We start from the raw sequence: 56,189 nt of genomic DNA on the forward strand, positions 1-56,189 counted from the left end.
GACCAAGAAGCCTACGGAAGCGAGGTCACCGGCCGAGGCGTGTCGTGTGCGCATCGCTCACTCCTAGTCGCTGTGTCAACAGTCGGCGTGCCGGCGACCATTACCCGCTGCGACCCGCCACACGCACCAAGGGCGCGAGATCCCGGTGTGGTGAAACGAAAAGACGCAGCACCCCGGGAGCGACTCAGACTCCGTACCGAGTGACAGCTCAAGTAATGCCGAACCCGCACCAGTCCCGCGCCCCCGGTGATCCGGAACCCACCACCGCCTGCTCGTGCATACCGCTGCGGACGCGTGGCCGGAATGTAGGGGCGGTTCCCTCGAACCGATCTCGATCCTGCCAGCAGCGCATGTTCCATGTCTGGTCACGGGAGCTGAGATGGGCGCAGGCTTGTCCGATTCGTCGGAACGTCGCGTCGGCTGTTGCCGCTCGCGGCCGGTCTGGGCCTCGCGCCGAAAGCCGGTACGTCCCGAGCACCTGCTGCCCACGGCGACGACCAGCTACACGCTCAGCCTGGTGCTCGAGGCGTCGTCGACGGCGCTCGCGTAGGCCGCGTTCGCGTCGGGCACGCTCGACAGCCCGCTCGTGCGGGACGACCTCGCTCACGACGCCCCACTGCAGCGCGGTCTGCGCGTCGATCGACTCGCCCGTCCAGCGCAGCCACTTCCCCTCGCTGGCTCACCCGAGAGGCCGGCGATGGGACGACCGTCGACCCTTCGTGCCTACGACGGCGCGACCCACGCATGGATGCTGCTCGACCCAGCGGCAACGGCGCAGGTGGTTGCGGAGATCGCCCGGCTGCTCGCCTGAGCCCGCCGGGCAGTCCCCGGAGAACGGCCGCCGTGAGGCCGGCTGCCGCGACCAACGCGACCCATCGCGCGAACCCGCTGCCGGACAGCGCCACGACGAGCCGGGCGGCGGCAGTCGCGGGGAAGAGCGCCGGCCAGGCGGACGCGCCTCCGGTGGACCGCAGTCGCACGGCGGTGGCAGCCGCCGCGACGCTAGGGCCACGAGCGGGCCCAGGCTCCAGCGCGGTTCGGAGCGCAGGGGGCCGCGGAGAGCGTGCGGCGTCGTGCGTGCCGCGAGCCACGCGCGAACCACGGCGACGAACACGAGCGTCACGGCGAGAGCGAGAAGCGCGTCCGCCGGCGCCGCGGAGAGAACGCCGGCTGCCAGGCGCCACGTCTCGCCGAGGCCGGCGATCCCGAAGGCGGCGACGATTGCCGGGCCTGCGTCGTACCGGCTCGTCTCGGTCATCGTGGCTCCTCGCATTCGGATCGAGGGCAGGCCCGTGGGACGGGACCTGCCCTCGATGCACTGCGTCAGGCGTGCTGGAGCGGCCGAACGGCGGGCAACTCGTTGTCGGTGTCGGCCAGGATGTTGGTGTAGTTGGTGAGGATGTTGAGGGCGAGGTTGCCGACGAGCTCGATGATCTCCTCGTCGGTCACGCCCGCGGCGCGGGCCTGCTGCAGCTCGACCTCCGAGACCGCCCCGCGGTTGCGGGCGATGGCGTCGGAGAGTTCGAGGAGCGCCGCGATGTGCGGGTCGGCCGAGGACGCCTTGCGGGCCAGCTCGATCTCGGCCTCCTCCACCTTGGCGACCTTCGAGGCGAGGAACGTGTGGGCCGAGAGGCAGTAGCCGCACTGGTTGTACTCCGCGGTCGCGAGTGCGAGCCGTTCGCGGACCGGTGCAGGGAGGGTGCCCTCGCCAAGGGCACCGGACAGAGCCAGCCAAGCCTTGACCGCGGCCGGGCTGTTCGCCATGACCTTGGCCATGTTCGGGACCGAACCGAGGGCCTTACGTACGTCGGCGAGGGCCGCCGCCTGCTCGCGGGTGGCGGTGGCGGCGTCAACGGCGGGGATGGTCGACATGGGTGTGGCCTTTCGAATAGTGGTACTAATGTCTGCTTACTTCCGACGCATTAGATAGTGCCCGGAGGACCACCGTCTTGCCAAATGGTTGTAACGCAGCTAACCATTAGCACCAGGGACCCTGGGGGTGTACGGTTGCCCTCCCCAGGGGCGAATGCATGAGTTCGATCTATCCGTTAGAGACACGTAGACTGGAGCCATGACCACGGACGCGATGCCGCACACCGGCGAACCGCTCGCCGTCGAGCTGCTCAACACCGTGCGGCTCGTCGACGGCCGGGCGGTCGATGCGTTCGAGACGGACGCTGAGGTCGCCGACTGGCTGCGGGCGATGGAGCCCCGAGTCGGCGTCCTGCTGGGCACCCGCCTCGCTGAGGGGCCGTTGCTGGCTGCCGCGCCGCGGGTCCGGCGGCTTCGTGATGCGGCCCGCCAGCTGGCCGCCGAGTTGGTGTCCGACCCGCGACCGGCGGTCACCCCGGGGGTGGGCGACCACGCGGTCGCGGTGGCGACGGTCAACGCCGAGGCGGCCTCCTGGGTCCAGCTCGACTGGCCGGCCGCCGCGCGTCCCGGCCGGGTGCTCGCCACCCATGGTGATGCCGCCGACCTGGTGGTCAACGCGCTGGGGCGAGAGGTCATCTCGCTGCTGACGAGCGACCATCAGAGGCTGCGCCCGTGCCTGGCGCCGTCGTGCCCGCTCTTCTTCTGGAAGCAGGCGCGCCGCGAGTGGTGCTCACCGGCGTGCGGCAACCGCGCTCGGGTGGCGCGGCACTACCAGCGGCACCACGCTAACGTGCGCCGCTGACGGCCTCCGGTTTCAGACCGAGGCGACGGTCTTCAGAGAGGCGATCACGCCCGCGATGTCGCGCCGGGTGGAGGCAGCCGGCCAGACCGTGTTGGGCTCGTAAATTCGGTTCGGTGGCTGTGACGTGCGGCTTTGTGCGAGGTCGGCCCAATCGGGGCGGCGACGATCCAAGGTATGGCAGCCTCGCTGGTGTACCTGCTCCTGCGTCAGGTCCTGCAGATGCTGACCCAGCTCGCCCGGGACGGCGGCGCGAAGGACGTCGAACTCCTGGTGTTACGGCATCAGGTGGCGGGGCGCCGTTGCGTTGTGAGATCGGCGGACGTGTCCAACCCTTCTCGGGTCCGAGGTCAGATCGCCTGGGCGAGTTCGGTAAACGCCGCGGCGACCCGTGTAGCCGGCGGGGCGTCGATGGCGAGTTCGTAGTGGCCGTGTCGGAGGTTCTGCATGAATGCGTGCCCGGCGATGATCACCTGCGCTGTCTTGTCCGTTCGTAGTCCGCGCATCGGTCTCAAACGGTGTTTCAGCTGGCTGTGATCAGCCTCGATCGGATTGTTGGCGTACCGCTCGACGTGGTGCCACGCCTGCGGGATCAGCTCATCTAGGACGCCGGGGTAGACCGGCGCGGCGTCGGTGACCACCTCCGCGGGTGTCACCTTCAACGTCGACAGCGCCCGGCGGAAGAACCGCCGGGCCGCGTCGGCGTCGCGACGCGCCGAGACCAGCACGTCGATGACCTGCCCGTACTGGTCGACCGCCCGGTACACGTAGCGCCATACCCCGTTGACCTTGACGTAGGTCTCGTCGACGAACCAGCGATCACCTGGCGAGTGGCGGCAGAACCGGGCGGCGTCGGCCAGCAGCGGCGTGAACCGCTGCACCCACCGGTAGACGGTGACGTGATCGACCTCGACGCCACGTTCGACCAGCAACTCCTCAACGTCGCGATAGGACAGGTTGAAGCGCAGATACCAGCGGACCGCGACGACGATCACCTCCGCAGGGAAACGGAACCCGACGAAAGCCGACTTCGGAGGCAGCCACGGGCCGGGACGGGTCGATGACTTCACTGCTCAAGCCTGCCTCGATCTTGCCAACGCTCAATGCAACGGCGCCCGCTCCACCAACCCCAGCCATCCCGCCATCGTCACCGTCGAAACCTTCGAACTCGCCCAAGAGCAACTGGCGGCGGCCGGACGCGGCGACAAACCCCGCATGCCCCGCGCCACCCCCCGCACCTACCAACTCCGCGGACTACTGTTCTGCGGACTCTGCGACCGGCGGATGCAAGGCAACTGGAACCACAACCTGCCCCACTACCGGTGCCGCTTCCCCAACGAATACGCCCTCGCCAACCACGTCGCGCACCCCCGCACCGTCTACCTCCGCGAGAACGAGATCATCCCGTCCCTCGACCGCTGGCTCGCCAAGATCTTCACCCCGGACAACATCGAACACACCCTGAAGACACTCACCGACGCCCAACCCGATCAACAGGCGGAGGCCTCAGCCGACGCCAGGACCCTGGCCGAGGCCGACCGGAAACTCACCAACTACCGCGCCGCGCTCGACGCCGGCGCCGACCCCGCAATCGTCACCCAGTGGATCAGCCAAGTCCAAGCCGAGAAGACGCTCGCCGAAGCCCGCCTGCGCCAGCAGGACACCACGCGCAAGAGACTCAGCCGCGAAGAGATCCAGTACATCGTCTCCACCCTGACCAGCCTCACCCAGGTCATCCACGACGCCGACCCACGAGACAAGGCAGAGATCTACAGCCAGCTAGGCCTACGACTGACCTACCACCCCGGAAAAGCAGCGGTGCTGGTCGAAGCTCGACCAGCACCGGCATCATCGGTGTGCGTAAAGATTGTGTCCGAGGGGGGACTTGAACCCCCACGCCCTATACGGGCACTAGCACCTCAAGCTAGCGCGTCTGCCATTCCGCCACCCGGACCTGCACGTCCAGCCTACCCTGTCGGCTGGGGTGAGTCGCTCACCGGTCAGCCGCCCTGGTGGACCGCACGGGGCATTACTGTACACGGCCCGGGTGGATCATGCGAATTGCCGCCCAGCGACTGCGGATTGGCCATATAACCGCAGGTCAGCGAGGGTGCCGTCCTCCGTGCGGCCGGAGCATGCGCCGCACGGCGGGTAGCGTCCGGGTCAGCACGCCGCCGGTGAGTGCGCCACCCGTCAGCACGCCTCCGGTCAGCGCCCCGCCCGTGGTGAGTACACCGCCCCTCGGCGAGCCATCGCCGTCCGCCCCCGCCGGTCAGCGCGCCCCCCGCGCCCATCCACCGGCACGACCCTTCCGACCGCCACTCGGCGGCGATCCTGGAGAACAGCGCCTACGGCGACGCCGCCGGTGGCGGTGGGGGCGGCGTCGACTGACCGGCTCCGGCGCGCAGCCGGCGGACCAGCTTGCGCAGGCCGGCCTGCCAGCCGTCCGGGTCCTCGGCGCGACGCAGCGCGTACCCGGCGACCTCGGGGTGCGGCAGGATCAGGAAACGCTCCTCGGCGAGCCCGGCGATCACCGCGTCGGCGACCTGGTCGGGGGTGAGCACCGCGCCGGAGGCGGCGATGACCCGGGCGCCCAGGTGGCCGGCGGTGAGCCCGTCGGCGAGCATCGGCGTGTCCACGCCCTGCGGGCAGAGCGCGCTGACCCGGACGCCCCGGTCCCGGTAGGTGATCGCCAGCCACTCGGCCAGCCCTACCGCCGCGTGCTTGGTGGCGGTGTACGGGGCGTCCCCCACCGCGGTCAGCACGCCGGCCGCCGAGCAGGTGTTGAGCAGGTAGCCCTCGCCCCGGGCCAGCATCGCCGGCAGCACCGCCCGGGCGGCATACACGTGGGAGAGCACGTTGACCCGCCAGGACCGGTCCCAGTCGAGGTCGTCCGCCTCGACGCCGGCGCCGGTGGCCACGCCCGCGTTGGCGCAGAACAGGTCGATCCGGCCGTACCGCCGCTCGGTGTCGGCGACCAACTCGCGGACCTGACCCTCGTCGGTGACGTCCACGGCGACGCCCCGGACCACCGGGCCGATCCCGTCGGCCACCGCGGTGACCGCGGCGGCGTCCCGGTCGGCGAGCACGACGGCGGCGGCGCCCTCGGCGACGAAGCGGCGGGCCAGCGCCGAACCGATGCCGCCCGCTCCCCCGGTGATCACCGCCACCCGGTCGGTCAGGTTCATCTCAGCTCCCGTTCCCGATCAGTGCACTTCGGTAGGCGTGTGATCGGAAGTCCCGCCTTGCGGTGGGACGGTCCCGGTCTGACCCGCCGATGGCGGTGCCGGGTTGACGCTTCACAGCCACCGGCCCGCCGGGGCGGGTCTTATGGTCGGCTCCACGTCCAGCCACCGGGCCACTCCCGGCGGTGGTGGCCTCATGCGCGAGTGCGGCGAGGTTGCGGGCGGCGTTGAGGTCCCGGTCGAGAACCAGGCCGCAGGTGATGCAGGCATAGACACGCTCGGACAGGGCTAGCTTGGTTTTCACCGCGCCGCAGCCTGAGCAGGTCTTCGTGGACGGATACCAGCGGTCGGCCACCATCAGCCGGCCGCCGTACCATTCGGTTTTGTACGCCAGTTGCCGGCGCAGCTCGCCGAACCCGGCGTCGGCGATGCTGCGGGCCAGCCGGCGGTTGCGCAGCATTCCGGCCACGTGCAGGTCTTCGACCACAATCACGCCGTACTCGCGGGCGAGTCCGGTGGTGAGCTTGTGCAGGCCGTCGCGGCGAAGGTTCGCCACCCGGGCGTGTGCGGCAGTGACGTGCGCGCGGGCCCGTTCCCACCGTTTCGATGGGCGGCGGCCGGTGTGCCGGTCCGGGCCGAGGCGTCGGGACATCCGCCGGGCGAGGCGTCTGATGCGCCGGCCGGCGTGGTCGAGGTGACGCGGGTTGGGCACCAGTTCCCCGGTGGACAGCACCGCGAGGTGCTTGACGCCGACGTCGACCCCGACGGTCGCCGCCGGGCGGGTGGGGCCGCGGCCTGCGCGGTTGACCTCGACGCAGAACGACACGTGCCAGCGGCCACTGTCGCGGCGCACCGTCGCGGACAGGATTCGGGCGGTGTCAGCTTCAAGTCGGCGGGCCAGTTTCCGGGTCGACTCGTGGGTCTTCAACCGGCCTAGTCGCGGCAGCACGACGTGTGTGCGGTCCGGGTCGACGCGGATCGTGCCGGTGGTGAACCGCACGGTGGGGGTTGACCGCCGGCGGGACTTGAACCGGGGGAACCCCACCGGGCGTCCCTTGCGTTTCCCACCACGAGAGTCGGCCCAGTTCTTCAACGCGCGGGCCAGAGCGTCCAGGCCGGTGTTGTACGCCTCCTTCGAGCATTGCGCCCACCACGGCGCTACATCGGCCTTCGCCGCGTTCCATGCTCGCCGCAGAGCAGGCAGTGACCAGCCGGCCGCCGGGGTCAAGTGCTCGTCCGCAACGCCGTAGGAACGTTCGGCGGCCCGCTGGTCCACCACGGCCGTGACCCGGGCCAGCGCCCAGTTGTGCGCCACCCGGGCCGCCCCGGCGTGGGCCAGCACGACACGCTCCTGACGCGGGGTGAGATCGAGAGCGAACCGGTACGCCTGCGTCGTCTTCACCTCGGATCAGCCGCGGTGGTGACCGCATCGATGGCCCGGCGAGCCCGGTCCGCCGCTGCCCGGCGACCATACAGGCGAGCGCACAGCGAAGTGAGAATCTCGGTCACGTCCCGCACGATATCGTCATCGACCTCAGCCGGGTCCACGACCAGCAGCCGGCGACCCTGCGCGGCCAGGGCGGCTTCGACGTACTCAGAGCCGAACCGGGCGAACCGATCCCGATGCTCCACCACGATGGTCGACACCGACGGGTCACGTAGCAGGCCGAGGAACTTCTCACGGCGACCGTTGACCGCCGACCCGACCTCGGTCACCACCCGCGACACGGTGACACCTTCGCCGGTGGCCCACGTGGTCACCCGGGCCACCTGCCGGTCCAGGTCAGCGCATTGGTCCACCGAGGACACCCGGGCATAGACCACCGCTACGCCGATTGGAGCAGGTGCGGCGGGTTGGTCCACCAGGATCAACCCACCCACACGGCGCACGGGCACCGGAAGTTCACCCTCCCTAAACCACCGGTACGCCGTCACCGGGTGCACACCCTCACGCCGCGCCCACTCCTTCAAGTTCAACCGTTGCATGCAATCACCTACTGTCTTGTCAACAGTTCTCACCCCTCCGCCAGGCCGAGCCCGGCGATCAGCTCACCGAGCGCGGCGGCACCCCCGGCGGTCAGCTCCGGGGTGGGCAGCAGCGCCAGCACCGGGACGTCCACCCCGGCCTCGGCGTAGCGGCGCACCTGCGCCCGGCAGTGCTCGGGCGAGCCGTGCAGCACCAGCGCGTCGACCACCTCGTCCGGCACCGCCGCGCCGGCGCCCCGCCGGTCGCCGGCCGCCCACGCCGACCACATCGGTCCGAACGCGGTCTCCCGCCCCAGCCAGCGGTGGAACTCGGCGTACGCGGGCACGGTGAGGTAGCTGGTGATCAGCCGCCGGCCGAGGGTCCGGGCGTAGCCGGCGTCCTCGGTAGGGCAGACGAAGATCCGGGCCACCACGTCGAAGTCGGGGCCCCGCCCGCCGAGTTCGGCGAGGGCCTTCGGCACGTCGTCGGCGGCGAGCCAGTTGAGGATCACCCCGTCGGCCTCGGCCGCTGCGAGCCGGAGCATCCCGGGGCGCAGCGCGGCCAGCAGCACCGGCGGGGGCACGGCGGGCAGCCGTTCCAGGGTGAACCGGCGCACGGCGAAGGTGTCGAACGCCCCGTCGACGGTTTCCCCGCGCAGCGCGGCCTTCAGGAAGCGCAGCACGTCCCGGGTACGCCGGAACGGCTCGTCGAACGGCACCGCGTTCCAGTCGTTCACCAGCACCGGCGAGGAGGCACCGATGCCGAGCGCGAACCGCCCGGGGGCGGCCTCGGCCAGCGCGGCGGCGCTCATCGCCAGCAGCCCGGGCCCGCGGGTGAAGACCGGGGTGATCGCGGTGCCGAGCCGCAGCCCGGGCTGCCAGGCGGCGGCCAGGGCTAGCGGGGTGAACGCGTCGGCGCCGTTGACCTCGGACGACCAGACGTCGGTGAAGCCGGCCCGGTCGAGGGCCGCGTAGACCGCGGCGTGGTCGGCGAGCGGGATCCCGCCCAGCGGCACCGTCATGCCCCATCGATTCGTCATCCGGTCGATCGTGCCCGCTCCCCGGGGCCCCGACAAGACGTGGGCGCGCACGGATAACGCCCGTTGTCGACCGGACGACCGGCCGGAGGTGTTACGACTGCCAGGTGAGCTGGGCCGACGGCGGGCAAGGCCGACCATGACGGCCGGCCGGACCACGGGCGTCCTGCCGGAGGCCGACGGTCCGAAGCGGGCGACGTTCCTGGAGCTCTTCTTCGACCTGGTGTACGTCTTCGCGCTCGCCCGGGTCGCCACCCGCGCCTTCCAGGACCTGGCCGTCGAGCCGGGACACGCCGAGGGCTGGCGCGCAGTGACCGGGGGCGGCAAGACCCTGCTGCTGCTCCTGGCGCTTTGGGCGGTGTGGCAGGGCACCGCCTGGACCACCAGCCGGTACGACCCGTACCACATCTGGCTGCAGACCGTCGTGATCACCGCGCTGGTGTCGAGCATGGTGATGGGGGTGGCGACCCCCGGCGCATTCACCAAGACCGGCCTGGCGTTCGCGACGGCGTACGTCGTCGCGCAGGTGACCCGACCGTTGATCCTGATGGTGGCGCTCGGCCCGCACCAGTACCGGCGGCTCAAGCTGCGGATGCTGGTCGTGTTCAGCGTCAGCGGGGTGTTCTGGCTGGCCGGCGCGTTCCAGCCGACGAATCCGAGGGTGGTGCTCTGGAGCCTGGCTCTGCTGATCGAGTACATGGCGGCCCGGTTCGGCTGGCCGGTACCGGGGCTGGGCCGCTCGACGGTGAGCAACTGGCAGATCGCCGGGGAGCACCTGGCCGAGCGGTACCAGCAGTTCTTCCTGATCGCGCTCGGCGAGACGATCCTGGGCACCGGCTTCGCCTACAGCGCCGGGGCGTTCACGATGGCCCGTACCGCCGCCTTCGCCGCCGCGATCGTGACCTCGGTGCTGCTCTGGCGGATCTACGTGCAGCGGGCCGGGCAGATCCTCGGCGAGGCGGTGACCAAGGCGGCGCACCCCGCGACCATCGGCCGGTCCGCCGCCGACACCCACCTGGTGATGGTGGTCGGGATCGTCTCGACCGCGATCGGCTACCGGGATGCGGGCCAGTGCTCCGCCCTTCAGGGCGGGGGTGAAGGCCCGCGCGGGAGGGCCGCCAGGCCCGAGCGTGCCGTTGACCTGACGCCCCATCGACCGTGGTAACGTCGCGTTCGTGCGAGGCGAAGGGTCATGCCGGAAGCCTCGAAGCGTCACGACGGACACAGCGTGACTGTCGCCGCAGGGCTTGCGGAGACGTAAAGCGCCTGTGGAGTGTGGGTAAGACCGGAAGCGATTCCGGCACCGTGCGGTGAAGCAGGAACCCACCCGGGCGTTGCGCGTTCCGCGCGCAGCGCGGAGGGAATCCCCGCCATTCATGGCGGTGGAGGATGTCAAGAGCTGGTCATCGCACATCCGACCGGGCACAACGAGGTGCCGTGGCTGGCGATGATCATCGGCGGGCCGGTGCTCTTCCTGGCCGGTCGGGCCCGGTTCGAGTACGAGGTGTTCGGCCGGGGTGTCGCCGTCGCGCTGGATCGCGGCCCTGGTGCTGCTGGCGGCAACGCCGGTGCTGCTGCACCACGCCCCGCTGTTCTCCGCGGCGGCGGCCGCGATCGTGCTGGCGGCGGTGGCGGTGGCCGACGCCCGGCGGGCCCGGGGCCGGCCTCCCGAGGAGGCCGCGCCGCCGTTCTGAGCCGGGCCGGGAGTGGAATCCGCCCGGCGTGCGGGGCGGACCCGCCGGGCACTCGGCGCTAACCTCCACGGGTGACCTTCTCCATCGTCGCCCGCTCCGCCGACGGGCTCCTGCACGGCGTCGCGGTGGCCAGCAAGTTCCTCGCCGCCGGCGCGCTGGTGCCGGCCGCCGAGGCCGAGGTCGGCGCGATCGCCACCCAGGCCCACGTCAACCTCGGGTACGGCCCGCAGGGGCTGGCCCTGCTGCGCAGCGGCGCGGCCGCCGTCGACGTGCTGGCCGGTCTGGTCGCCGCCGATCCCGGCCGGGACGACCGCCAGCTCGGCGTTGTCGGCGTCACCGGCGCGGGCGCCACCTGGACCGGGCCGCGCTGCCACGACTGGGCGGGCGGCCAGGCCGGGGAAGGCTGGGCGGCCCAGGGCAACATCCTCGCCGGCCCGCACGTCATCGACGCCGTCCGCGACGCCTGGCTGGGCGGCGAGGCGCTGCCGTTCCCGCAGCGGCTGCTCGCCGCGCTGCGCGCCGGCGACCGGGCCGGGGGCGACCGGCGGGGTCGGCAGAGCGCCGGCATCCTGGTGGTCCAGCGCCGGGGAGGGTACGCGGGCACCGGCGACAACCTGGTCGACCTGCGGGTCGACGACCACCCGGATCCGGTCACCGAGCTGGGCCGGCTGCTCGACATGCACACGATGCTCTTCGGCAAGCCGGATCCGGCCACCCTGCTGGACCTCACCGGCCCGCTCGCCGACGAGGTCACCGGGCTGCTGGCCGCCGCCGGGCACCCGGTCGGCGAGGCCGGGCTGGACGACGCGCTCGCCTCCTGGGCGGGCGTGGAGAACCTCGAGGAGCGGCTGGTCCCGGGCCGGATCGACCCGATCGTCCTGGCCCACCTGCGCGGCAGCGTCGCCCACGTCCCGGCTCCCCGCTCCGCCACCTGACCGCACCCACCGCGCCGACCCACCTCCGCGCCCCGGGCCGCGCACCCGACCATGATCGTTTCCACGTCAGCGACTCGACACGCCGGTAAAGCAATCGTCGACGCGTAAGCGATCATCAGGTTCGCCGGTCCCGACCAGCCCGGAGGTCAGCCGCCAAAGGCGAGCCAGCGGAAGCTGGCGGCCTCGACCACGGCCCGCTCCCGCGCGGTGAGCGACGCCCGGCCGGTGGCCTTGCGGATCAGGGTGAGCGGGTCCCAGCCGAGCCCGGCCGGGACCGGGCGGCCGCCGGTGAGCAGCTCGGCGATCACCGCCGCCGCGGTCGGGGTGAGCCACGGTTCCCGGTCCAGCGCCACCGCCAGGTCCAAACCGTGCACGCCGACCTCGACCACCCGGGTGACCAGGAAGTCGGGCAGGGTCATCGCGTCGCCGTGCCGGGTGCGGACCACCCGGTCGGCCGGCTGCGTGCCGACGGCGGCGTCGGTGGCCCGCCAGGCGGCGGTGAAGGCCGCCGCGTCGGCCGGTTCCCGGGCCTCCCGCCGGGCGGCGTCGATCCGGGCGGCGTCGATCCGGGCGGCGTTCACCTCGGGGGTGAACTTCGCCGCGCCGAAGTAGCCGGCCGCGTCGACCTCGGCCCGGGGCGGGGCCGGCGCGGCGAGCATGTCGACCAGGCGCCCGGCGCCGGTGCGGACGTGTGCGACCAGGTCGCGTACCGCCCAGGGCGGGCAGGGGGTGGGGCGGTCCAGGTCGGCCCTGGCGAGCGTGCGCAGCAATCCGTCCAGCCGGGCGCACTCGTTCCGGAACGCCGTCCGTACCGTCTCCACGGCTCGTACCCTCTCACGCGGTTTCGGCGTCCCGGTCGCGGGTACGCGCCGGGCCGACGAGAGGGGGCGGGCGACAGATGGCCGGCATCATGCTGCGCAGCACCGCATTCAACGACCACGACCTGCTGCCGGAACGCTTCTCCCGGGACGGCGGGAACGCTTCACCGCCGTTGCAGTGGTCCGACGTGCCGGAATCGGCGGCCGAGCTGCTCCTTCTGGTGGAGGACCCGGACGCCGGGCGGAGTCCGTTCCTGCACTGGCTGGTCACCGGGATCTCCCCGTCGTCGGACGGGGTGGCCGAGGGCACGGTCCCCGAGGGCGGGCGGGAGTGGCCCAACGGCTTCGGCACCACCGGCTGGGGCGGCCCGCACCCACCGAAGGGCGCGGAGGCGCACCGGTACTTCTTCCGGCTCTACGCGCTGGAACGCCCGCTCGACCTGGCCGACGCGCCGCAGGCCGCCGACGTGCACGCCGCGCTGGCCGGTCGGGAGTTGGCCAGCGGCACCATGGTGGGGACGTTCCGGCGTTAGCCCTTGTGGCGGGGCACCAGGCGGTGCACGGAGAGCAGCACCAGCGCCGCCACCACGCCCATGGTGCCGGCGATGCCGGCGGCGCTGCCCGCGTACCCGATGAGGAGCGGGTGGCGGCCCAGCTCGTCGACCGGGATCTGCTGCTGGTCGAGCAGTGAGGTGAGGGCCAGCCCCGAGGCGAGGACCGCGAGCAGCCCGCCGACGCCGAGCACGGCGGCGGCCACCCGGTGCGCGTCGGCCGAGGAGACCAGCGCCTGTTCGTGCTGCAAGACCAGCAGCATCAGGCCGGCCAGCGCCGCCCAGACGCCGACGACCAGGAACGCGGCCACCGCGTCGCTGGGCCGGTGCCAGCCGGCGGAGAGGGTGGCCACCCCGGCGGTGGCGGCGTACGCGACGCCGAGGAACGCCCCGAGCACCCGTACCTTGGCCGGCAGCACCAGGATCAGCGCCAGCGCCACCGAGGCCGCGATGGTGGTGTGCCCGCTGGGCATGCTGTTGCCGACGGCGTCGCGTTCCGGGTCGATGCCGAGCGAGGGCCGGTCGATCACGTGCTTGAGCAGTTGGGTGCTGACGTTGGCGCCGGCGATCAGCAGGGTCGCCGCGATGGCCAGTGTCTTGCGGCCCCGGATCAACGCGATGAAGCCGATCACCACGGTGGTGGCCACCAACGACACCACCGACATGGCGTTGAGGATCCGGTTCACCGGCCCGTCGATCTGGTCCTGGCCGATCCGGTTGCCGGTCAGGGCGACCGTGTCCAGCCACTGGCCCGTCCCGGTGTGCACGGCGAAGCGCCACAGCATGACGAGCGCGGCCGCCTGGGCCAGAGCCAGTACGACCAACCAGACCGCGGTCCAACCCCTTGCCGTCGCTTGCACCCGCACACCGTAGCGGTAAGCCCGGCCGGTCGCTCGGTGGCCCACGGGTCCGTCCCGACTAGGTTGGGTGGCCGGACCACAGGAGGTGACGTGACCGGTAGACCGGAGCACGGACGCCCGGCCGACGGACGGCCGGAGTCGCTGGCGGACCTGTTGGGCGGGCGCGGCGGCGCGGTGGACGCCACCGTGCCGCCGGTGGCGTTCACCGTGGGCTGGCTGCTGACCGACCGGTCCATCGTCGGCGGAGTGGCCGCGGCCGTGCTGGCGGGTTCGGCGGTGGCCGGGTGGCGGGTGCGCCGCGGCGACCGGCCGCGGTCGGTGCTGATCGGACTGCTCGCCGTCTGCGTCGCCGCGGTGATCGCGCTGCGCACCGGGCGGGCCGCCGACTTCTTCCTCGTGCAGCTCTTCTCCAACGCGGCGAGCGCGCTGGTCTGGCTGGTGAGCATCGCGGTGCGCCGGCCGTTGCTCGGGGTGCTCGTCGGGGTGGCGTTGCGGCAGCGGGGCCGGTGGCGCCGGGACCCGGCGCTGCTGCGGGCGTACGGGCGGGGCAGTTGGGTGTGGGCGGCGACGTACGCGCTGCGGGTGGCGGTGTTCCTGCCACTCTGGCTCGGCGGTCAGGTGGTCGCGCTGGCCGTGGCGCGGGCCGCGCTCACCTGGCCGCTGGTGGCGGCTGCGTTGACGGTGAGCTGGGTGGTGATCCGGCGCTCGCTGCCGGCGGGCCACCCGGGACTGCGGCACCCGGTGGCACCGTCCTGAGCGGACGGACCGGGAAGAAACGGCGCGGACCGAAAGGCGTCGGCCGACCGGCAAAATAACGGAGAGGCCGCCACGGGGGGAGCGGCCTCTCCGAGAAATACGGTACTCCGTCGTACGCCGTCGTGTGATCCCACGACGGCCTCTTTTTTCGCGGCTTTTCCACGGCGGCGCGGAAGGTGGACGGTGGGTGGGCCGGCCGATCCGCTGCGTCGGCCGGACGACCGACCCACCCCGACCTGACCGTGGGAGCCGGGCCGCCCGCCGACCGGGCGATCCGCTCCCTCGGGTTCCGGTCGGCCTCCGGGTGGGTGGCGCCGCGCCACCCACCCGGAGGGGTCAGCTCACCCGTTCGGGAAGAGGTTGCCGTAGTCGGCGTACGCCATCGCGACGTCGGCCTGGGCCCAGAACCGGTGGTAGTTGAACGACGGCTCGGGGCCGCGCCGACGCAGCCGGCGACCGGCCGGACCGCGTGGGGACGGTCCGGCCCGGCGGACCCGTCGGCGTCGACTCGGCCGAGTCAGCGGGGCAGCGCCTGCTGCAACTCCGCGCGCAGCGCCGGGGTCAGCATCTCGCCGGCCTGCTTGGCCAGCCGGGCCATCTCGTAGCCCACCACGCCGATGTCGGCATCCGCGCCGGCCAGGGTGGCCAGGATCGAGCCGTCGCGGATCTGCATCACCAGGAAGTAGCCGCGGCCCATCTCGACGACCGTCTGCTTGACCACGTCACCGTCGAACATCTGGGCCGCGCCTGCGGTGATGCTCATCAGGCCCGAGGTCACCGCGGCCAGCTTGTCCGCGTGGTCGCGGGGCAGGTAGGCCGAGAGCGCCACCAGCAGTCCGTCGGAGGAGACCACCACCGCGTGGGCCACCCCGGGCACCCGCTCCGCGAACGCGTTGACCAGCCAGCTCAGGTCCCGCGCCTCCTGGCTCAACGTCATCACTGTCGTCCCCCTTCACTGCGCACACCGGCCGGCGGCAAGATTATCTCCGTGGTGTCCTCGGCCTCCGCGCGGCGCACGCCGCTGTAGAGCCGGGACAGCATCCCGCCCACCGCCTCCGGGTCCGGGTCGGCCCGGACGGCCGCGGCCCCGGGCCGGGCCGGCTCAGTGACGGAGGAGAGCTGCGCCATCGGGACCCGTACCGGAAGGCCCCGCTCGTTGGTGCCTCCGGTCACCGGCGTCGCCGGCGGCGCCGGTGTTACCTCCCCGGTCGACACCGGCGAGTCCGGCGCCGGTCCCTGGCGGGACCACCAGCCGCCCCCTTCCGGTGCCGGCGGCCCACCGGCCGGGGCCAGCACGTCCTCGGCGCGCACCGGCAACGGCCGGCCCAGGGCGGGCGCCGGCGTGGGGTCGGGGCGCCGGCCGGCCACCGGCAGCTCGGCCCGCTGCGCCGGCACGTCCGGGCGGGCCGGCCCGACGGCCCGGGTCGCCCCGGCGACGGCCGTGGTGAGCATCCGCGGCGCGGCCGGCTGGTCCAGCTCCAGCGCCGGAGCCGGCGCCAGCAGCGTGGCGGGGAGCAGGATCCGGGCGCTGAGGCCGTCGCCGTCGCCCTCGCCGGCCAGGCGTACCTGGACGCCGTGCCGGGCGGCGAGGTGGCTGACCACGAACAGACCCATCCGCTCGACCGCGGCGACGTCCGCCGCCGGCGGGGAGACGAGGACGACGTTGGCCCGCTCCAGGGCGGCCGGGCTCATCCCGAGCCCCTGGTCGACGATCTCCACCAGCGCCCCGCCGCCGTCGGCCCGGGCGGTCACCCGGACCACCGTGTCCGGCCGGGAGAAGGCGGTGGCGTTCTCCAACAGCTCGGCCAGCATGTGCACCAGCTCGCCGACGGCGTGCCCCACCACGTGCAGGTCGGCCACCGACTCGTGGCGGACCCGCTGGTACTGCTCGATCTCGGCGCTGGCGGCGAGCAGCACCGCGCCGAGCCCGACCGGGCGGTTCCACCGGCGGGTGGACTCGGTGCCGGCCAGCACCAGCAGGCTCTCGTCGTTGCGGCGCATCCGGGCGGCCAGGTGGTCGAGCTTGAACAGATTCTCCAGCTGGTCCGGGTCGGCCTCCTCCCGCTCCAGGTCGTCGAGGAGCTCCAGCTGCCGTTCCACCAGCACCTGGCTGCGGCGGGCGAGGTTGACGAACATCGCGTTGACGGTGCGGCGCGTCTCCGCCTGCTCGACCGCGACGCTGACCGCGCTGCGGTGCACCGCGACGAACGCCTCGGCCAGCTCGCCGATCTCGTCGAGCGACCGGACGACCGCGGGCGGCACGTCGATGGCGGGCACCCCGCCGTTGACCGTACGGAGCCGGTCCAGGGCGTGCGGCAGCTCGATCTGCGCGATCCGCAGGGCCTGGCCGCGCAGCAGCTGCATCGAGTTGGCGATGGATCGGCCGATCAGCAGGGCGAGCAGCACGGCGAGCCCGAGCACCACCAGGATGCCGCCGACCACCAGCAGGGTGGTCCGCAGCTGGTCGCCGCTGACCTCGTCGGCCTGCGCCACCGCGTCGTCGAGCACCTGCGCCTCCAGCTGGCGCAGCAGCTCCTGCCGCTGCTCGCTGGCCGCCCACCACTGTGGAGCGGGCAGCACCGCCGGCTGCGCGGCGCCGCTGGGCAGGCTCTTCTCCTCCAGTCGGGTGGCGGTGACGAAGGCGGCGTCCCGCGAGGTCCGGTCGTAGCGCTCGATCTGACCGGTGGTCGCCGCGACCCGGAAGGCGCCGAGCGCGGCGAGCTGCTGCGCCCTCAGGTCGGTGAGGGTGACCTGGTCGTCCAGGTCGTACCGGCCGGCGCGGGCGACCTGGTAGAGCTGGCCGCGGACCCGGGACGAGAGCTCCTTGACCCGGGCCAGCTGCACGTACCGCAGCACGGCGTCGGTCAGCTCCGGGTTCTCCTCCCCTGGCGTCGGCTCGGCGAGCAGTTTGAGCAGCGCCTCGACGGACCGGTGGTAGTTGCTGAGGATGGTGTCGCTGGACAGCACCGCCGGCGGGACCGCCGCGCGGATGTAGACCACCTGGTCGTACGTCTCCAGCACCTCGGCGTAAGCGACCCGCCAGGCCGCGTCCGCGTCGGCCAGCGGCCCGGCCGCCGTACGCAGCTCGCCGAAGGCCTGGTCGGTGGCGGCCTGCAACGGCTTCAGCGCGGCGACCGCCGCCTCCCGGTCGCCGGTCCGGTCGGCCCGGCGCAGCTCGGCCAGCTCCCCCGCCGAGCGGTCCCTTTCCTGCTGGAGCCGGTCCACCGCGGTGGTGATCTGCCGGCCGATGCCGACCTGCCGGGCGAAGTCGCTCAACGCCGTGGTCCGCCCGACCAGCCCCGCGGTCTGCACCCCGGCCAGCACCAGGAAGGCCACCGACGGGATGACCAGGACGGTGGCGAGCTTGGTGCGCATCCGCCAGTCCCGCAACCGCAGCGGCGAGCGCCGCCGGTGCGGTAGCACCCGTTCGTCGAACCGGCTGCGACGGTGCGACTCCGCGTCCCGTGTCTGTTCGGGAGCTGCGCCCACACCTGCCTCCTCGGTCCCCCGTGTCCCCTGCATCGGGGCCTCCATCCAACCAGTCCCGCGAGCCGTGTCAACGGGGCGGAGGGGTGAGCGGTCAGGAAGCCGGCCGGGGCCCGGCGGAGGCCGGCAACGTCGGGGAGGCCACACCCTCCGTCGACCCCGCGCCGGCGAGCCGCTCCGCCTCGGCGACCCGGCCCAGCGCCACCAGCGCGGCGCCGATGGCGCCGATCTCCGGCTCCCCGCGGTGCCGTACCGACCGGGGCGCGAGGGCCGCCGCGAAGGCCGAGCGCCACCACGTCGAGGCGCTCACCGCGCCCCCGCCGAGCACCACCTCGACCGGGGCGTCGACGGCGGACTCCAGCACGACCAGGTCGTCGGCGACCATCCGGCACAGCCCGGCCATCAGGCCGGCCATCATCTGCACCCCGGTGGTGGAGAAGCTCAGGCCGCTCAGCTCGCCGGCGCCGGCCGGGGCCATACCGGGCGGCCGGTCGCCACCGAGGCGGGGGTTCGCCGGGAGCCCGCCGTCCGGCGGGACCCGCGCCAGGGCGGCCTCCAGCTCATCCCCTTCGGGCAGCCGCAGCTCCCGCCTTGCCCAGGCGAACAGGTTGCCGCCGCAGGAGTAGGCCGCCCCGGTCACCACGTGCTCGTGGTCCACCCGGTACCGCCATAGCTGTTCGGAAAGGGGCGGCAGCTCCTGCCCGGCCGGAAGCCGCTGCACCAACCGGACCGCGGCGGAGGTCCCCACGGTCACCGCGGCACGCCGCGGGTCGACGCAGCCGGAGCCGACGTTGGAGGCGGCCCCGTCGCCGACCGGGGCGGCCCACAGCGCGCCGGTCAGCTGCGGCCAGCGCCGGGCGTGCTCCGGCCGCAGTCGCCCGCGCCAGTCAATCGGGGCCAGCTCGGGCAGTTCGCCCGGCCGGACCCCGGCCAGCTCGCAGGCCTCGGCGTCCCAATCCAGCGAGCGCAGGTCGAGCAGGCCCGTGCCGGAGGCCATCGACACCGACATGGGCGCCGAGTCGAGCAGTTCACCGAGGAGGTACTCGACCAACCCGGCGAACCGGACCCCCGGGGTCCCGGCGCGCTCGCGCAGCCAGGGCAACCGCATGGACCAGTAGCAGCGGTGCCACCAGGCGCCGGTACGCAGGTGGAAGGCGTCCGGATCGGCCGGCCCACTCGCCCCGACCGGCCGCTCGGGGCGGGTGTCCAGCCAGGTGAGCACCGGCCCGAGCGGGGCGCCCGCGCCGTCGAGCGACACCACCGAGTGCCACTGCGCGGAGACCGCGACCAGCCGCACCTCCCGCAGGTGCCCTCCGGCGGCGAGTTCGTCCAGGCACTCGGCCAGGCAGGCCAGGTAGCGGCCGGCGTCGAGGGTGCCGGCGCCGTCGCTGCCGACGCTCAGCCGCATCTTGCGGCGCGCCAACGCCCCCGGCAGCGGGTCGGCGTCGGCGTCCAGCACGAGTCCGCGTACCGAGGAGGTCCCCAGGTCGAGAGCGAGAATGTTCATCGCGGGTCACGGTACCCGGCGGCCGGGCCGGCCAAGCCTCGATCGGCGCCCGGCATGATCCCCCTTCGTGGGAGCGGCTTCCGCGCCCGCTGGGGCCCACGTAGGGTGGTCGGCATGCTCGCGCACCTGTCCTGCTGGTGGCCCGCCGACCCGGCGGCCACTCCCCGCGCGTAGCTTCACCCACGCGGCCGCCCGACGAGGCGGCCGCCGGTCTCTCCCCGGCCCCCGGGCCGCCCCGCCGGGCGACCCCCCGGCCCTGGAGGAGACACCGATGACCCGCCCGCACGACCTGCTCACCGCCGTCACCCGCGGCGCCGACCCCGGCCCGTTCGCGCTCGTCCGCCACGAGGGCGCCGACCACCTGGAGCTCTTCACCGGCCCGGTACGCGTCGCCGGGCGCCTCGCCGACCTGCCGGTGCCGGACGCCGGGCCCGGGCCCGGCACGCTGGCCCTGGTGCCGTACCGGCAGATCACCGAGCGGGGCTTCGACTGCCTCGACGACGGCACGCCGCTGGAGTACCTGGAGATAGCCGGGCACACGCGGATCGCGCTGGCCGACGCGCTGGACGCGCTCCCGGACGCCCCGGTGGTCACCACCGGCGCCGCCTTCGACATCGGCGACGACGAGTACGCCCGCACCGTCGACCGGGTGCTGGCCGAGGAGATCGGCCGCGGCGAGGGGGCCAACTTCGTCATCCACCGCACCCTGCGGGCCACCGTGCAGGGGCCGCCGCTGCGGGCGGCGCTGGCGGCGCTGCGCCGGCTGCTGCTCGGCGAGCGGGGCGCGTACTGGACGTTCCTGGTGCACACCGGCACCCGGATCCTGGTCGGCGCGAGCCCGGAGCGGCACGTCAGCGTGGACGACGGGCTGGTGATGATGAACCCGATCAGCGGCACCTTCCGGCACACCGGCGCGGCGGCCGACCGGGAGGCCCTGCTCCGCTTCCTCCGCGACCCCAAGGAGGTCGAGGAGCTGTACATGGTGCTCGACGAGGAGCTGAAGATGATGGCCACGGTCGCCGAGCGGGGCGGCCAGGTGATCGGGCCGTACCTGAAGGAGATGGCGCACCTGGCGCACACCGAGTACCTGCTGGCCGGGCGGGGCACCCGGGACGTACGGGAGGTGCTGCGGGAGACCATGTTCGCGCCGACGGTGACCGGCAGCCCGATGGAGAACGCCTGCCGGGTGATCGCCCGGCACGAACGCACCGGCCGGCGCTACTACTCCGGGGTGCTGGCCCTGCTGGGCCGGGACACGCAGGGAAGGCAGACCCTGGACGCGCCGATCCTGATCCGAACCGCGGAGATCTCCCCCGCCGGCGAGCTGCGGGTACCGGTCGGGGCGACCCTGGTGCGGCACTCCACCGCAGCCGGCGAGGTGGCCGAGACCCACGCCAAGGCGGCCGGGGTGCTCGCCGCGCTCGGGCTGGGCCCGCAGGCGCCGGCCGCCGCCGACCCGGCGATACGCCTCGCCGACGATCCCGACGTACGGGCCGTGCTCGCCGAGCGCAACACCCCGCTGGCCCGGTTCTGGCTCGACCAGCGGGTGCCCGACGCCACCGTCCTGCCCGGGCTGGCCGGCCGGCGGGCGCTGGTCGTGGACGGCGAGGACACCTTCACCGGCATGCTCGCCCACCAGCTCCGCGCGCTGGGCCTGGCCGTGGATGTCACGCCGTGGCAGCGGCCCGGCCCGCTCGACGGGTACGACCTGGTCGTGGTGGGCCCGGGCCCGGGCGACCCGGGGCAGGTCACCGAGCCGAAGATGGCGGCATTGCGGGCGCTGCTGGCCGGGCGGCTCGACGCCGCACTGCCGACGCTGGCGATCTGCCTGGGCCACCAGCTGCTCTGCGGACTACTGGGCCTGCCGCTGCACCTCCGAAAGGCGCCGTACCAGGGGCTGCCGCGGGACGTGACGGTGTTCGGCGCGACCCGGCGGGTCGGCTTCTACTCCACCTTCACCGCGCTGGCCGACGCGGACCGGGTCGGCACCCCGTACGGCCCGGTGGAGCTGTCCCGCGACCCCGTCGACGGGGCGGTGCACGCGCTGCGCGGGGTGGGGGTCGCCGGGGTGCAGTTCCACCCGGAGTCGGTGCTCAGCCGGGACGGCATGGTGATCCTCGCCGACCTGCTCGGTCACCTGCTGGCGCGTCCGGCGCGGCCGCCGGCGGCGCATGCTTCCCCCGATCGGGGGTAGGGGTGAGGTCGACCGGTGGTCCGGACGGGTCCGAGAGCCCCCGCCCGGCCACCGGTCGCCCCGTAGCCCGGCGCCGACCGGCGCGGGTCAACCGCCCGCCATGCCCTTCTTGAGCGCGGCGCTGATCTGGATCGCCCGCTTCGCGGTCAGCGCGGTGGCGGCGAGGGTCACGTGGTCCGGCGCGGTCTCACCGTTGTTGCTGGTGTGCGACGCGCCGTACGGGTTCCCCGCGGTGAACTGGCTCGGATTGGTGTAACCGGGCGTGACCACGATGCCGCCCCAGTGGTAGAAGACGTTGAACAGCGCCAGCAGGGTGGACTCCTGGCCGCCGTGCGAGGTGGCCGTCGAACAGAATCCCGAGTACACCTTGTTGACCAGCGCGCCCTGCGCCCAGAGCGGGCCGGTGGTGTCGATGAACTGCTTGAGCTGGGCGGCGACCATGCCGTACCGGGTGGGCGAGCCGAAGATCACCACGTCGGCCCAGGAAAGGTCGTCGAGCTGCGCCTCCATCACGTCCTGGGTCTCCAGGTGGTGCGCCTGCCAGCCCGAGTTGGAGCGGATCGCCTCCTCCGGCGCCAGCTCGCGCACCTTACGCAGGCGCACCTCGGCGCCGGCCTCGCCAGCGGCCTCGTACGCCGACTGCGCCATCTGGTAGGTGATGCCGGTCGCGCTGTAGTAGATCACCGCTACCTTGACCTGGCCGTCCATCAGACGTTTCCTCCTCGATCGGAATCAGCTCCGGCGACTACCCGTTGGTTGCGGAGGCAAACGCCTCCCGTGGCATGCTCGGATCATGGAAATCAGGGCGGCGACCGCTGCGGACTGGCCGGGCATCTGGCCGTTCCTGCGCGAGATCGTCGCCGCCGGGCAGACGTACACCTGGCCCCGGGACGTCACCGAGGAGCAGGCGCGGCGGATGTGGCTGGTGGCGCCGCCCGGGCGGACGGTGGTCGCGGTCGACCCGGACGGCACGGTCCTCGGATCGGCGAAGCTGGTCCCGAACCAGGCCGGCCCGGGCGACCACGTCGCCAACGCCAGCTTCATGGTCGCCCCGGCCGCGGCCGGGCGGGGCGTCGGCCGGGCGCTCGGCGCGCACGTGCTCGACCTGGCCCGCGCCGACGCCTACCAGGCGATGCAGTTCAACGCGGTGGTGGCGACGAACACCCGGGCGGTCGGTCTCTGGCGGTCCCTCGGCTTCGAGGTGGTCGGCCGGGTGCCGGAGGGCTTCCGGCACCCGACCGAGGGCCTGGTCGACCTGCTGGTGATGTACCGGCGGCTGTAACCCGGTCGCTCGCGCCGATCCGGGCCGACGCCCGCCGCTGCTCAAGATTTGCGCAAGTTCCCCACCGCACCGATGCCAGATGCCGGCACGGAGCGGGATCCTGATCCCAATGGTGCCGGTGGCACTGGCCACCGCCGGCACCATGGGGCCCCGCACGGGGGATCGCGCTCCGCCGGCGATGGCCGGCGTAGCGCGATCAGGGGCAGCGCTCAGCGGACCAGGGCGTCGACCAACCGGTCCAGTTCCGCCGCCGGATCGGCGGTCAGCCCGTCGCCCACCCTAGTCAGCGCCGGCTGGCCGGTCCCCGCCGGGCGTCGGTGGGCTGCCCCGGTCGGCATCCCCGCTGGTCGCGGCCTCATGCGTACGGGATGTCGGGGGCCGCTCCTATGCTCACCGGGTGCGCGGGGAGGGGGCGACGAGGTGGAGCTGACCGGCGGGGAGGCGCTCGCCCTGCGGATGACCAGCCTGCTGCTGCGGGCGCACCCGCGTGGCCGGCCGGAGAGCGTCGCCGGGGTGGTCGAGTGGTTCGGGGCGATGCAGGCCCAGGACGCGGCGAGCGGGATGTGGTCGCTGGGCGCGCGGCTGCCCGGGCACACCGTGGCCGACGTGCGGGCCGCCCTGGAGCGGCGGGAGGCGCTGCGCACCTGGCCGATGCGGGGGACCGTGCACCTCGTACCCCCGCGGGACGCCCGCTGGATGCTGGAGTTGACCGGCGTGCGGGCGCTGGCCGGGGCGGCGGCCCGCCGGGCCGCCCTGGGGCTCACCGAGGCCGACGCCGACCGGGCGGCCGACGTGCTGGGCGACGCGTTGGCCGGCGGCGGCCGGCTCACCCGCGCCGAGTGCCTGGCCCGGCTCGCCGCGGCCGGCGTCGACACCGCCGGGCAGCGCGGCTACCACGTGCTCTGGTACGCCAGCCAGTGCGGCGTCACCTGCATCGCCCCGCACGTCGGCACTGAGCAGACCTTCGTGCTGCTTGACGAGTGGGCTCCCGACCCGCACCGGCCGGACCGGGACGAGGCCCTGGGCATCCTGGCGCGGCGCTACTTCCGCGGCCATGGGCCGACCACCCGGCAGGATTTCGCCGGCTGGACCGGGCTGACCGCCACGGACGCCAAACGCGCCATCGCCGCCGCGGGGGACGCCCTGGCCACGGTGCGGGTGGACGGGGTGGAGGCGGTGCTCGACGCGGCCCTGCTCGACGCGCCCCGTACGTCGGTCGACGACGTGCTCGTGCTGCCCGGGTTCGACGAGTACCTGCTGGGCTTCAAGGACCGGACGCTGATGCTCGACCCCGCGCACAAGCAGGCGATCATCCCCGGCGGCAACGGGGTCTTCCAGGCCACCCTGGTGCGCGGCGGCCGGGTGGTCGGCACCTGGAAGCGCACCGTCGGCAGGACCCGGGCGACGGTGACCCTGCACCCGCTGGTCCCGCTCGACGCCGCGGTGCGGGCCCGGTTCGAGGCGGCCCTGGACGGCTACGCCCGTTTTCTCGGCCTCCCGCTGCGTCACACCTGGTGACGCCAGGCCGCACCGCAGCGAGGAGCCCAGTCCCTCCCGCCGGTGCCGGTTGACGACCAGCACCGCCGCGGAGAGTTCGGGCAATGCGTCCGCGCCCGCGCCGGCGACGACGTGCACCGGCGCGCAGCCGCCCGCCTGCAGCAGACGTACCCCGCGCCGGATCAGCGGCTCGCCGTCCAGCTCGACCAGCGCCTTGGGTCGGCCGAACCGGCGCCCGGCCCCGGCGGCGAGCAGCAGTCCGGCGACGATCACCGCAGCCGCCCCGCCGATTCCACCCGCCGGACATCCGCCCGGATTTGTCCGCAAATGATGCGGACAACGCTAGTCTGGCACGGTGCGAAGCGGGCGGGAGAGCGGGAAACCGGCGGACGACGCATGGTCGTCCCCGGTCGCCCTCACCGTCAACGGCACCACCCACGACCTGGCGCTGGACAACCGGACCACCCTGCTGGACGCGCTGCGTGAACGGCTCGGCCTGACCGGCAGCAAGAAGGGCTGCGACCACGGCCAGTGCGGCTCGTGCACGGTGCTGGTCGACGGACGCCGGGTGAAGAGCTGCCTGATCCTGGCGGTCACCCTGGACGGTCACGCGGTGGTCACCGTGGAGGGGCTCGCCGGCCCCGACGAACTCTCCCCGCTCCAGGCCGCCTTCGTCGCGCACGACGCGTTTCAGTGCGGCTACTGCACCCCGGGCCAGCTCTGTTCCGCGCGGGGCATGCTCGACGAGGTGGCCCGCGACTGGCCCAGCGCGGTGACCGGGGACCTGACGGCACCAATGGAGCTGACCGACGCGGAGGTGCGGGAACGGATGAGCGGCAACCTGTGCCGGTGCGCCGCGTACCCGAACATCGTGGCCGCGGTCCGCGAGGCGGCGGCGTCCCGGTGAGACCCTTCCGCTACCACCGGCCCGCCGACGCGGCGGAGGCGGTCGCGCTCCTGGACGCGGAGCCGGAGGCGGCGTACCTGGCCGGCGGGACCAACCTGGTGGACCTGATGAAGCTCGGCGTGCAACGGCCGGAGCTGCTGGTGGACGTCACCCGACTGCCGCTGGACACGGTGGAGCCCCTGCCGGACGGCGGGCTGCGGGTCGGGGCCACCGTGCGCAACAGCGACCTCGCCGCGCACCCACTGGTCCGGCGGGACCACCCGCTGCTCGCCCGGGCACTGCTCGCCGGCGCGTCGGGACAGCTGCGCAACATGGCCACCACCGGGGGAAACCTGCTGCAACGCACCCGCTGCGTGTACTTCCAGGACACCGGGAAGGCGTGCAACAAGCGGGAGCCCGGCACCGGCTGCGCGGCGCGGCACGGGCAGAACCGTGACCTGGCCATCCTCGGCTGGTCCGAGTTCTGCGTGGCCACCCACCCGTCGGACCTGGCGGTCGCCCTGGTCGCCCTGGCCGCCGTGGTGGAGGTGCACGAGCCCGGCGGCCCCCGGGACGTCCCGCTCACCGAGCTGCACCGGACCCCCGGCGACCACCCCGAGCGGGAGACCACGCTCCCCCGGGGCGCGCTGATCACGGCCGTGCGCGTCCCGGCGCTGCCGTTCGCGCGGAACGCCACCTACCTCAAGGTGCGCGACCGGGCCACCTTCGCGTTCGCGGTCGGCTCGGTCGCCGCGGCGCTGGACCTGGACGGGGAGGTGGTCCGGGACGTCCGGCTGGCCTACGGCGCGGTCGCGCACCGCCCGTGGCGGGCGTACCGGGCGGAGGAGGCGCTGCGCGGCCGACCGTTCACCGCCGAGCTGGCCGCCCGGGCCGCCGACGCCGAACTCGCCGCGGCCCGGCCGCTGTCGCACAACGGGTTCAAGGTGCCGCTGATCCGCAACATCACCGTCCGCGCGCTGGCCGGGCTGGCCGGGACGGTGCAGCCGTGAGCGCGCCACCGGCCGGCGCCGTGGGCCGGGCGCACCCGCGGCTGGAGGGCCGCGACAAGGTCACCGGGGCGGCCCGGTACGCGGTCGAGTACCCAATGGACGACGTGACGTACGGCTGGGTGGTGCCGGCGGCGGCGGCGCGCGGACGGATCAGCCGGATGGACGTGGCCGCGGCGCTGGCCCTGCCCGAGGTGCTGGACGTGCTGCACCACGGCAACGCACCCCGCCTGGCGTCCGGCGTGGACCCGGAGCTGTTCCTCTTGCAGGAGCCGGCCGTGCACTACCGGGGGCAGTTCGTCGCCGTCGTGGTGGCGGAGACCGTCGAGGCGGCGCGGGAGGCGGCCCGGCTGGTCCGGATCGACTACGACACCGAGCCGCACAGCACCGTGCTCTCGGAGCACCACCCGGGGCTGTACCGGCCGGACAAGGTCAACCCGAGCTTTCCGACCGACACCGCCGAGGGCGACTTCGACGCCGGGTTCGCGGCCGCCGAGGTCCGGGTCGACGCCACCTACCGGACCCCGGCCTACCACAACAACCCGATGGAGCCGCACGCCACCACCGCCCGGTGGCGGGACGGGCGGCTGCTGGTGCAGGACTCCAACCAGGGTTCGTCCCCGGTGCAGGCGACCCTCGCGGAGCTGTTCGGGCTGCCCCGGGAGGCGGTCCGGGTGGTCGCCGAGCACGTCGGTGGCGGCTTCGGCAGCAAGGGGTCCGCCAAGGCGGCCGTGGTGCTCGCCGCGCTGGCCGCCCGGCAGGTGGACCGGCCGGTCCGGCTGGCGCTGACCCGGCAGCAGCTCTTCGGCCCGATCGGCTACCGCACCCCGACCATCCAACGGGTCCGGCTCGGCGCGGACGCCGACGGCCGGATCGCCGCGGTCTGCCACGACGCGATCAGCCAGACCTCGACGCTGACCGAGTTCGCCGAGCAGACCGCCGTCTACACCCGCAGCATGTACGCCGGGCGGCACCGGCGCACCACCCACCGGCTGGTCCGGCTGGACGTGCCGACCCCGTTCTGGATGCGCGCGCCCGGCGAGTGTCCGGGCGCGTACGCGCTGGAGTCCGCGATGGACGAGCTGGCCACCGCCTGCGGCGTCGACCCGGTCGAGCTGCGCGTCCGCAACGACCCCACGGTCGATCCCGACGGCGGCCAACCGTTCAGCAGCCGCAACCTGGTCGCCTGCCTGCGCGAGGGGGCGCGCCGGTTCGGCTGGGCCGACCGCGACCCGACGCCGGGGGCCCGGCGCGACGGGCGGTGGCTGCTCGGCACCGGGGTCGCCGGGTCCAGCTATCCGGCCCGGGCCCAGGCCTCCGACGCGGCGGTCACCGCCGCACCGGACGGCACCTTCGAGGTACGGATCAACGCGACCGACATCGGCACCGGCGCCCGAACGGTGCTGTGGCAGGTGGCGGCGGACGCGCTGGCCGTGCCCGTGGAGCGGGTCGCGATCCGGGTGGGCGACAGCGACCTGCCGCCGGCCTGGGTGGCCGGCGGCTCGATGGGCACCGCCTCGTGGAGCTGGGCGGTGATCCGGGCCTGCGAGGGGCTGCGCGACCGGCTGCGGGACGCCCCTGGCCGGCCGGTGCCGGCCGGCGGGCTGACCGTCGACGTGAGCACCGCCGACGAGGTCCGGGCGCTACGCCCACTGGCCCGGTACGCGTACGGCGCCCAGTTCGCCGAGGTGCGGGTGGACGCGGACACCGGCGAGGTCCGGGTGCCGCGGCTGCTCGGCGTCTTCGCCGCCGGTCGGGTGGTGAACCCGACCACGGCCCGCAGTCAGCTGATCGGCGGGATGACGATGGGGATGTCCATGGCGCTGCACGAGGAGGGCGTGCTCGACGAGCGGTACGGCGACTGGGTCAACCACGACTTCGCCACCTACCACATCAGCGCCTGCGCCGACGTGGAGCGGATCGAGGCGCACTGGCTGCCGGAGGAGGACCCGGAGCTGAACCCGGCCGGGGTGAAGGGGATCGGCGAGATCGGCATCGTGGGCACCGCCGCGGCCATCGCCAACGCCGTGCACCACGCGACCGGCGTACGGGTGCGGGACCTGCCCATCCGGCTCGACAAGCTGCTGGACCGCCCGCCCACGCGGTGACGGGGCCGTCGCCGGCGGTCACGGCTCGGCGGATCGTCGAGCCGGTAGTGGCCCTGTCCCGTGGGGTTGGCCGCTAGCCACCGTGACTGTTCTGGGGTTGGGTGCCGACGTGGATTTGATCAGAAACTTCACCGAGGAGCAGCTCCGACGCGGCCTGGAGTCGTGGGAGTGGATCGGCGTCAGCGCCAAGACACCCTTGTTCACGTCTCCTTTTGGCGATGTCATCTTCAGGGCTGACGACGGTTTCTGGTGGCTGGACACGCTGGAGGGGAGCCTGACCCGCCCGTGGACGACCGGCGAGGCGCTGAAGGCCGACCTGAACACCACCGAAGGCCAGGATCGGTACCTTCTAGCGGGCCTTGGCCTGGGCGCGGAGCGCCGCGGACTCACGCCCACACCCAGCCAGGTGTACGGCTTCAAGATCCCCCCGATCCTCGGCGGGAAGGTGGACATGGAGAACGTCGAAGTCATCGATTTCGTGGTCGGCCTGAATATCGCCGGCCAGATCCACGAGCAGGTCCAAGCCCTGCCCTCAGGCACCCCCATCTCCCGAATCACCCTCAGCTGAACCCAGAGGAATCAGGTGGGCACCAACTGGGATTCGAACCCCTGACCCCCTCGATGCGAAACGGGGGCCGGTGGCTGCTGCCACCGGCCCCCGGAACGCGTCGGTCAGTCGGCGAGCGCGCCCGCCGCCCGCCCCTCGTGCAGGGTGAGGTTGCGCCCGGTGGACGGGTCGAACAGGTGGATCTTCTCCAGGTTGAACCAGACCCGCCGGTTCTGCCCCTCGACCACCGACGACTCGGCCGACAGCCGGGTCACCAGGCTGGCGCCCCCGCCGGTGAAGTCGGCCCCGGCGTCCGCGGCCAGTTCCTCCAGCTCGGCGGCGCTGGCCTTCTCCCCCTCGATGGCGAAGTAGACGTACTTGTCCGAACCCATCGACTCGACGATCTCCACCGGCGCGTCGAACTCGATGCCACGCTGCCGGGTGTCGTCGTCGACCAGTTCGGCGTCCTCGAAGTGCTCCGGCCGGACGCCGAGGATCAGCTCGCGCGGCGCGTCGCCGGCCTCCAGCTCGCGGCGGATCCGCTCGCCGATCGGCACGTCGCCGAGCGCGGTGCGCAGCTTGCCGTCCTCGACCGCCGCGTGCAGGAAGTTCATCGACGGCGAGCCGATGAATCCGGCCACGAACAGGTTGCGCGGGTGGTCGTACAGCTCCTGCGGCGGGCCGACCTGTTGGATCGCGCCGCCCCGCATGATCACCACCCGGTCGCCGAGGGTCATCGCCTCGGTCTGGTCGTGCGTGACGTAGACGGTGGTGGTGCCGAGCTGCTTCTGCAGCCGGGACACCACCGTGCGCATCTGCACCCGCAGCTTGGCGTCCAGGTTGGACAGTGGCTCGTCCATCAGGAACGCCTTGGGCTGCCGGACGATCGCCCGACCCATCGCCACCCGCTGCCGCTGGCCGCCGGAGAGGTTGGCCGGCTTGCGGTCCAGCAGCGGGGTCAGCTCGAGGACCTTGGCCGCCTCGTCGACCTTCTGGTTGATGGTCTCCTTGTCGAGCTTGGCCAACCGCAGCGGGAAGGCCATGTTCTCCCGGACGGTCATGTTCGGGTAGAGCGCGTACGACTGGAACACCATCGCGATGTCCCGGTCCCGGGGGGCCTTGTCGTTGACCCGCTCCCCCGCGATGCGCAGCTCACCGGAGCTGATGTCCTCCAGCCCGGCGATCATGTTGAGGGTGGTGGACTTCCCGCAGCCCGAGGGGCCGACCAGGATGACGAACTCGCCGTCGCCGATCTCCAGATCGACGTCCTGCACCGCCACGGTCCCGTCCGGGAACCGCTTGCTCACCTTGTCGAGCACGATGTCAGCCACGACTACCACCTATCCCTTGACTGCGCCGGAGGTCAGGCCGGAGACGATGCGGCGCTGGAAGAAGAGCACGAACAGGATGATCGGAATGGTGATCACCACGGCGGCGGCGCAGATCGCCCCGGTGGGGTCCTCGAACTGCGACTCGCCGGTGAAGAACGACAGCGCCACCGGCACCGTGCGGGCCCGCTCGGTGGAGGTGAGCGTGATGGCGAAGAGGAAGTCGTTCCAGCAGAAGATGAAGACCAGGATCGCCGTGGTGAACAGCCCCGGCGCGGCCAGTGGGGCGATGACCCGCCGGAACGCCTGGCCCTGGGTGGCGCCGTCCATCTTCGCGGCCTTCTCCAGGTCCCAGGGGATCTGCTTGAAGAACGCCGAGAGGGTGTAGATCGCCAGCGGCAGCGCGAAGGTGATGTACGGCAGGATCAGCCCCGGCCAGGTGTCGAAGAGGCCGAGCTGCCGCTCGATCTCGAACAGCGGGGACACCAGCGACACCTGCGGGAACATCGCGATCAGCAGGGAGACGCCGACCAGCAGCTTCTTGCCGGGGAAGTCCAGCCGGGAGATCGCGTACGCGGCCATCGCGCCGAGCACGACCGCGATCAGGGTGGCGATCAGGGCGATCCCGATCGAGTTGACCAGGGCGCGGACGAACTGGTCCGTCTGGAAGATCGTCCGGTAGTTGTCCAGCGTCCACTCCCGGGGCCAGAACTTCCCGTCGGTGAGGGTGGCCGGGGTCTTGAACGACAGCGAGGCGATCCAGAGCACCGGGATCAGCGCGAAGACGACGACGATGACGTCCAGCAGACCCCAGCGCAGCTTCGCCCGCGTGGTGGTTTCGACTGACATCTCAGCGCCTCTCCCCGTCGTCGCTGCCCGGGGCAGCGGTACCGAACAGCTTCACGAAGATGAAGGCGATGATCGCCACGGTGAGGAAGATCAGCACCGACATCGTCGAGCCGATGCCGAGGTTGAGACCCCGGATCAGGTTGTTGTAGGCGAGCATCGACACCGACGAGGTCTCGTTGCCGCCCGCGGTCAACACGAAGATGTTGTCGAAGACCCGGAACGCGTCCAGGGTGCGGAACAGCAGCGCGACCAGGATGGCCGGCTTCATCACCGGCAGCATCACCTTGGTGAACCGCTGCCAGGCGGTCGCCCCGTCGGTGGAGGCGGCCTTGAGCAGGTCCTCCGGCACCAACGCCAGCCCGGCCATCAGCAGCAGCGCCATGAACGGGGTGGTCTTCCAGATCTCGGCCAGCATGATGATCGCCAGCGAGCTGGCCCGCTCGGTCAGCGGCGCACTGCCGTCGAAGAGGTTGGCCAGGTAGCCGGTGCCGGGCGTCCAGGCGTACCGCCAGGAGAAGGCGGCGACCACCGTGACGATCCCGTACGGGATCAGCGCCGCGGTGCGGACGATGCCCCGGCCGACCAGGGTCCGGTGCATGATCAGCGCCAGTCCCATGCCGAGGACCAGCTCGATCGCGACGGTGACCACCGTGATCAGCATGGTCACCCCGAACGCCGTCCACCAGAACTGGTTGGTCAGCACGGTGACGTAGTTCTCCAGCCCGATGAACTCGCGCTGGTCCGGGAAGCGCAGGTCGAAACGCTGCAGCGACAGCCAGACCGAGTAGAGGATCGGGTACGCGGTGACCAGCACCATGACCAGCGCGGCCGGGGCGCAGAGCAGCCAGCCCAGCCGGCGCTCGGCCTTCTTGTTCTCGCTCAGCGGCGCCTTCCCCCGCCGGGTGCTCCGCTGAGTCGGGACGGCGGCGTGCCGCGGGCGTCGGGTCTCCTCGGCCGCGACGTCCGCGCCGGTCGGAGTGGCGTTGATGCTCATGCTGTCACCTCCGCGCGGTCGCTGCCGGGCTTCGTCGGGCGCTGGGTTCGCTCGGTCACGGCAGGACCCCCTTCGACTGGAGGGCGTCGGAGATGGCGTCACGCAGCTCGTCTGCGGTCTGCTCCGGCTGGATCGCCGACGGCGGCGACAGGATCGCCGACATCACCGTGGAGATGCTCTGGTACGCCGGGGTCAGCGGACGCACCGCCGGCTCCTTGAGCTCCTCCAGGATGGTGTCCTTCATCGGGTACGCCTCGTCCATCTCCGGGTCGTCGTAGACCTTCTCGATGGTCGGCGGGACGCCGTCGTTGATCGCCGAGAACTTCTGGTTCTTCTCGTTGCGGATGCACGTCGCGGCCTCGAAGGACTCGGTCGGGTGCTTGGAGTAGGAGCTGACCGCCATGTTGACCCCGCCGATGGTTACCTTGCTCGGGTGTTCGCGTCGACGCCGGGCACCCGGGCCCACTTGACCTTCTTGGCCAGCTCCGGGTCGGCTTCCTGCAGCGCGGGGTAGACGAAGGGCCAGTTGACCTGGAAGGCGCCGGTGCCGGACTGGAACTCCAGTCGTACCGGGTCCTCGATGGCGTTGCTGAACGACGGCGAGGTCACGCCCGACGTGGCGAAGCGCTTGAGCTGGTCGAGGGCCTTGACGGTGCCGGCGTCCATCACGGCCTGCTTGCCGTCGTCGCTGAGGATCTTGCCGCCGGCGCTCTCGGCCAACGTGTTGTATAGGACGACCAGCCCCTCGTACTGGGCGCCCATGGTGAGCACCTGGTAGGGCTTGCCCTGCCCCTTGAGGTCCTGGGCCGCCTTGATCATGTCGTCCCAGCTCGTCGGAGCCTGCTGCACCAGGTCGCTGCGGTACCAGAGCAGCTGCACGTTGGTGTTCTTCGGGGCGGCGTAGAGCTTGTCCTCGTAGCGGGCCGTCTCCAGCGGGCCGGGCAGGGTTCCCTTCTCCGCCTCGGCCCGGTCCTGACCGGTCCACTCGCGGATCCAGTCGGCGCTGGCGAACTCCTGGGTCCAGGTGACGTCGAGGCCGAGCACGTCCATCCCGGTGTCCTCGGCGGCGAGCCGACGGACCAGCTGCACCCGCTGGTCGTCGGCCTGCCGCGGCAACACCCGGTAGGCGATCTTGTAGCGCCCCTGGGCCTGGGTGTTGCAGTCGTCGACCACCTTCTGCAGGTTCTGCTCGGGCGGGTAGTACAGGTTGATCGTGGGCGTACCGCCGTCTCCGCCGCCGGAACCGCACGCGGCCAGCGGCGCGACCAGAGCCAGCGCGGCGGCCGCCGCACCGACCCGGACACCCGGCCGGCGCCGACGTCGGACCGCTTCGGGGTCTGTCGTCATCGCCCTCCCCCTTTCTTCGGCGAAACCGGGGGAAGTACCCGTGCCCCGGCGCACGGCGAGACGGTCCGGACCGGGGAACGGCGAAGCCTGCCCCGCCCGGGCGTTTCGTGCGCTAACACTGCCCGACCTGCGAAGTCGCGAAACCTGGCCGTCACGAGACGGGACCGACAGGCGGCGCTGTGCCGGGGATCACGCAGGGCGTCGGGGCGTCGGGGCGGGCCGGCATGATGGTCGGATGATCGCGCGTTTCAAGGACCTCTGTATGGACGCCTCCGACGTCCGCTCGCTGGCCGGTTTCTGGGCTGGGATCCTGGCTGGGGAGGTGGTCGACACCGGCGACGGCGACTTCCGGGTCGATCCCCGTCCGGGCGGGGCCGGTCCCGAGTCGATCTGGGTCAACCGGGTGCCCGAGCCGCGGGCCGGCAAGACCCGCGTCCACCTGGACCTGCGCCTGGCCGATCCCGACCCGGCGGCGCTGCTGGCCGCGGGCGCCCGCCTGGTCCGCGAGCCGGACGCCGAGATCAGCTGGTGGGTGCTGGCCGACCCGGACGGCAATCAGTTCTGTGCCTTCGCCCCGCGTGCGGGCGCCCGACCCGGCCCGTTCGAGCTGGTGGTGGACAGCGCCGACCCGGCCGCCCAGGCCACCTGGTGGGCGGGGGTGGTCGGCGGTCGGGTGGAGATCGCGGAGGAGGGGCACGCCTCGGTGGTCGGTGCCGAGGGCTTTCCCTGGGACTACTGGGTCTTCGACCCTGTGTCCGAGCGCAAGCGGGTCAAGAACCGGGTGCACTGGGACGTCGACGTGACCGGGCCGGACGCCACCGCGCTGATCGCCGCCGGGGCGACGCTGCTGCGCGAGCCCGACGACCGGACCGGCTGGTGGGTGCTGGCCGACCCGGAGGGCAACGAGTTCTGCGCCTTTGCGCCGCGCCGGGCGGCCTGACCGGCGGTCGTCCCACCTGGTGGGCGTGGCGGGCTACCCCAGCGCCCGCCGCGTGCACTAGCGTTTGGTGAGCTCCGCAAGCCAGGGCGTCGCCGTCGATGTCGATACGCCTCCGGCCGACCCCAGCCCGTCCGATCGGTTGGTTCTCGCGGGAACTCCCCTCTGCCGGTCCACCGGTTGGGCAGGATCGTCCCCAACGAGGAGGTGCCGTCGTGCAGGACACCCGCGCTCTCGCCCTGACGTTCGAGGTGAGCGGCCTGCCACCGGTCAAGACCGAGGCGCTGTCCATCTTCGCCGCCGGCCACCGGCAGGCGACGAGGGTCCGCGCCCTGCTCCAGGCGGCCTGCGCCGCGGCCCAGCGCACCGGCTGGACGCCGTTGGCCGGGCCGATCGAGGTCGACCTGACCCTGCATTGCCCGCCGGGGCACCGCACCTCGGACGCCAGCACCCTGCTGGGCGGGGTGTGCGCGGTGCTCCAGGACAAGAAGCGGGTGGCCAATATCGGCCTGGCCCACCTCGGTGTCCTGGTCGACGTCGCGCTCTACGACGATGACCGGCAGATCCGCCGGCTGTCGTACCTGGAGGAGCCCGCGGAGGACTTCTCGTACCAGGTCCGGGTGGCCGCCGTACCCACCGTGGTTTGATCGACGGCCGCGGTGGGGTACCGCGGACGCCGAGGAAGGGAGCGCCGATGTCGGAGCCACATGTCACGCTCGACCCGAGCGGGCTGGATCCCGTGCAGCAGAAGTTGCGCCTCCCGCTGGAGGATCAGCTGACCTCGGCCCTGCAGGCGGCCATCGAACGGGTCCGCGCCAGCTACGCGGGTGAACCGGTTGAGCAGGTCTGCCAGCGGTTGCTCGACGAGACACGGTCCGGGCTGCACCCGGACATCGCCGCCGGGTTCAACCCGGACATGGACGAGTTCTGCCGGGTGGCGGTGGCGATCGTCCGCAGCGAGGTCTCCTGAAGCAGACGGCATCCGACCGCGCCGGCGCTGAGGCCGGCGCGGTCGGCGCGCGTCAGCTCCGGCGCACGTCCACCGAGACGACGTGGGTGCCGTCCGGCCGGGTGGACTCCCCGAGCCGCACCGGCAGCCCGCCGCGCGACAGTCCCAGCCCGAAGCTCAGATAACCCTCGAAGTCGCCGGCCGGCGCCCAGCCGCGCAGCGTTGGGAAGCCGATGGTCCGCGGCGGCGTGCTCGCCGTGTTCCGACCGGCCCCGTCGTGCGCCTGGGCGGGGTTGAAGCGAAGGGCGAGGAACGCCGTCCCCGGCAGGTCGACCGGGTCACCGCTGCCGTCCTGCTCCACCCGGGCCACGTACGCCACCTCGTAGCCGGGGATCGGGCCGCGGAAGGCGAAGGTGATTCGGCTGAAGTCCTCGTCCGGGTGGTCGCCGACCCGTACCTCGACCAGGACCGGCAGCGGCTCGCCCGGGGGTGGGGTGAGCGGCAGCCGCACGGTGTGGCTGACCCGCGCCGGGGCGGTCGGCACCGCCCAGCCGTAGGTGACGTGCCAGTCCCCCGGCGCTGCGGGCCGGGTGACGGACGGGCCGGCGGTGGCCGGCGGTGTGGTGGCGGGCCCGGTGGCGGCGACGCTCGCGGAGGACGCGGTCGTCGTCGGGGGCGCGGGCGTCGCGCCGTCGTGGTCGGTCGTGCAGGCCGCCGCGAGCAGCACGACCAGGCTGGCGAGCAGTGGTACGCGCTGACGTGTCATGACTCAGTGTCACGCCACCCGGCCCACCCGCGGAAGAGGCGATCGTCCCGGGTCGGGTCAGCCGTGCCGGGCAACCGGTTCACCCCGCGTCCGGCCCGGTTCGGCGGCGGGATCGGCCTCGCCCGCCCCGTCGACGATCCGACGGTGCCACCGGCGATAGGTGTCGGCGCCATTCCCAGGATGCTCGCACCCCGCGCGGTTCCGCGACGCCCCGGAAATGGCGACGGATCTCTTCCCGCAATTACTGCGCGTCCATGTAACGCGAGAGCCACCGGCGACGCTCTAACTGGTCGGTGGAGAAGCGGAATCGCTTTCCGGGAAGACAATGTGGCCGGCCGGTCAGGACCGGGTCCGCAACTCCCCAGCCCTGACCGCCAGCCGTCCGGCGTGGTAGCGGCATTTCGCCTGTGCGAGCGCGGCGGGCGTGGCACGCCGCCAACGCCGGGCCCAGCACGGCGAGCCGGCCCGCCTGCACTCAGCTCCACGGTGCCCAACTACCGGACTTCGGCGCGTTCCCGACTCACCCCGAAGAGACGTGAACGCGGGCCCAGGTTAGGCATCCCGGCGCGGACCGGACAAGCATTTCCGGGCCCGGGCGAATGTGATTGACGACAATCCTGAAATGCGGCAGGTCGACGTAACGCGGTCAGCCGGTCTGGCGCTGTTTCCCCTCGAGGCGACCCGTCCGCGCGCCGTCGGCCGGACCGGGCGACGGAGGGCTCGCCGCCCAACCACCGACGATCAGCGCGAGTGCCGCCAGGTGCAGCAGCCGCACCCCCGCCGGCGCCGGGACCGTGGCGGCCGGCAGGACCGGCAGCACGGTCGCCCCGACCCCGGTGACCGCCAGGGCCACCCCCCAGAAGACGACCGGCCGGGTCGGCGGCGCGGGTGGTCGTACGCCGTCGAAGATCTGCTGCCGGCGGGCGGCCCGCAGCGCGAGCCCGACCACGAACGCCCCGCCGACCACGGTGCTCACCAGGTCGGAGAAGAACCACCAGTACATGCCGGTGGCGGCGTGGAAGTCAACGCCCAGGGCCAGCAGCCACCGCTCGGTGTGCGTCACCCGGTCCCAGGCGACGTGGCTGCCCGCGCCGATCAGCGCGGAGCAGACGGTGACCTGCCAGGGATGGCGGACCGTGCCGAGCGCGGCGTGGTCCCGCCAACCGAACGCCCGCTCGGCGGGCAGATGCACGGCGATCCCGGCGATCGTGCGCCGGACGATCCAGGCGTAACAGAGCGCCACCGGCAGGCACCACCAGATCAGCCCGCCCAGCGTGTGCGACCCCGCGTCCAGGGCGAAGCGGGTGTCGGTGAAGAGGTAGGCGACGTCCGGCGACACGGCGCCGGTCGCCAGCGCCACCCCGTCGAACCAGTGCGGCCGCCACAGCTTCAGGGGCAGCACCGGCGCCAGGTGGGAGGGAAACGTCAACGGCACGAACCGGAGGTTACCGCCCGATCAGAAGTGCCGGAGCAGGTCCGTGAAGCCGGCCAGCCGCAGCACACCCTCGTCGTCCGGATCCAGCTCGTCGTGCTCCAGCACCCAGGTGTTGTCGTTCGGGATGAACACCGCCCGCATTCCGGCCGCCCGGGCCGGCAGGATGTCCGACTTCGGGGAGTTGCCGATCATCCAGGCGGCTGCCGGGTCGAAGCGGTGCTCATCGGCCAGCCACCGGTAGGTCGCCATGTCCTTCTCCCGCACCACGTGCGCGGCGCGGAAGTGGTGCAGCAGGCCGCAGGCGTCCAGCTTGCGCTGCTGCTCCTCCCGGTCGCCCTTGGTCAGCAGCAGCAGGTCGTACCGGCCGGCGAGGGTGTCGAGCGTGTCGGCGACCCCCGGCATCAGCTCGACCTGGTGGGCGACCAGGGCCGCGGCCAGTTCGTCGATCTCCCGTCGCTCCCGGTCGGTGGCCGGGCGGGCCCGCAGCGACTCCAGGCACTCGCCGAGGCTGCGCAGGAAGACCTTGCTGCCGTACCCGTGGACGACGGCGTTGGCCCGCTCGATGTCGTCCAGCACGGCCCGGATCTCGGTGCGGTCGAGCGTCGGGTGGTCCAGCCACTCCAGGAAGTGGTCGATCACCCGTTCGAAGACGACGTTGTTCTCCCAGAGCGTGTCGTCTGCGTCGAAGACGAGCACCGTCGTGTCCCGGCGATGTGCCATCGCTCCCCTCCCGTGTCGGACGGCCGCCGACGCCACCCTGCCGGCCGGCGGCCCGGGCCACGCTACTGCGCCGGCGCGGCGGCCCACACCCGGTTTCCCGTGGCGGGTGCGAGATCACGTCAGCGGCGGAGGGTGAGGATCAGGTCGGCGACCAGCGCGGTCCAGCCGGTCTGGTGCCAGGCCCCCAGCCCGGCGCCGTTGTCGCCGTGGAAGTACTCGGGGAAGGCGATCAGGTCCCGCCAGTCCGGATGGGTCTGGAAGAGCTGGCAGGCGCCGTAGATCGGCCGCCGCCCCCAGCCGTCCCGGGTGAAGAGCGCGATCAGCCGGGCCGAGAGGTCGTCGGCGATCTCGTCCAGCGTCCGCTTCTGCCCCGACCGGGTCGGGTACTCCACCTGGAGGCCGTCGCCGAAGAACGCGCCGTAGTCGCGCAGCGCGCTGATCAGCAGGAAGTTCGTCGGCATCCAGATCGGGCCGCGCCAGTTGGAGTTGCCGCCGAACAGGCCGCTGGTCGACTCGGCCGGCTCGTAGCCCACGCAGAACTCCTGGCCGCCGAGGTTCACCGCGAAGGGCTTGTCCAGGTGCGCGCGGCTGAGCGTCCGCAGGCCGTACTCGGAGAGGAACTCGTCGGTGTCGAGCATCCGGGCCAGCAGCCGGACCACCTGGTCCGGGCCGACCATGGAGAGCAGCCGTTGCTGGCGGCCGTCCGGGCCGAGCCGGCGGGCGCCGATCACGTCGGCGTACTCGGGGCGCTGGCTGAGGAACCAGCGCAGCCGGGCGCCCAGCTCGGGCAGGTGTTGCAGGGTCTTCGCGGTGAGCCGGGTGGTGGCCGCCAACGGCAGCAGCCCGACCACCGAGCGCACCTTCAACGGCACCTGGCTGCCGTCGGCCAGCCGCAGCACGTCGTAGAAGAAGCCGTCCTCGTCGTCCCAGAGTCCCTGCTCGTACGCGGCCGCGGCGATGTACGCGAAGTGCTCGAAGAACTTGGTGGCGGTGTCCACGTACGCCCGGTCGTGCTCGGCGAGCACGATCGCCATGTCCAGCAGGTTGAGCGCGTACATCGCCATCCAGCCGGTGCCGTCGGACTGCTCCAGCACCCCGGCCACCGGCAGCGCGGCCGAGCGGTCGAACGGGCCGACGTTGTCCAGCCCGAGGAAGCCGCCCTCGAAAACGTTGTTGCCGCCGGTGTCCTTGCGGTTGACCCACCAGGTGAAGTTGAGCAGCAGCTTGTGCATCACCCGGGCGAGGAACTCGTGGTCCCGGCGGCCGTCGATCTCGAACACCTTCAGCGCGGCCCAGGCGTGCACCGGCGGGTTCACGTCGCCGAAGGCCCACTCGTAGGCCGGGATCTGCCCGTTGGGGTGCAGGTACCACTCGCGGAGCAGGAGCAGCAGCTGCTCCTTGGCGAAACCCGGGTCGACGCGGGCGATGGTGACGCAGTGGAAGGCCAGGTCCCAGGCCGCGTACCAGGGGTACTCCCAGGGGTCCGGCATGGAGATCACGTCGAAGCTGTTCATGTGCCACCAGGCGCTGTTGCGCCCGTGCCGGCGCCCGGCCGGCGGGGGCGCCGAGCCGGGATCGCCCTCCAGCCACCGCTTGACGTCGAAGTGATAGAACTGCTTGCCCCACATCAGCCCGGCGATGGCCTGCCGGGCGACGAGGGCCTCGTCGGCGCTGGCGGCGGCCGGGATGACGCTGGCGAAGAAGCGGTTCGCCTCGGCCCGGCGGGCCCAGACCGCCGCGTCGAAGCCGGCGCCGAGGTCCGCGGGGGGCGGGACGGTCCCGCCGGGCGGCGGGGCGCTCCGGGTCAGCCGCAGCCGGATCTGCCGCTGCCCGCCGGCCGGCACCTCGAGGATGTAGTGCAGCGCCCCCTTGGTCCCCTCCCCCGCCGGGTTCACCGTGTCGGCGCCGTCGACGACGTGGTCGTTGATGCCGTCCTTCGGGTACGGCGACCGGCCGGGCAGCCCCCAGAGCCGCTCGGCGTTGGTGTCGTTGTCGCAGAGCAGCGGGACCGGGTCGCCGTCGCCCTCGAGCAGGATCTGGCCGAGCACCCAGTGCTCGCCGACCAGCCGGGAGCCCTCGCCGACCAGCCGCGGCACCCGGTCACCGCCGGGCAGCCCCCAGGCCCAGGTGTTGCGGAACCAGAGCGTGGGCAGCACGTGCAGGGTGGCCGCCCGGTCGCCCCGGTTGGCCACGGTGACCACCACGCACATGTCGGTCGGGGAGGCCTTGGCGTAGTCGACGGTCACCGCCCAGTACCGGTCGTCGTCGAAGATGCCGGTGTCGACCAGCTCGTACTCGGTGTCGTCCCGGCCGCGCAGCGCGTTGACGGCGACCAGCTCGTCGTACGGGAAGGCGGCCTGCGGGTAGTGGTAGCGCCAGCGCATCCAGGAGTGGGTGGGGGTGGAGTCCTCGTACCACCAGTACTCCTTGACGTCCTCGCCGTGGTTGCCGCCGTCGCCGCCGAGGCCGAACATCCGCTCCTTGAGGATCGGGTCCCTGCCGTTCCAGAGCGCGAGGGCGAAGCAGAACGTCTGCCGGTCGTCGCAGACGCCCGCCATGCCGTCCTCGTTCCACCGGTAGGCTCTGGACCGCGCGTGGTCGTGGGGGAAGTAGTCCCACGCCGTACCGTGCTCGCTGTAGTCCTCCCGTACCGTCCCCCACGCCCGCTCGGACAGATAGGGACCCCATGCGCGCCAGTCCTGCTCCCCGGCATCTGCCTGGGCGAGCCGGAGCCGCTCGGCATCGGGGAACGGCGCGTCGGAGGGCGAACTGTCGGTGAACACGTGCACATCTTCGACGCCGCCGGGGTACTTCACCACAGCGGCCATTGTCGTCGTGGCGTGTTACACCTCGCCGCCGGCTGGAGGAAAGTAGTTGATCGAGATCGGTTTCGGTCCGCAGGTCTGCGCCGAACTGGCCCCCGGGGCGACCCGGGAGTGGCTGGTCACCGACGGCCTCGGCGGGTACGCCACGGGCACCGTCAGCGGGCTGCGCACCCGGCGCTACCACGGGCTGCTGGTGGTGTCCGGCGAGACGACGGCCGCCCGGACGGTGGGCCTGGTCAGCCTGGACCCGGCGGTGACGCTTCCCTCGGGGGCCACGGTCCGGCTCGGCGCGCACGAGTGGTCCGCCGGCGTCGTCGACCCGCGCGGCTACGAGCTGCTGGAGCGCTTCGACCTGGTCGACGGCCTGCCGCGCTGGCGGTGGCGGATCGGCGACGTGGTGATCGAGCGGGAGCTGGCCATGACGCACGGCCGCTCCGCCGTGGCGGTGGTGCACCGGCTGATCGCCGGCGGTCCGGTCCGGCTGCAGCTCTCGGCGGCCTGCACCTGGCGGGACGCGCACGGCGAGCGCCGCGCGAACGGCCCGGCGCCGCGGATGGAGCCGGTGGACGGCGGCGCGGTGGTCGACGGCGCGTTCCGGCTCGCCGGCCCGGACTGGACGCCCGAGGGGCAGTGGTGGCTGGGCGTGCACCACCGCGAGGAGGCCGCGCGCGGGCTGCACCCGGAGGAGGATCTCTGGTACGCCGGCCGCTTCGCCGGCGCCCTGGACCGCCCGGGCGACACCGTCGCGGTGCTGGCCTGGGCCGGCGACCTGGCCGACGCGCCCCCTCCGGCGACCGAGGTGGTCGCGGCGGCCCGGCGGCGGCACCGGGCGGTGGTGGCGGCGGCGAGGCCGGCCGACCCGGTCGAGGCCACGCTGACCCTGGCCGCCGACGCGTTCGTGGTGCGCACCGGGGCCGGGCCGGACGTGGTGGCCGGCTACCCCTGGTTCGGCGCCTGGTCGCGGGACACCATGACCTCGTACGAGGGGCTGTTCCTCTGCACCAATCGCGCCGACGAGGGGCGCGAGCTGCTGCGGTCGTACGCGCGGACGCTGTCGGAGGGGATGCTGGCGAACACCGCCGACACCGGCCGGGTGGAGTACAACACGGTCGACGCGACGCTGTGGTTCCTGCACGCGGTGAGCCGGCACGTGACGGTCACCGGCGACACCGACCTCGGCGCCGAGCTGCTGCCGGCGCTGCACGCGGTGGTGCAGGCGCACCTGGCCGGCATCCGGTACGGCATCGCGGTCGACCCGGCCGACGGGTTGATCACCCAGGGCGGCACCCCGGGCACCGCGCTGACCTGGATGGACGCCCGGGTGTACGGGGTGCCGGTCACCCCGCGCACCGGCAAGCCGGTGGAGGTCAACGCGCTCTGGGTCAACGGGCTGGCCGGTCTGGCCGAGCTGACCGAGCTGGCCGGGCGGGACGCCACCGAACTGTGGCGGCTGCACGACCGGGCGCGGGACGCCTTCCGCAAGCGGTTCCCGGCGCCGACCGGCTGGCTGCACGACGTGGTGGACGCGCCCGCCCCGGCGTACCCGCTGGGCGGGGCGGCGTACCACGACGACGACCTGCTCCGCCCCAACCAGCTGCTGGCCTGGTCGCTGCCGTACGCCCCGCTGGAGCCAGACCCGGCGGCGCTGCGCCGGGTGGCGGCCGGGCTGTTCACCCCGCTCGGGCCGCGCAGCCTCTCCCCCGACTCGCCCGGCTTCGTCGAGCGGCACCGGGGCGGGCCGGCGGAGCGGGACAGCGCCTACCACCAGGGGACCGTCTGGCCCTGGCTGGTCGGGCCGTTCGTCGAGGCGTACCGGAAGGCCGGCCTGCCGACCGATGACCTTTTTATCGGACTTGAGGGCCATTTGGGGGAATATGGCCTAGGATCGGTCAGCGAGACGGCCGACGGCACCGCGCCGCACGTCGCCACCGGCTGCCCGTTCCAGGCCTGGTCGGTCGCCGAGCTGCTGCGCGTCCGGAGGATCCGCTAGGGACGCGTTACACACCGGCAACGAGGGTGTCTTCGCTGGTTATCCGGCCACGGGCAGGATTGGCCACGACCCCGGGCGCGACGGTGGCACCCTCCACGGGTGTCGAGCACCGTGCGCCCAGGACACAACTCAAAGGGGGCATGCATGTCACCTGACGCCGACGTGATCGACATCCACCCCGCCCGGCACCAGCGGGTGCTGATCCTCTCCTGGGAATACCCACCCGTGCTCGTGGGGGGACTCGGCCGGCACGTGCACGCCCTCTCCGTCGCCCTGGCCGCCGCCGGTCACGAGGTCACCGTGGTCACCCGGCACGCCGACGGCGCGCCCCTGGAGGAGTACGCCGACGGCGTGCGGATCCTGCGGGCGCCCGAGGACCCGGTGACCTTCCCGCTGGCGACCGGCTCGCTGCTGGCCTGGACGATGGCCTTCAACCACACCCTGACCCGGACCGCGCTGCGCGCCGCCGAGTCCGGCGACCACGACGTCATCCACGCCCACGACTGGCTGGTCGCGCACACCGCGGTCACCCTCGCCGAGCACCTGGACCTGCCCCTGGTCACCACCATCCACGCCACCGAGGCCGGACGGCACCAGGGCTGGCTGCCGGAGGAGATGAACCGCACCATCCACGGCGTCGAGCACTGGATCAGCGACGCCTCGGCCCGGGTGATCGCCTGCTCCGGCTACATGCGCGAGCAGGTGACCCGGCTCTTCGACGTGCCGGCCGCCCGGGTCGATGTGGTGCCCAACGGGGTCGACCGCCGGGCCTGGCACGCCCGCCCGCGCGCGGTCGCCTCGGCCCGCGCCCGGTTCGCCGGGGACGGCCCGCTGGTCGGGTACGCCGGCCGGCTGGTCTACGAGAAGGGCGTCCAGCACCTGGTGCACGCCGTGCCACACCTGCGCCAGCGGCACCCGGGGCTGCGGGTGGTGATCGCCGGCGACGGGCCGTACAAGGAGCAGCTCCAGGCGGAGGCGCGGCGGCTGCACCTCGGCGACACGATCCGCTTCGCCGGCTTCATGGACTCCACCCAGCTCCCCGCCGTGCTCGCCGCCACCGACGCGACCGTGGTGCCCAGCCTCTACGAGCCGTTCGGCATGATCGCGCTGGAGGCGGCGGCGGCCGGGGCGCCGCTGGCGGTGGCCCGCACCGGCGGGCTGGCCGAGATCGTCGAGCCGGGTGTCACCGGGGTGACCTTCCCGCACAGCGACCCGGACGCCCTCGCCGGCGCGGTCGGCCAGCTCCTCGGCAACGAGGTCTTCGCCCGCCGGGTGGCCCGCCGGGCCCGCACCATGGTCAGCGAGCGGTACGGCTGGGCGACCGTCGCCGCCCGTACCGGAGGTGTCTACGCCACCGCGCGCCGGGAGCACGGCACGTTCCAGGCCCGGCGGGCCGCCGCCCAGCTGGCCGGCGGACGGACCCGGATCACCATCCCCGAGGGCAACCTGCTGCCGATGGACGGCGCCGCCGGCTGAGCCGCGCCGGGCACCGCGCGGCCGATCCTGACCGTCGCACCGGGCCGGGCGTACACCGTCTCGTGGCTGACAAACGAGCGACTGGCAGGTCAACGCGACATACTTCCTGATGATCCGGCAGAGCTTCCGGGTCACCGTCTGACACCCTCCTTTGTGGGCCGTCCGGGTGGTTGCCCCTCGGCGGCGGCTCTGACACAGTGGCGTAGCTTTGTCGATCAAGAACCAGGGGAGGGCGAGGCGAGATGATGGGACCGTCGCACGCGCTGTCCGGCGCGGCGGTGTGGCTGGCCGGTTCCTGGGCGCTGGACCACTTCGCCGACTACCACCAGTCGCCGCTGGCGCTGGCGGTCGGCACGGCGGTCTGCGCCGGCGGCGCGCTCTTCCCCGACCTCGACCTCTCCGGCAAGGTCACCCGCAACCAGGGCGGCGCGACCGTGGCCCGCACCTTCGGCGTCTTCTCGCTCTTCGTCGCCGAGGTGATCGAGAAGATCTCGCTCGGCGTCTACTACGCCACCAAGCTGAGCCGGGACCCGCGCCGCAACAACGGCCACCGGACCCTGACCCACACCCTGCCGTTCACCGCGCTGGTCGGCTGGGGCACCACCACGCTCTGCGCGGCATACGGCAAGTGGGCCGTGGTGAGCATCCTGTTCTTCATGATCGGTCTGGCCCTGCGCGGGCTCTTCGACGAGTGGGCCGAGCGGGCCGGCTGGGTGATCGTCACCCTGGCCTCGGCCGCCGCCGCCTTGTTCACCTTCGCCAACCTGCCCGGCGACCGGGGCTACCCGATGATCGGGCTGGCCGTCGGCGTGGGCTGTTTCACGCACATCCTCGGCGACATGATCACCAAGGCCGGGGTGCCGATCCTCTGGCCCATCCCGATCAAGCGTCGGATGTGGACGATGGTCGGCCTGCCCAACGGCATCGCGCTGCGCACCGGCAGCAAGACGGAGGTGGTCGTGCTGCGCCTCGCGCTCACCGTGATCTCGGTGCTCGCCGCCGTGGGGCTGGTCGCGCCGTCGGTGCTGCACCGCTTCAACATCGAGGTATGACCGACGCGGGGCCGGTGCCGGCCAGCGACGACGAGGTGCCCGCGTTCTGGCGGCGACTCGGCCTGCCCGGGCTGGCCGACGTGCACGTGCACTTCCTGCCGCCCCGGCTGCTGCGCCGGGTCTGGGCGTACTTCGACGCGGCCGGGCCGCTGGTCGGCACCGAGTGGCCGATCCGGTACCGGTGGAGCGACACCGAACGGGTGGACCACCTGCGCCGGCTCGGGGTACGAGCGTTCAGCGCGCTGGCGTACCCGCACAAGCCCGGCATGGCGGCGGAACTGAACCGCTGGACGCTGGACTTCGCCCGCGCCACGCCCGGCTGCCTGCCCTCGGCGACCTTCTTCCCCGAGCCGGAGGCCACCCGGTACGTCACCGACGCACTGGACGCCGGCGCCCGGGTGTTCAAGGTGCACGTCCAGGTCGGCGGCTTCGCCCTGACCGATCACGCGCTGGACCCGGTGTGGGGGCTGCTCACCGAGGCGGGGGTGCCGGTGGTGGTGCACGCCGGGCACGCCCCGGTCGGCACGGCGTACACCGGGCCGGAGGGGTTCGCCGCGCTGCTGGCCCGGCACCCGCGACTGGCCGCCGTGGTGGCGCACCTCGGCGCGCCCGACTATGCCGCCTTCCTCGACCTGGCCGAGCGGTACGACCGGGTGCGGCTGGACACCACCATGGCGTTCACCTCGTTCTTCGACCGGTTCATGCCCTTCCCGGCGGACGAGCTGCCCCGGCTGCGGGAGCTGGGGCTGGCCGGCAAGGTGCTGCTGGGCAGCGACTTCCCGAACATCCCCTACCCGTACGCGGAGCAGCTGGCCGGGCTGGCCCGGCTCGACCTGGGCGACGACTGGCTGCGGGCGGTGTGCTGGGAGAGCGCGGCCGCGCTGTTCGACCTGGCCTGACGGGCCGGCGCCCGCGGACCCGGCGCCTCAGACGCCTACCCGTTGCGGCGGGACGGTCAGCCCGTAGAGCAACATCAGCTCCGGCGAGTCCACCCGGCTGCCGTCGGCCACCGTGTCGCAGGAGATGTCGACGATCTGGTCCTTGTGCGCCAGCAGGTACGGGCGCGCGCCGACGTCCGCACTGGCCAGGGTGGCGATGCCGGGCCAGTGCCGGCGGCCGAAGAGCATCGGGTAGCCGCGCAGCCCGTCGTAGGTGGCGCAGACCAGCACGTCCGGGTACGGCAGCGCGGCGACCCGGCGTACCGCCGCGGCGGTCAGGCCGGGCATGTCCACCGGGACCACCACGACCGCCTCGATCCCCTCGTCGGTGAGGGCGGCCAGGCCGGCCCGGATGGAGGAACCGACTCCGGTCCCCCAGGCGCGGTTGACCACCACCGTGGCCCGGGCCAGGTCGGTGGTCTCCCGTACCTGGTCGGCGGCCGCGCCCAGGACGACCACGATCTGCTCGCAGCCCGCCTCGGTCATCGTGTCGATCATCTGGTTCACCAGGGGCTTCTCCCCCTGGTGCAGGAGCGCCTCGGGGCCGCCGATCCGACGTCCCCCGCCCGCTGCGATGATCATTCCTGCGATCCGATTCAGCGGGCCACCTCCACTGTCGACGGGAACCGCCGCAGCAGGTGGCCGCTTCCGTCCCCTCCTACGCACAACGGGTGCAACGAGCAGCACGGCGATGAGTGTCGGGGCGAAACGGATAATTGACGCACCTGAGACCGCAGTGCGGTGGACCGGCCGACGTCCGACGGGACCGCTCGGCGGCGCCGCTCTCGAATTCAACGCGCTGCGCGAGCAGCGGGCCGCACTCGGTCAGGAGAGGTTCACTAGCCATCCTGACCGACGCCTTCGGCCGACGACGGGCCACCGAGGTCCTCAACCTGATCGCGGTGCTGCCCGATGCCGGGGGCGGGCACCTGCCCGCATGATCCCGACGGCCGGAGCCCTCATGCCGCGTCGGCGTAGCAGTCGACGATGGACAGGTCCAGCGGGAAGCGGACCGGGGTGTCCCCGAAGAGCAGGGCGGACGCCCGCGCCCCGGACCTGGTCACCGCCTCGGCGACCGCCTCGGCCTGCTCCGCCGGACAGTGCACGATCACCTCGTCGTGCTGGAAGAAGACCAGCTCGGCGTTGGTGCCGGCCAGTTCGCCGCGGAGCGTGGCGAGCAGCGTGGAGGCCCACTCGGCGGCGGTGGCCTGGATGACGAAGTTGCGGGTGAACCGGCCCCGGGACCGGGCGGCCCGGGCCCGTGGGGACTGCGGGTCGGCCCCGGCGTCCGGATCGGCGCCGGCGTCGTCACCGTCGGTGAAGCCGGCCGTGCCGGGCGGGCAGGTGCGCCCGAGCCAGGAGCGGACCAAGCCGCCCGCCTCGCCCGCGCGGGCAGCCGCCTCCACGTAGCCGAAGGCGGTCGGGTAGCTGCGCTTGAGCACCGCCAGGGCGGGCACCGCCATCCCGCCGGTCTGGCCGTACATCGCGCCGAGCAGGGCCACCTTGGCCCGGGCCCGGTCACCGGCGAAGGCATCCCGGGCCAGCGCCGCGTAGAGGTCACCGGCACCGCCCGCTGCGGCGAGCCGGCCGTCGCCGGAGACCGCGGCGAGCACCCGGGGCTCCAACTGGCCGGCGTCGGCGACGACGAGGCGCCAGCCCGGGTCGGCCACCACCGCGCGCCGGATCACCTTGGGGATCTGCAACGCGCCGCCGCCCCGGGTGGCCCACCGGCCGGAGACCACCCCGCCGGGGACGTACTCCGCCTGGAACCGACCGTCACGGACCCAGGCGTCCCGCCAGGCCCAGCCGTGCGCCGTCCAGATCCGGTAGAGCTCCTTGTATTCCAGCACCAGCGGCACCGCCGGATGGTCGACGCCGCGCAGCACCCAGGCCCGGGTGTTGGGCAGCTCCACCCCGGCCCGGGCGAAAGCCCGCAGCAGCTCCGCCGGAGAGTCGGCGTGCACCTGGCGTACGCCGAAGGCGTCGGCGATCCGGGCGGCCAGCTCGGCCAGCCGGCGGGGCGGCCCGCCGACCGGGGACGCCTCGCCGAGCAGCTCGCCGAGGATCGCGTCGTGCACGTCGGCGCGCCAGGGCAGGCCGGCGGCGGCCATCTCCACCGCGATCAGCGCGCCGGCCGACTCGGCGGCGACCAGCAGCCGGAACCGGCCCGGGTGCTCCGTCGCCGCGATCCGGGCGAGCTGGTCGGCGTACACCCGGGTCAGCGCCTCGATGCCGGGACCCGGCGGGCCGGGGACGGCATCGAAGAGCGCGCCCTGGCCGTGCCCGGGCGGCGCCGGCGGCCGGGGCGGCGGATCGGGTGGCACGGCGACCCCGGTGAGCCGGGCGACGGCGGCGGCGAGCGATCGGGGCTCGCCCCAGCGGCCGGCGTGCCCGAGCAGCAGCGCCTCGGTCAGCTCGACGTCGTGACAGCGCTCCAGCCGCACCCCGGCGCGCAGCAGCGCCGGGTAGGTCGCCGCCCCGGACGCCCAGACCCAGCGCGGGTGCTCGGCGGCCTCCCGCCCGGCGACCGCCGCGGCGAGGTCGGCCACCGTCTCGGCCGGACCAGTCGGCCGGCCGTCGCCGCCAAGTGGTTGCAGGACTCCCCCGCCCCGCTCGTCCGACACCACCGCCACCAGCACGGATGCGATTCTGCCCCGCCCCTCCGACAGCGGCCGACCCGCACGCCCCGCACCCTGCCCCACTCGGTGCCGGTCGAGGGCCACCCGACCGGTAGCGAACGCTCGTCGTCCGGGCGATCCCGCCGCAGCCGGTGATCGAGCCGACAGCAAACGGGTCAGTAGATCGTCGACCCGCTCGGTAGCGTGGGCTGATGCCCCCGCAGATTCCCCATCCCGAGCCCGGGGTCCCGGACACGAGGGGGCCGCTGCGCTACATCTGGTGGCTGGTCCGCTGCCAGCCCTGGCGGGTGCTGCGCGGCAGCGCCTTCGGCACGGCGTGGATGGTCGGACTGTCGGTCCGGCCCTACCTGATCTCCCGCGCCGTCGACGACGGGCTGCGCGCGCACGACGACCGGGCCCTGCTGCTCTGGATCGCGGCGATCATCGTCGCGGGAGCGGGGCTGTCGTACCTGGGCATCATGCGGCACCGCACAATGACCTTCGTCCGGGAGGACGCGACGGCCCGCTCGGCGGCGGTCCTGCTGCGCCAGCTGTCCCGGATCGGCGCGGTGCTGCCGCGCCGGCTCGCCGCGGGCGAGGTGGCCACCGTCGGCGGCTCCGACATCGGCTACACGTCGCAGGTGCTGACGATGACCGGCCCGGGGGTGGGCGCGGTCGTCGCGTACGCGGTCATCGCCGTCATGCTCTGGTCGGTCTCCCCCTTCCTGGCGCTGTGCGTGCTGCTGGGCGTGCCGGCGATCGCGCTGGTCGTCGGGCCGCTGCTGCGCCGCCTCGAACGGGCCGAGTCGGTCTACCGGCAGCAGCAGGGCATCCTCACCACCCGGGCCGGCGACATCGTGGCGGGGCTGCGGGTGCTCGCCGGGGTCGGCGGGCGCGGCCTGTTCGCCCGCCGGTACGCCGACCGCTCCCAGCGCCTGCTGGCCGAGGGCTACCGGGTCGGCGCCGTCAACAGCTGGATCGACGCATTGACGGTCGCCATCCCGGGACTCTTCCTCGCGGCCGTGGTCTGGCTCGCGGCCCGGATGGCGGCGACCGGCGACATCACGATCGGGCAGATGGTCGCCGTCTACGGATACGTGGCCACCCTCATCGTGCCGGTCTGGTTCCTGCTGGAGGGCAGCTACCAGCTGATCCGGGGCCGGGTCGCCGCCCGCCGGATCGTCGCCCTGCTCAACCTCACCCCGAACGACGTCGGTGGTCCGCGAACCGTACCCGGTGGCCGCGGCCCGGGGACCGTGCCCGACGCCCGCCGGCCGGAGTCCGTGTCCGCGCCGGACCGCCCCGCCGACCTGCACGACCCGGCGACCGGACTGACCGTCCGCGTCGGCCGGCTGACCGGCGTCGCCGCTGACGACCCGGCCGAGGCCATCGCGTTGGCCGACCGGCTCGGACGGTACGTCGTGAGCGACGTCACCTGGGGCCACGTGCCGCTGACAGGGATCGCGCTGGACGAGGTCCGGGCCCGGATCCTGGTCGCCGACCACGACTCGTACCTCTTCGCCTCGACGCTGCGGGACATCCTGCGCCCCCGGCCGGCGAGCCGCGAGGACCGCACCCGGCAAGGGCGCGCCGACGACCGCCCGCCGGAGGGAAGCCGCGACGACCGCGACGGGTCGGGGACCGACGACGAAATCACTGCGGCCCTGCGCGCCGCGTCCGCCGAGGACGTCGCCGACGCCCTGCCGGACGGGCTCGACACCCCGATCGACGCCCGGGCCCGTACGCTCTCCGGCGGCCAGCGCCAACGGGTACGCCTGGCCCGGGCACTGCTCGCCGAACCGGAGGTGCTGATCCTCATCGACCCGACGTCGGCGGTGGACGCGCACACCGAGGCGCGGATCGCCGAGCGGCTGCGCACCGCGCGGGCCGGGCGGACCACCATCGTGCTCACCACGTCGCCCCTGCTGCTCGGCCACGCCGACACGGTCGCGCACCTGCACGCGGGCCGGATCGTCGCTACCGGCACCCACACCGAACTGCTCGCACACGACGAGGGCTACCGGCTCCTGGTCGCCCGGGACAGCGCTGATCGCGACCTCGAGGACTCCGCCGACGCCGAGGGGGCGTATCCGTGAGCCGGCTGCCGGTGGCGGACCGGACCGCCGTGCGCCGGGCGACGCTGGACCTGATCAACCGGGACCGGCGCGCGGTCCTGATCGTGCTGGCGCTGCACGGGGCCGCCGCGATCGCCGGGCTCGCCCCGCCGTGGCTGCTCGGCAGCATCATCGACCAGGTCTCCGCGGGTGCGGGCGTTGCCACCGTCGACCGGCTGGCGCTGGCGATCGGCGGGTTCGTCCTGGTGCAGGCACTGCTCTCCCGGTACGCCCAGTACGCCGGCCACCGGTTCGGGGAGCGGGCCGTCGCGCGACTGCGCGAGGACTTCGTCCGCAGGACGCTCGGCCTGCCCGTCTCCGTCGTCGAGCGGGCTGGCTCCGGGGATCTGGCCACCCGCAGCTCGGTCGACGTGTCGACCGTCGGGACCACCGTCCGGGACGTGGTGCCCACCATCGTCATCGCTTCGGTGCAGCTGACGCTGCTGTTCGGCGCGATCTTCCTGCTGCACCCTCTGCTCGGCCTGGTAGCGCTGGCCGGACTGCCGTCGATCTGGGCCGTGACCCGCTGGTACCTGCGGCGGGCCACCTCCGCGTACCTCGCCGAGGGCGCAGCCACCGCCGAACTGACCGAGACGCTCACCGCCACCGCCGAGGGTGCCCGCACCGTCGAGGCGCTCCGCCTTACCCACGACCGGATCGGGCACGGCACCGAACGCATCGCCCGGGTGTGGGCCACCCGACGGGCGACGCTCGCGCTGCGTAGCGTGTTCTTCACGGTGGTGGAGGCCAGCTATCCGCTACCGATCGCCGCGGTGCTGCTCGTCGGCGGGTACCTGCTCTCCCGGGAGATGGTCTCGCTCGGCGCAGTGGTCGCCGCCGCGCTCTACCTGCAACAGGCGATCGAACCACTGGACCGGATTCTGCAATGGACGGAGCAGGCGCAGCGCGGCTTCGCGTCGTTCGCCCGGGTGCTCGGCGTCGGCCAGGTGCCGCCGGAGCCGCCCGGCAGGGCGTCCGCGCCCCGGGGAGAGCGACTGGTCGTGCGCGGCGCGCGGTTCTCGTACGCCGGCGGCCGCGACGTCCTGCACGGCATCGACCTGGAGGTGCGGCCCGGCGAGCGGCTGGCCATCGTCGGCCCGTCGGGGGCCGGGAAGTCCACCCTGGCCCGGCTGCTCGCCGGGATCGACGCGCCACGGCACGGGGTCGTCAGCATCGGCGGCTGCCCGATCACCGATCTGGACCCGGCCGAGCGCCGCCGCCGGATCGCCCTGGTCACCCAGGAACACCACGTCTTCATCGGCTCAGTGCGCGACAACCTCGCCTTCGCCGCCCCGGACGCCTCCGACGACCAGATGCGGTCCGCGCTGACCACCGTGGGCGCCGACTGGTACGCCGACCTGCCTGACTACCTCGACACGCAGGTCGGCGACGGGGCCCGTCAGCTCGGCGCGGCCGAGGCCCAGCAGCTCGCGCTGGCGCGACTGGTGCTCGCCGACCCGCACACGCTGATCCTCGACGAGGCGACCGCCGCTCTCGATCCCACCACCGCCCGGCGTACCGAGCGGACGCTGGCCGCCGTTCTCACCGGGCGTACCGTCATCGCGATCGCGCACCGGCTCAACACCGCGCACGACGCCGACCGGGTGGCCGTCCTGGAGGACGGCCGGATCACCGAACTCGGCAGCCACGACGAACTCGTCCGCGCGGGCGGGGCGTACGCCGCCCTCTGGCGGTCCTGGCACCACTGATCCGGAGACCGCGGCGGGCACCCGGGGCTCCAGCTGGCTCCCCCGCCCCGATCGTCCGCCACCACCACCGCCACCAGCACGGACGCGTTTCTGCCTCGTCCCTGCGACACTCCCTCGCCCGCGCCCCGCGCCGGGCCGGCGCGGGACGACCGCCTACTTGCCGACGCCGGCGGTCAGGCCGGACTGCACCTGCCGCTGGAAGACGACGTAGACGATGAGCACCGGCAGCATCGCCATGGTCACTCCGGCGAAGAGCCCGGACCAGTCGGACTTGTAGCCCTGGTTGACCGAGAGCTCGATCAGCCCCTGGGAGATGACCTGGTTCTTCGGCTCGCCCGCGACGGACTGCATGAGCAGGGTCGGCAGGTACCACTGGTTCCACTGGCCGAGCACGTTGAAGATCCCGATGCTGATCAGACCCGGCTTGGACATCGGCAGCATCACGCTGAAGAACAACCGGGTGTGCGACGCCCCGTCGACCATCGCCGCCTCGGCGATCGAGTTCGGCAGCGTCTTGAAGAACGAGTGCATGAAGAAGATCGTGAACGACAGCGACCACGCGACGTAGACGACGATCAGCATGAGGTGCTTGTTCGGGCCCAGCAGCGGGAAGACGACGCCCATGTTGTAGACGCCCTTGAACAGCGGCACGGCGGCGAGGTAGATGGGCAGCGTCAGCCCGGACAGGAACATGTAGTAGATCAGCCGGTTGCCCCGGAACTCGTAGCGGGCCAGCACGTAGGCGGCCATCGAGCCGAGCAGCATGGTCAGGAAGACGCTGCCGACCAGCACCAGGACGGTGTTCAGGAAGAACGCGCCGAGGTGCCCCTCCCCCCAGGCCCGGGCGAAGTTGTCCCAGTGCAGGCGGTCCGGGATGAGTGACAGCGGCTCGCGGATCACCTCCGAGTCGTCCTTGAGCGCCGACATCACCACCCACACCAGCGGGTAGATCACCATCACGGCCCAGACCACCAGGAACACGTGGGAGAAGCCATTGAACATCCGCGCGCCGATCGCGCCGGCACGGGACTCCGATCGTCGTACGTCGGCCGGTCGGTTGGGCGGGGTCCCGTCTGGCCGGGTCAGACCACCGTGTGTCGCCGTGCTCATCGTCCAGCCTCCTCAGTACTCGATACGCTCACGACGGGTGACCCTCAGCTGCGCCGCGGCCAGCAGGATCGTGAAGATCGCCAGCGCCACGCCCATCGCGCAGGCGTAGCCGAACTGGCCCTTCTGGAACGCGGTGAAGTTGAGCACCGACGCGAAGATCTCGCTGGCGTGGTTCGGCCCGCCCTGGCTGGGCGTCATCACGAAGACCAGGGCGTACATGTCCAGCGCGATGAAGCCCAGGTAGACCCAGGCCACGGAGATGGTGTCCCGCAGCAGCGGCAGCGTGATCCGGAAGAAGGTGTGGAACCGCCCCGCGCCGTCGAGGATGGCGGCCTCGTAGATGTCCTTCGGGATCGACTGCATCGCCGCCGAGAAGAGCACCATGTAGAAGCCGGCGCCGCTCCACACCGCGATGAGCAGCAGCCACCAGAGCACCGCCGGTACGCCGAGGAACGGCTCCGGGTCGGCGGTGAAGGCGATCGGGTTGTCCGCATCGACCAGCCCGATCTTGATGAGCAGGCTGTTGATCAGCCCCTGGCCGTCCGTGCGGTAGATCTGCTGCCACATCACGGCGATGACCACCAGCGACAGCACCTGCGGGAAGAAGAAGATGATTTTGTAGAGGCCGGAGCCGAGGACTCCCCGGATGCCGGCCCTGTCCTCGCGTCCGCCCACGTTGAGCAGGAACGCGAGGAACAGGGCCAGTGCGATGGTGAACAGCGGCACGGTGATCAGGAAGAAGACGTTGTGCCAGAACGCCTTCCTGATCAGCTCGTCGGAGAGCAGCCGGACGTAGTTGTCCAGCCCGACGAACTCCTGCTTGTCGGAGTACCCTCCCCAGTTGGTCAGCGAGTACCCGGCCGCCTGGGCGAAGGGCCACACCACGTAGAGGAGGTAGAGCCCGACCGGCAGGGCCAGGAAGCCCGTGACGAAGCGCGCAACACCGTGCCGCATTCCACTCACTCTCTCGTTCGGCTCAGCTGGTCCGACTCCACCGTCAGGCGGTACGGGTCTGCTTCTTGATCGACGAGTCCTTGGCGACCTTGTCGGCGGCCGCCTGCATCTTGTCGACGAACTGCTGCGCGGTGAGCCGGCCGGCCATCAGCTCCTCGGACAGGTTCTGGCTCTCCTTGTCCAGGTCGGCGTAGAAGTCCCAGAACTTGGTCTTGATCAGGTCCTTCGGCGCGTTCTTCATCAGTTCGTTGGCGGTGACCAGCGAGGAGTCCTGGACGTTGTCGCCGGAACCCTTGGTCGAGGCGAGTGACTTGGTCAGCTCGGCGAACTTGGCGGAGCCGGACTTGGAGAGCACGGCCCGCAGGAACTCCTTCGCCGCCGCCTTGTTCGGGGCCTTGCTCGGCACCACGAGGCCCTCGCCGGCGCCGGCGAAGACGTCCTTCGCCGCCTTGTCGCTGGCGCCGAGACCCCAGTAGTCCGACAGCTTCATCTCGAAGCCCGGCGGGATGGTCGCGGCCATCTCGTTCTTCAGCCAGGTGCCGACCTGGATGAACGCCGCCTTGCCGTCGAGCCAGGCCTGCTGCGACTGGGTGTGGTCGAGCTTGCCCGGCAGCAGCAGCTTGTCCTTGACCATCCTCTCCCACACCTGCAGGGCGGGCAGGATGCCGTCCGCCTTCCAGGCGTTCTCCTTGAGGTTGTCGATGTCGATCACGACCTGCTTGCCGGCGGACTTCCAGATGGTCGCCATCAGCGCCCAGCGGGGGTAGTAGCCGTGCACCGCGTCGTGCACGTACGGAGCGATGCCCTTGGCCTTGATCTTCGGCGCGAGGGCGAAGAAGTCGTCGAACGTCTTCGGCGGCTCCCAGCCCTCCTTGCTAAACAGCGCGCCGTTGTACCAGTTGCCCCAGACCGTGTAGGCCACGTTGACCACGTAGAACTTGCCCTGGAAGGTGCCGTCGGAGACGGTGCCCGGCAGCAGCGAATCCGCCACCGTGCCCTCGCCGTCCCAGGTGGGGGCGGTGAGCAGGTCGTCCAGCGGCTCGATCGCGCCCTCGTTGACCAGGGTGCTGATGTCCATCATGTCGGCGCCGG

50 protein-coding genes, 1 tRNA gene and 3 pseudogenes (1 of these 54 running past the window's edge) are annotated in these 56,189 nt (G+C 72.8%); 23 read left to right on the top strand and 31 right to left on the bottom strand.

Features of this window, described 5'->3' with window-relative positions; all coding sequences use genetic code 11:
- Positions 1-1,323: 1,323 nt before the first annotated feature.
- On the bottom strand, positions 1,324-1,872 hold the full coding sequence (locus tag ACLQ2U_RS25075; protein ID WP_425753224.1) for a carboxymuconolactone decarboxylase family protein: 549 nt from the start codon (positions 1,870-1,872) through the stop codon (positions 1,324-1,326).
- 199 nt (positions 1,873-2,071) lie between these two features.
- Between ACLQ2U_RS25075 and ACLQ2U_RS25080 the strand changes: the two genes are divergently transcribed.
- Positions 2,072-2,674, top strand: coding sequence for a CGNR zinc finger domain-containing protein (locus ACLQ2U_RS25080; RefSeq protein WP_425753225.1), 603 nt, complete (start codon positions 2,072-2,074; stop codon positions 2,672-2,674).
- Between the two features lie 347 nt (positions 2,675-3,021).
- Here the strand turns inward: ACLQ2U_RS25080 and ACLQ2U_RS25085 are convergent, their stop codons facing one another.
- A complete protein-coding gene (locus tag ACLQ2U_RS25085) occupies positions 3,022-3,711 on the bottom strand; it encodes an IS6 family transposase (protein WP_425753350.1) in 690 nt (229 codons plus the stop codon).
- A gap of 175 nt (positions 3,712-3,886) precedes the next feature.
- On the opposite strand from ACLQ2U_RS25085, the pseudogene ACLQ2U_RS25090 reads away from it, so the two are divergent.
- A pseudogene (locus ACLQ2U_RS25090) lies at positions 3,887-4,057 on the top strand (zinc ribbon domain-containing protein); the annotation flags it as partial.
- Between the two features lie 120 nt (positions 4,058-4,177).
- On the opposite strand, the gene ACLQ2U_RS25095 reads toward ACLQ2U_RS25090, so the two are convergent.
- The 6 genes from ACLQ2U_RS25095 to ACLQ2U_RS25120 form a co-directional block, all read right to left on the bottom strand.
- Positions 4,178-4,411, bottom strand: a complete 234-nt coding sequence (locus ACLQ2U_RS25095) for a hypothetical protein (RefSeq protein ID WP_425753226.1) — start codon at positions 4,409-4,411, stop codon at positions 4,178-4,180.
- Positions 4,412-4,541: 130 nt separating this feature from the next.
- Positions 4,542-4,625: transfer RNA gene (locus tag ACLQ2U_RS25100), tRNA-Leu, on the bottom strand.
- Between the two features lie 394 nt (positions 4,626-5,019).
- On the bottom strand, positions 5,020-5,859 hold the full coding sequence (locus ACLQ2U_RS25105) for an SDR family oxidoreductase (protein WP_425753227.1): 840 nt from the start codon (positions 5,857-5,859) through the stop codon (positions 5,020-5,022).
- A gap of 1 nt (position 5,860) precedes the next feature.
- Positions 5,861-7,258: an IS607 family element RNA-guided endonuclease TnpB gene (gene tnpB, locus ACLQ2U_RS25110; RefSeq protein WP_425753229.1), complete on the bottom strand. Its 1,398-nt coding sequence runs from the start codon at positions 7,256-7,258 to the stop codon at positions 5,861-5,863.
- Positions 7,255-7,833: an IS607 family transposase gene (locus ACLQ2U_RS25115; protein WP_425753230.1), complete on the bottom strand. Its 579-nt coding sequence runs from the start codon at positions 7,831-7,833 to the stop codon at positions 7,255-7,257. Before ACLQ2U_RS25115 ends, tnpB begins: the two co-directional genes overlap by 4 nt.
- Before the next feature lie 38 nt (positions 7,834-7,871).
- Positions 7,872-8,843, bottom strand: coding sequence for an LLM class F420-dependent oxidoreductase (locus ACLQ2U_RS25120; RefSeq protein ID WP_425753352.1), 972 nt, complete (start codon positions 8,841-8,843; stop codon positions 7,872-7,874).
- 154 nt (positions 8,844-8,997) lie between these two features.
- Here ACLQ2U_RS25120 and ACLQ2U_RS25125 point away from each other — a divergent pair, with 154 nt between their 5' ends.
- From ACLQ2U_RS25125 to ACLQ2U_RS25135, 3 genes are all read left to right on the top strand, one after another.
- Positions 8,998-10,023 carry a low temperature requirement protein A gene (locus tag ACLQ2U_RS25125; protein ID WP_425753232.1) on the top strand — a complete coding sequence of 342 codons (1,026 nt, stop codon included), beginning with the start codon at positions 8,998-9,000 and terminating at the stop codon, positions 10,021-10,023.
- A 352-nt stretch (positions 10,024-10,375) separates the two neighbouring features.
- On the top strand, positions 10,376-10,552 hold the full coding sequence (locus ACLQ2U_RS25130; RefSeq protein ID WP_425753233.1) for a hypothetical protein: 177 nt from the start codon (positions 10,376-10,378) through the stop codon (positions 10,550-10,552).
- Between the two features lie 71 nt (positions 10,553-10,623).
- Positions 10,624-11,487 (top strand): DUF1028 domain-containing protein, encoded by an 864-nt coding sequence (locus ACLQ2U_RS25135; RefSeq protein WP_425753235.1) that lies wholly within the window; start codon positions 10,624-10,626, stop codon positions 11,485-11,487.
- Between the two features lie 146 nt (positions 11,488-11,633).
- On the opposite strand, the gene ACLQ2U_RS25140 is transcribed toward ACLQ2U_RS25135, so the two are convergent.
- A complete protein-coding gene (locus ACLQ2U_RS25140; protein ID WP_425753236.1) occupies positions 11,634-12,308 on the bottom strand; it encodes a maleylpyruvate isomerase N-terminal domain-containing protein in 675 nt (224 codons plus the stop codon).
- A 77-nt stretch (positions 12,309-12,385) separates the two neighbouring features.
- On the opposite strand from ACLQ2U_RS25140, the gene ACLQ2U_RS25145 reads away from it, so the two are divergent.
- Positions 12,386-12,838 (top strand): YbhB/YbcL family Raf kinase inhibitor-like protein, encoded by a 453-nt coding sequence (locus tag ACLQ2U_RS25145; RefSeq protein WP_425753237.1) that lies wholly within the window; start codon positions 12,386-12,388, stop codon positions 12,836-12,838.
- Here ACLQ2U_RS25145 and ACLQ2U_RS25150 read toward each other — a convergent pair.
- Entirely contained in the window at positions 12,835-13,722 is an 888-nt protein-coding gene (locus tag ACLQ2U_RS25150) for a phosphatase PAP2 family protein (protein ID WP_425753238.1), read from the bottom strand. The two genes, ACLQ2U_RS25145 and ACLQ2U_RS25150, sit on opposite strands and share 4 nt — an antisense overlap.
- Positions 13,723-13,806: 84 nt before the next feature.
- On the opposite strand from ACLQ2U_RS25150, the gene ACLQ2U_RS25155 reads away from it, so the two are divergent.
- The gene (locus tag ACLQ2U_RS25155; protein ID WP_425753239.1) at positions 13,807-14,472 is read left to right on the top strand and encodes a DUF3159 domain-containing protein; all 666 of its coding nucleotides are present in this window, start codon (positions 13,807-13,809) and stop codon (positions 14,470-14,472) included.
- A gap of 341 nt (positions 14,473-14,813) precedes the next feature.
- Here ACLQ2U_RS25155 and ACLQ2U_RS25160 read toward each other — a convergent pair.
- The 4 genes and pseudogenes from ACLQ2U_RS25160 to ACLQ2U_RS25175 form a co-directional block, all read right to left on the bottom strand.
- Positions 14,814-14,909 (bottom strand): annotated as a pseudogene (locus tag ACLQ2U_RS25160) (glycoside hydrolase family 48 protein); the annotation flags it as partial.
- Between the two features lie 80 nt (positions 14,910-14,989).
- The gene (locus ACLQ2U_RS25165; protein ID WP_425753241.1) at positions 14,990-15,409 is read right to left on the bottom strand and encodes a roadblock/LC7 domain-containing protein; all 420 of its coding nucleotides are present in this window, start codon (positions 15,407-15,409) and stop codon (positions 14,990-14,992) included.
- Complete coding sequence (locus ACLQ2U_RS25170; protein ID WP_425753242.1) at positions 15,409-17,961, bottom strand: nitrate- and nitrite sensing domain-containing protein; 2,553 nt, start codon at positions 17,959-17,961, stop codon at positions 15,409-15,411. The genes ACLQ2U_RS25165 and ACLQ2U_RS25170 overlap by 1 nt, the downstream gene beginning before the upstream one ends.
- Positions 17,962-18,052: 91 nt before the next feature.
- A complete protein-coding gene (locus ACLQ2U_RS25175; RefSeq protein ID WP_425753243.1) occupies positions 18,053-19,465 on the bottom strand; it encodes an FGGY family carbohydrate kinase in 1,413 nt (470 codons plus the stop codon).
- A gap of 271 nt (positions 19,466-19,736) precedes the next feature.
- Here ACLQ2U_RS25175 and ACLQ2U_RS25180 point away from each other — a divergent pair, with 271 nt between their 5' ends.
- Positions 19,737-21,659: a chorismate-binding protein gene (locus ACLQ2U_RS25180; RefSeq protein WP_425753244.1), complete on the top strand. Its 1,923-nt coding sequence runs from the start codon at positions 19,737-19,739 to the stop codon at positions 21,657-21,659.
- 87 nt (positions 21,660-21,746) lie between these two features.
- On the opposite strand, the gene wrbA is transcribed toward ACLQ2U_RS25180, so the two are convergent.
- Positions 21,747-22,367, bottom strand: a complete 621-nt coding sequence (wrbA, locus tag ACLQ2U_RS25185) for an NAD(P)H:quinone oxidoreductase (RefSeq protein WP_425753245.1) — start codon at positions 22,365-22,367, stop codon at positions 21,747-21,749.
- Between the two features lie 85 nt (positions 22,368-22,452).
- Between wrbA and ACLQ2U_RS25190 the strand changes: the two genes are divergently transcribed.
- Positions 22,453-22,941, top strand: coding sequence for a GNAT family N-acetyltransferase (locus tag ACLQ2U_RS25190; RefSeq protein WP_425753246.1), 489 nt, complete (start codon positions 22,453-22,455; stop codon positions 22,939-22,941).
- A gap of 209 nt (positions 22,942-23,150) precedes the next feature.
- On the opposite strand, the gene ACLQ2U_RS25195 is transcribed toward ACLQ2U_RS25190, so the two are convergent.
- Positions 23,151-23,279, bottom strand: coding sequence for a hypothetical protein (locus ACLQ2U_RS25195; RefSeq protein WP_425753247.1), 129 nt, complete (start codon positions 23,277-23,279; stop codon positions 23,151-23,153).
- Between the two features lie 118 nt (positions 23,280-23,397).
- On the opposite strand from ACLQ2U_RS25195, the gene ACLQ2U_RS25200 reads away from it, so the two are divergent.
- The gene (locus ACLQ2U_RS25200) at positions 23,398-24,459 is read left to right on the top strand and encodes a winged helix DNA-binding domain-containing protein (RefSeq protein WP_425753354.1); all 1,062 of its coding nucleotides are present in this window, start codon (positions 23,398-23,400) and stop codon (positions 24,457-24,459) included.
- A gap of 54 nt (positions 24,460-24,513) precedes the next feature.
- On the opposite strand, the pseudogene ACLQ2U_RS25205 reads toward ACLQ2U_RS25200, so the two are convergent.
- Positions 24,514-24,711, bottom strand: a pseudogene (locus ACLQ2U_RS25205) (NTP transferase domain-containing protein); the annotation flags it as partial.
- 82 nt (positions 24,712-24,793) lie between these two features.
- On the opposite strand from ACLQ2U_RS25205, the gene ACLQ2U_RS25210 reads away from it, so the two are divergent.
- The 4 genes from ACLQ2U_RS25210 to ACLQ2U_RS25225 all read left to right on the top strand — a co-directional run bounded on the left by ACLQ2U_RS25210 (position 24,794) and on the right by ACLQ2U_RS25225 (position 29,007).
- On the top strand, positions 24,794-25,345 hold the full coding sequence (locus ACLQ2U_RS25210; protein ID WP_425753248.1) for a 2Fe-2S iron-sulfur cluster-binding protein: 552 nt from the start codon (positions 24,794-24,796) through the stop codon (positions 25,343-25,345).
- Entirely contained in the window at positions 25,342-26,334 is a 993-nt protein-coding gene (locus ACLQ2U_RS25215) for an FAD binding domain-containing protein (protein WP_425753249.1), read from the top strand. The genes ACLQ2U_RS25210 and ACLQ2U_RS25215 overlap by 4 nt, the downstream gene beginning before the upstream one ends.
- The gene (locus ACLQ2U_RS25220) at positions 26,331-28,439 is read left to right on the top strand and encodes a xanthine dehydrogenase family protein molybdopterin-binding subunit (RefSeq protein WP_425753250.1); all 2,109 of its coding nucleotides are present in this window, start codon (positions 26,331-26,333) and stop codon (positions 28,437-28,439) included. The genes ACLQ2U_RS25215 and ACLQ2U_RS25220 overlap by 4 nt, the downstream gene beginning before the upstream one ends.
- Positions 28,440-28,521: 82 nt before the next feature.
- Positions 28,522-29,007 (top strand): T6SS immunity protein Tdi1 domain-containing protein, encoded by a 486-nt coding sequence (locus ACLQ2U_RS25225; protein ID WP_425753251.1) that lies wholly within the window; start codon positions 28,522-28,524, stop codon positions 29,005-29,007.
- 104 nt (positions 29,008-29,111) lie between these two features.
- Here ACLQ2U_RS25225 and ACLQ2U_RS25230 read toward each other — a convergent pair whose 3' ends face one another.
- Genes ACLQ2U_RS25230 through ACLQ2U_RS25250 form a run of 5 tightly spaced genes read right to left on the bottom strand, consistent with a single transcriptional unit; the run spans position 29,112 to position 33,504 of the window.
- Positions 29,112-30,317, bottom strand: coding sequence for an ABC transporter ATP-binding protein (locus ACLQ2U_RS25230; protein WP_425753252.1), 1,206 nt, complete (start codon positions 30,315-30,317; stop codon positions 29,112-29,114).
- Positions 30,318-30,326: 9 nt separating this feature from the next.
- A complete protein-coding gene (locus ACLQ2U_RS25235) occupies positions 30,327-31,163 on the bottom strand; it encodes a carbohydrate ABC transporter permease (protein WP_425753254.1) in 837 nt (278 codons plus the stop codon).
- A 1-nt stretch (position 31,164) separates the two neighbouring features.
- Positions 31,165-32,157, bottom strand: a complete 993-nt coding sequence (locus tag ACLQ2U_RS25240) for a carbohydrate ABC transporter permease (RefSeq protein WP_425753255.1) — start codon at positions 32,155-32,157, stop codon at positions 31,165-31,167.
- A 55-nt stretch (positions 32,158-32,212) separates the two neighbouring features.
- Positions 32,213-32,623: a hypothetical protein gene (locus ACLQ2U_RS25245; protein WP_425753362.1), complete on the bottom strand. Its 411-nt coding sequence runs from the start codon at positions 32,621-32,623 to the stop codon at positions 32,213-32,215.
- Positions 32,578-33,504 (bottom strand): extracellular solute-binding protein, encoded by a 927-nt coding sequence (locus tag ACLQ2U_RS25250; RefSeq protein WP_425753256.1) that lies wholly within the window; start codon positions 33,502-33,504, stop codon positions 32,578-32,580. The genes ACLQ2U_RS25245 and ACLQ2U_RS25250 overlap by 46 nt, the downstream gene beginning before the upstream one ends.
- Positions 33,505-33,739: 235 nt before the next feature.
- Between ACLQ2U_RS25250 and ACLQ2U_RS25255 the strand changes: the two genes are divergently transcribed.
- From ACLQ2U_RS25255 to ACLQ2U_RS25265, 3 genes are all read left to right on the top strand, one after another.
- On the top strand, positions 33,740-34,444 hold the full coding sequence (locus ACLQ2U_RS25255) for a VOC family protein (RefSeq protein WP_425753257.1): 705 nt from the start codon (positions 33,740-33,742) through the stop codon (positions 34,442-34,444).
- Between the two features lie 212 nt (positions 34,445-34,656).
- Positions 34,657-35,088, top strand: a complete 432-nt coding sequence (locus ACLQ2U_RS25260) for a hypothetical protein (protein WP_425753258.1) — start codon at positions 34,657-34,659, stop codon at positions 35,086-35,088.
- A gap of 47 nt (positions 35,089-35,135) precedes the next feature.
- Positions 35,136-35,411, top strand: coding sequence for a hypothetical protein (locus ACLQ2U_RS25265; RefSeq protein ID WP_425753259.1), 276 nt, complete (start codon positions 35,136-35,138; stop codon positions 35,409-35,411).
- A 52-nt stretch (positions 35,412-35,463) separates the two neighbouring features.
- Here the strand turns inward: ACLQ2U_RS25265 and ACLQ2U_RS25270 are convergent, their stop codons facing one another.
- From ACLQ2U_RS25270 to ACLQ2U_RS25285, 4 genes are all read right to left on the bottom strand, one after another.
- Positions 35,464-36,156 (bottom strand): AMIN-like domain-containing (lipo)protein, encoded by a 693-nt coding sequence (locus ACLQ2U_RS25270; RefSeq protein WP_425753260.1) that lies wholly within the window; start codon positions 36,154-36,156, stop codon positions 35,464-35,466.
- A gap of 646 nt (positions 36,157-36,802) precedes the next feature.
- Positions 36,803-37,591, bottom strand: a complete 789-nt coding sequence (locus ACLQ2U_RS25275; protein WP_425753261.1) for a DUF4184 family protein — start codon at positions 37,589-37,591, stop codon at positions 36,803-36,805.
- Between the two features lie 21 nt (positions 37,592-37,612).
- Complete coding sequence (locus ACLQ2U_RS25280; RefSeq protein WP_425753262.1) at positions 37,613-38,311, bottom strand: HAD family hydrolase; 699 nt, start codon at positions 38,309-38,311, stop codon at positions 37,613-37,615.
- Positions 38,312-38,430: 119 nt separating this feature from the next.
- Complete coding sequence (locus tag ACLQ2U_RS25285) at positions 38,431-41,139, bottom strand: MGH1-like glycoside hydrolase domain-containing protein (RefSeq protein WP_425753263.1); 2,709 nt, start codon at positions 41,137-41,139, stop codon at positions 38,431-38,433.
- 46 nt (positions 41,140-41,185) lie between these two features.
- On the opposite strand from ACLQ2U_RS25285, the gene ACLQ2U_RS25290 reads away from it, so the two are divergent.
- The 4 genes from ACLQ2U_RS25290 to ACLQ2U_RS25305 all read left to right on the top strand — a co-directional run bounded on the left by ACLQ2U_RS25290 (position 41,186) and on the right by ACLQ2U_RS25305 (position 46,553).
- Positions 41,186-43,126 carry an amylo-alpha-1,6-glucosidase gene (locus tag ACLQ2U_RS25290; RefSeq protein WP_425753264.1) on the top strand — a complete coding sequence of 647 codons (1,941 nt, stop codon included), beginning with the start codon at positions 41,186-41,188 and terminating at the stop codon, positions 43,124-43,126.
- 144 nt (positions 43,127-43,270) lie between these two features.
- On the top strand, positions 43,271-44,602 hold the full coding sequence (locus ACLQ2U_RS25295) for a glycosyltransferase family 4 protein (RefSeq protein WP_425753265.1): 1,332 nt from the start codon (positions 43,271-43,273) through the stop codon (positions 44,600-44,602).
- A gap of 242 nt (positions 44,603-44,844) precedes the next feature.
- Positions 44,845-45,654, top strand: coding sequence for a metal-dependent hydrolase (locus ACLQ2U_RS25300; RefSeq protein WP_425753266.1), 810 nt, complete (start codon positions 44,845-44,847; stop codon positions 45,652-45,654).
- Entirely contained in the window at positions 45,651-46,553 is a 903-nt protein-coding gene (locus ACLQ2U_RS25305; protein WP_425753267.1) for an amidohydrolase family protein, read from the top strand. The genes ACLQ2U_RS25300 and ACLQ2U_RS25305 overlap by 4 nt, the downstream gene beginning before the upstream one ends.
- Before the next feature lie 27 nt (positions 46,554-46,580).
- Here the strand turns inward: ACLQ2U_RS25305 and ACLQ2U_RS25310 are convergent, their stop codons facing one another.
- Together ACLQ2U_RS25310 and ACLQ2U_RS25315 are read right to left on the bottom strand one after the other, a co-directional pair.
- Positions 46,581-47,174, bottom strand: a complete 594-nt coding sequence (locus ACLQ2U_RS25310) for a nucleotidyltransferase family protein (protein WP_425753269.1) — start codon at positions 47,172-47,174, stop codon at positions 46,581-46,583.
- Positions 47,175-47,551: 377 nt separating this feature from the next.
- The gene (locus ACLQ2U_RS25315; protein ID WP_425753356.1) at positions 47,552-49,261 is read right to left on the bottom strand and encodes a bifunctional 3'-5' exonuclease/DNA polymerase; all 1,710 of its coding nucleotides are present in this window, start codon (positions 49,259-49,261) and stop codon (positions 47,552-47,554) included.
- A gap of 161 nt (positions 49,262-49,422) precedes the next feature.
- On the opposite strand from ACLQ2U_RS25315, the gene ACLQ2U_RS25320 reads away from it, so the two are divergent.
- Complete coding sequence (locus tag ACLQ2U_RS25320; protein ID WP_425753270.1) at positions 49,423-51,306, top strand: ABC transporter ATP-binding protein; 1,884 nt, start codon at positions 49,423-49,425, stop codon at positions 51,304-51,306.
- Positions 51,303-53,033, top strand: a complete 1,731-nt coding sequence (locus tag ACLQ2U_RS25325; RefSeq protein ID WP_425753271.1) for an ABC transporter ATP-binding protein — start codon at positions 51,303-51,305, stop codon at positions 53,031-53,033. Before ACLQ2U_RS25320 ends, ACLQ2U_RS25325 begins: the two co-directional genes overlap by 4 nt.
- Positions 53,034-53,186: 153 nt before the next feature.
- On the opposite strand, the gene ACLQ2U_RS25330 is transcribed toward ACLQ2U_RS25325, so the two are convergent.
- The 3 genes in view from ACLQ2U_RS25330 to ngcE are tightly spaced (at most 43 nt apart) and all read right to left on the bottom strand, a layout consistent with a single transcriptional unit that may run on beyond the window.
- Positions 53,187-54,143, bottom strand: coding sequence for a carbohydrate ABC transporter permease (locus tag ACLQ2U_RS25330; RefSeq protein WP_425753272.1), 957 nt, complete (start codon positions 54,141-54,143; stop codon positions 53,187-53,189).
- Between the two features lie 12 nt (positions 54,144-54,155).
- On the bottom strand, positions 54,156-55,097 hold the full coding sequence (locus ACLQ2U_RS25335; RefSeq protein ID WP_425753273.1) for a carbohydrate ABC transporter permease: 942 nt from the start codon (positions 55,095-55,097) through the stop codon (positions 54,156-54,158).
- Between the two features lie 43 nt (positions 55,098-55,140).
- Positions 55,141-56,189: the 3' portion of an N-acetylglucosamine/diacetylchitobiose ABC transporter substrate-binding protein gene (gene ngcE, locus ACLQ2U_RS25340; RefSeq protein WP_425753274.1), read on the bottom strand. It continues 367 nt past the right edge of the window; the window shows 1,049 of its 1,416 coding nt (coding positions 368-1,416); its start codon lies beyond the right edge, outside the window; its stop codon occupies positions 55,141-55,143.

It is taken from the genome of Micromonospora sp. DT47 (assembly GCF_049844475.1).
Taxonomy (GTDB): domain Bacteria; phylum Actinomycetota; class Actinomycetes; order Mycobacteriales; family Micromonosporaceae; genus Micromonospora.

Coding starts and splice junctions, on each gene's coding strand:
- ACLQ2U_RS25270 (WP_425753260.1), bottom strand. CDS start 36,156: ATGACACGTCAGCGCGTACCACTGCTCGCCAGCCTGGTCGTGCTGCTC.
- ACLQ2U_RS25195 (WP_425753247.1), bottom strand. CDS start 23,279: ATGCCGACCGGGGCAGCCCACCGACGCCCGGCGGGGACCGGCCAGCCG.
- ACLQ2U_RS25310 (WP_425753269.1), bottom strand. CDS start 47,174: ATGATCATCGCAGCGGGCGGGGGACGTCGGATCGGCGGCCCCGAGGCG.
- wrbA (WP_425753245.1), bottom strand. CDS start 22,367: ATGGACGGCCAGGTCAAGGTAGCGGTGATCTACTACAGCGCGACCGGC.
- ACLQ2U_RS25145 (WP_425753237.1), top strand. CDS start 12,386: ATGGCCGGCATCATGCTGCGCAGCACCGCATTCAACGACCACGACCTG.
- ACLQ2U_RS25190 (WP_425753246.1), top strand. CDS start 22,453: ATGGAAATCAGGGCGGCGACCGCTGCGGACTGGCCGGGCATCTGGCCG.
- ACLQ2U_RS25120 (WP_425753352.1), bottom strand. CDS start 8,843: ATGACGGTGCCGCTGGGCGGGATCCCGCTCGCCGACCACGCCGCGGTC.
- ACLQ2U_RS25200 (WP_425753354.1), top strand. CDS start 23,398: ATGACCAGCCTGCTGCTGCGGGCGCACCCGCGTGGCCGGCCGGAGAGC.
- ACLQ2U_RS25165 (WP_425753241.1), bottom strand. CDS start 15,409: ATGACGTTGAGCCAGGAGGCGCGGGACCTGAGCTGGCTGGTCAACGCG.
- ACLQ2U_RS25240 (WP_425753255.1), bottom strand. CDS start 32,157: ATGAGCATCAACGCCACTCCGACCGGCGCGGACGTCGCGGCCGAGGAG.
- ACLQ2U_RS25075 (WP_425753224.1), bottom strand. CDS start 1,872: ATGTCGACCATCCCCGCCGTTGACGCCGCCACCGCCACCCGCGAGCAG.
- ACLQ2U_RS25180 (WP_425753244.1), top strand. CDS start 19,737: ATGACCCGCCCGCACGACCTGCTCACCGCCGTCACCCGCGGCGCCGAC.
- ACLQ2U_RS25295 (WP_425753265.1), top strand. CDS start 43,271: ATGTCACCTGACGCCGACGTGATCGACATCCACCCCGCCCGGCACCAG.
- ACLQ2U_RS25105 (WP_425753227.1), bottom strand. CDS start 5,859: ATGAACCTGACCGACCGGGTGGCGGTGATCACCGGGGGAGCGGGCGGC.
- ACLQ2U_RS25080 (WP_425753225.1), top strand. CDS start 2,072: ATGACCACGGACGCGATGCCGCACACCGGCGAACCGCTCGCCGTCGAG.
- ACLQ2U_RS25255 (WP_425753257.1), top strand. CDS start 33,740: ATGATCGCGCGTTTCAAGGACCTCTGTATGGACGCCTCCGACGTCCGC.
- ACLQ2U_RS25250 (WP_425753256.1), bottom strand. CDS start 33,504: ATGACGACAGACCCCGAAGCGGTCCGACGTCGGCGCCGGCCGGGTGTC.
- ACLQ2U_RS25330 (WP_425753272.1), bottom strand. CDS start 54,143: ATGAGCACGGCGACACACGGTGGTCTGACCCGGCCAGACGGGACCCCG.
- ACLQ2U_RS25320 (WP_425753270.1), top strand. CDS start 49,423: ATGCCCCCGCAGATTCCCCATCCCGAGCCCGGGGTCCCGGACACGAGG.
- ACLQ2U_RS25280 (WP_425753262.1), bottom strand. CDS start 38,311: ATGGCACATCGCCGGGACACGACGGTGCTCGTCTTCGACGCAGACGAC.
- ACLQ2U_RS25300 (WP_425753266.1), top strand. CDS start 44,845: ATGATGGGACCGTCGCACGCGCTGTCCGGCGCGGCGGTGTGGCTGGCC.
- ACLQ2U_RS25335 (WP_425753273.1), bottom strand. CDS start 55,097: ATGCGGCACGGTGTTGCGCGCTTCGTCACGGGCTTCCTGGCCCTGCCG.
- ACLQ2U_RS25265 (WP_425753259.1), top strand. CDS start 35,136: ATGTCGGAGCCACATGTCACGCTCGACCCGAGCGGGCTGGATCCCGTG.
- ACLQ2U_RS25235 (WP_425753254.1), bottom strand. CDS start 31,163: ATGTCAGTCGAAACCACCACGCGGGCGAAGCTGCGCTGGGGTCTGCTG.
- ACLQ2U_RS25305 (WP_425753267.1), top strand. CDS start 45,651: ATGACCGACGCGGGGCCGGTGCCGGCCAGCGACGACGAGGTGCCCGCG.
- ACLQ2U_RS25175 (WP_425753243.1), bottom strand. CDS start 19,465: ATGAACATTCTCGCTCTCGACCTGGGGACCTCCTCGGTACGCGGACTC.
- ACLQ2U_RS25125 (WP_425753232.1), top strand. CDS start 8,998: ATGACGGCCGGCCGGACCACGGGCGTCCTGCCGGAGGCCGACGGTCCG.
- ACLQ2U_RS25285 (WP_425753263.1), bottom strand. CDS start 41,139: ATGGCCGCTGTGGTGAAGTACCCCGGCGGCGTCGAAGATGTGCACGTG.